We start from the raw sequence: 57,671 nt of genomic DNA, 5'->3' as shown, positions 1-57,671 counted from the left end.
CACCACGCAGACCCTCGGTGGCGGCCTGGCCAAGAAGGACCTCTGGCTCGACCAGGCCTGGCTGGCGTGGAAGCCGACCGATTGGGCGCAGGTGATCGGCGGACGCATGCCCAATCCCTTCATGAGCACCGACCTGGTCTATTCCAACGACCTGAACTTCGACGGCATCGTCGGCAAGTTCAATGTGCCGGTGACCGACGAGATCGGCGCGTTCGCCAACGTCGGAATGTTCCCGATCGAGTACCAGGCCGACGACTTCCCCTCGCAGCAGGGCATCAAGAACGCGAGCCGCGACAAGTGGATGACGGGCGCGCAGCTCGGCGGCACGTGGCGCTTCAACGAGGATACGCAGTGGAAGCTGGCGCTCGCCTACTACCGCTTCGACCATATGCGTGGCGAATTGTCGTCCCCGTGCTCGATCTACCTCGGCGTGAATTTCTGCGACACCGACGCGACGCGCTCGGCCTTCATGCAGAAGGGCAATTCGCTGTTCCTGATCCGCGACATCGTGCCTGACCCGAACTCGCCCAGCAGTTATGCCCAGCCGCAGTTCGTGGGCCTGGTCTACGACTACCACGTGGCCGACGTGAACACGCAGCTGGACATGAAGGTGGCCGATACGCCGCTGCGTCTCGAGGCCGACTACATCCGCAACATGGCCTATCACCGTGCGGACGCTTTCCGTCCGGGGGTGGGGCTGAACCGCCTGGTCAACAATTTCGGCGCGGGCGACTTCAGCGAGAACACCTACAAGAGCGGCCCCGTCGGCTGGATGGTCCGGGCCACGCTCGGCGATGTGAATCCGCATGCGGCCGGCGACTGGAACGTGGCCCTTGCCTACAAGTACCTGCAGCCGGACGCGACGCTCGACGGCCTGACCGATACGGACTTCCACCTCGGTGGCACCAATGCCAAGGGCTTCATCCTCGGCGGCAGCTACGGGATCTCGCCGTATGCCTGGCTGAGCGCGCGCTATTTCAACGCGAAGGAAGTGTTCGGGCCGCCGCTGTCGATCGACGTCTTCCAGCTCGAAATGAATGCCCGGTTCTAAGGAGGCGACATGAAACGCACCCTCATCGCCATCGCGCTGTTCTCCGTGCTGCCCCAGGCGTTCGCACAGACCGCCAGCCTGGAAAGCCGGATGCGCGACCAGCTGCGCGAGACGCGCACGCAATTGCAGGAGCTCCAGGCGCAGCAATCGCAGTGGACCGCCGAGAAGGCCGCACTGGAGAAGGAGCGCGACGACGCGAAGAAGGAAGCCGAGACGGCGCGCGCGGGGGCGAAGTCTTCGTCGGCCATGTCGCCGGAAGCGAGCCGCGCATTGGCCACGGAGCGGCAGCGTCGCGAGGCGGCGGAGGCCAGCCTGCAAAGAGGCAAGGCAGACATGGATGCGTCCGCGGTCGCGCTGCGCACGGCGGAAGCCGAGCGCGCGCGGCTTGCCAGGGAACTCGACGCGGCGAAGGGGCAGGTGGATGCCTGCACCGCCCGCAACGTACAGATGTATCGCGTGGGCCAGGAAGTGATCGCGGCCTACGAGAACATCGATATGGGCGACATCGTCGGTTCGCGCCAGCCATTCGCCGCGAAGTCGCGGGTGAAGCTGGAGGCGGCGGCGCAGTCGTTCGGCGACCGGCTTTACGAACAGCGTTTCGATCCCCGCGCCGGCCAGGCGTCGGCCGGGCAATGACACCGCATCGCGAGGCAGTCCATGTATCCCGATCATGAGCTTTCGTCGCTGCCCGAGTACCGCGCGCCAAGGCCGCGGCCGTCACGTGCCCGCGCCGAGGTGGATGCACGGACCTGTGGCATGAGCTGCATGCACGCGCTCGCTGAAATGCTGCGGCAGCTGTACGCGGCCCGGCAAGGCAGGGCGGCGGATGTGCTGATGGATCGCTGCTCTCGGGAGGCGCTGGAAAAGCTCCTGCGTGAATCCTCGGCCTTCCTCGGGTCGCGAGTGCGTTACGCGGTGGAAGACCGACTGCGCCACCGCAAGCCCCAACTGGACGATACCGCGCTGCCGACGATCCGTGCGATCGCCAGCGTGCTCAACGCGTGGCTGCACGACGGACGCCGCCTGGCGATCCGGTCGGTGCTGCGCGAACTCAGCGTCGAGGAGCTGAAAGAGCTCGCCGCGCTGCCTGAACTCAATGATGAAGTGGCGACGATGACCGGTGATTTCTCATGATCGTTCGTACGAAGACCCCCAGCGACACGCGTCACCCGAACGCGGTCAAGCCACGCCCGGCCTTGCGTCGCCGCGCGATGTGCCAGTTCATCGCGCTGGCGTTGTTCGGTGGCGCCGCGCATGCGGCGACACCGCCGGCGTTCAGCCCGGGGTGGTTCGCCACCAAACAGCCGGGTGCCACGCAGCCGGCCACGCCTTCGCCGGGCGGCGGCGCGACGGGTAACGGGGGCAACGTCTTCACGCCCGGCAACGTGATGCTGCAGCAACGCGTGCAGCAGTCGATCGCCAACCTCGATGCCGCCGCGCAGGCCGTGGCCGCGCAGATGAGCGCGCAGAAGAGCGCCCAGGCCGCCGCCCAGGCGCTGGCCTCCAACGTGCCCGACGGCCTGGGCAAGGGTGGCCTGCAGGTCGACAGCCACGCCGGTACGGACCCTTCGCTGTGGCAGAACGCCAACGCGCCGACACAGTCCGTCGCGAGCGGGCAGACCACGGTACAGGTCAAGCAGAACGCGCCCAAGGCCATCATGACCTGGGAGACGTTCAACGTCGGCCGCCATACGACCGTGCATTTCGACCAGACCGCCGGTACGCGGACGGATGGCAGCAACCAGTGGATCGCGCTGAACCGTGTCAACGACCCGTCGGGGAAGCCGAGCGAGATCCTCGGGCAGATCAAGGCGGAGGGTACGGTTTACCTGCTCAACCGCAACGGCATGATCTTCGGCGGCGGTGCGCAGGTGGATACGCATTCGTTGATCGTAAGTTCGTTGGATCTGTTCAGCAACGACGTGACGAAGAGCAATGCGTTCTTCCTGAAGAACGGTATCGGAGCTACGCAGGACAACGAGAACATCCTCGGCCCCGACGGAGGGGTCAAGGGCTTTCTGGTGAGTGGGGCAGTGGAAGGCCACGGCGAAGACCACCGTGGCGTAGTCACGGTCGAGAAGGGTGCGTCCATCGACGCGGCGAAGGACGGCTTCGTCATCGTCGCCGCCACCGGCGTCCAGCAGGATGGCCGGATAACCGCGGACGACGGGCAGGTAATCCTCGCCGCGGCACCGGGTCTCGTCGCAAAGTCGAACTCGACGGGTGCGCTGGCGGTGGGGGCAAGCGAAACGTCTTCCACGTCGCTGTTTGATCCGCACATGGAGGTGATCAATACAGGCCTTGTCCAGGCCCGTCGCGGGAGCATCCAATGGATCGGCGATGCGATGGAGCAGGCGGGCGTGGTGGTGAGTTCCACCAGCCTCAGCCATCCGGGAAGCATTTCCTTCAGCCTCGTGACCGGTGCCGCGAAACCCATCGTCTTTGGTGGCCGCTCGGTCACCACGGTCCTTCCCGAGAAAGACGGAGAAACCACGACCTCGTCACCATCGGCCGACGCGGCCTTCGTGACCAGCAGGGTGGACGTCGGGCTCGATGCCGTCATGCAGAGCGGCGCATTGATGGAGGTGCCGGCAGGCCACGTGACGTTCTCACGGGATGCCTATATCGACGATGGCGCGACCATCGACGTCTCCGGGCTTGCCAATGTCACCCTGCCGATGTCCGCTTTGCTGGTGACCATTCCACGTATCGGCCTGAACGAACTGGCCAACTCTCCCCTGCTCAAGAACAGCTTCCTCTACACGGCAAAGAACGTGGCGGTCGATACGTCGCGCGGCGGCACGCGCGCGGACGGGCTGGACTGGGTGGGAAGCCCGGTACTCAACGTGGCTGGCTACGTCAGCAACGTGCCACGTGACATCCAGCAGTTGATGATCAATGCGGGCACGATAGCTTTCCAGAACAATGCCGTCATTCGCACGGGCGCCCAGCTTCGGCTGGAAGGCGGTTTCATCAACTACCTGCCGGGCTACGTCCAGACACCTCGCCTGCAGGGTGCCAACGGGCTCATCTATGACATCGCCGCCGCCGATCCCGACGTTCAATACGCGGGGTTCGCAGGCGTCTTCGACAGCGAGCACGCTCGTTGGGGAGTGACCGAATCCTTCGTGTCCAGCCCGCTGCTGGCGAACACGAAGCGCTGGGACCCCGGCTTCATCAAGGGCGGAGACGCCGGCACGCTTTCCTTTGGACTAAGCACGGATAACAGTCAGGCTTACCAGTTCATCATCGATGGCGATGTCAGTGCGCACGCCTATGCCGGCCGTGAGCAGGTCGCTAACGGTTCCCAGCCGCTGGCGGGTACGCTCGACATCCGTTCGCGCGACCTCGCCTCGGTGGGCGACAGCGTCAACATCGGCCAGTCGGTAGCGGTCAACTACCTGATCGAAGACCGAAGCCAGCCGATCCAGGCCTTCGTTCCCGACTTCGACGAAGACAGCACGCTTCCCGCACGAAACGGCGATCCGACCGACCCGGACAATCCGTCCTACTGGCTCCGGCTTTCGACCGCGATGATCGACAACGCGGGCTTCCGCCGGCTCAAGCTGAGTACACCGGGTGCGGTGCTGTTGAAGGAAGGCTCCACCCTGCATCTCGCCGATGGTGGCGAGGTCGACATCGCCGGGACGAGCGTCGATATAGAGGGGGCCATCGTCACGCACGGTGGCAGCATCACACTCGGGTCGCGTGGACAGGCGGGAATCAAGGCCGACAATCTTCCCACCTTCATCAACGTGGGAAGTGGAGGGCGCCTGGACACGAGCGGGCTCTGGGTGAACGATACGGGTCGCCCTGCCGATGGGATCGAGGGCCGCGCGTTCATCGACGGCGGCTCGGTGACGTTGTCGGCCTGGAAGGGCGGCGAGCCGTCCACGGATATCACGCCCGACATCACGATGGAACGCGGCAGCGTCATCGACGTCTCTGGCGGTGGCTATGTCGGTGTCGACGGGCGCCTTGCCATGGAGGGCGACCTGCCTGCCGGACGGGGCGGTGATGTCACGGTGGCGACACATACCGATGACGGCATGAACAAGTACGCATTCACCGCGACCCCCGCCGATCTGCTGGGCGGCGCCATCTTGCTGGACGGAACCCTCGTTGGCGGCGGATTCTCCGGCGGCGGGACGCTCACTTTGCATGCGCCCCGAATCCAGGTGGGTGGAACATCGCAGGACGACGACGGGGCGTGGACGATGTACCTCGACCCGTCGTTCTTCCGTGGGCAGGGTTTCTCGGGCTACAACCTCGTTGCCGACACGGATGTCGTCGTCGCGCCGGGCACCGCCCTCGAGGTTCGGCCTACCTACATGGTGGCCGACCGTTCCGCGCTTCTCACACTCGGCAGCCGGACATCGCTGCTGCCATCGGGAGGCGATGGAATCGTCGGCATCGGCGAGGTCGGTGCTTATGATAACTACCTGCATCGGCAGGCTGGCGACGGCATTTCCTTTCAGGCGGGCCTCTACCAGATGTGGCAGGCACCGGCCCCCGGTAGCGACAGGAAGTACGCGGCCTATACCGGCTCCGTCATCATCGGAGATGGCGCACGAGTCGATGTCGGTGCCGGCGATACCATCGCACTAAGCGGCGTCGGCAAGGTGGTCGTCGACGGAACGCTGGCTGCCAGGGGCGGCGACATCCAGCTGCACAATCTGGGCAGCGGAGCGCACGTGCTGTCGGAAGGACGTGGCGTATGGCTCGGCGCCGGTAGCGTCATCGATGCGAGCGGCGTGTCGCTGCTGGACCCGACCGCGCCAGCGCTGCCCGGGCAGGGGGCCACGCCAGCGGTGCAGCGAACCGGCGTCGTGCTTGGCGGCGGCGATATCGAAGTGCAATCCGACGCCTATGTCGTCGCGGAGCGCGGTGCGGCCGTCGATTTTTCCGGTGCCAGCGACAACTTCGACCTTCCCTCCGATGGACGGCGCAATGGCGTGGTGTCGACGGTATACCAGCCTACGCCGGTATGGAGCGACGGTGGGTCGTTCAATCTCGAAGCGGCGAAAGGCCTTTTCTTCGACGCTTCGATTGACGGACACGGTGGTGCGGATGCGGCACGAGGCGGACGGTTCAGCCTCGCCGCACGCTATCCGGCGGAGTTCGCACCGGGGCAGAACGTGCCTCTGTTCATCCAGCAAAGCGGCTGGTTCGCTCCCGTCGACGCCGACCCTCTGGCCCTGAAAGATCCAGGTTCGCCAGACGACGGCAACCTGCGTTTCGCCATCGACAGGCTCGAAGGTGCCGGGCTCGACGATGTGCTGATCGGCCGTTCGTTCGTCGACCACGACACGACGGTGAAGCCGGCCAGCGTGGTTTTCGCGGGCGATGTCGCCCTTCGGACGGCCCGTAGCATCCAGGTGCAGGCGAGCACGTTGACGACCGCCGGGGCGGACGCACGAGCCGTACCTTCCGCCGTCACGGTCGTCGGTGACGGCGGCGACGTGACCCTCTCGGCGCCTTACGTGTCGCTTCTCGGCGCGGAGACGGTCGACCGGCCGAGCGCGGCCACCGGTGATGGAAGGTTGACGGTCAACGCGGACTTCATCGATCTCGGCGGGCGCATCTCGCTTTCCGGTATGGGCAACGCGTCGTTCAACTCCAGCGGTGACGTTCGTTTCATCAATCCGCTCTCGGGTACCGAAGCAGGCTGGCTCTACAGCACGGGTGACCTCGACTTCACCGGCACGCGTGTCTATCCCGCCACCGATTACCATTTCCTCGTCGATGCGACCAACCCGTCCGCGAAGACGACCATCACCTTCCATCAGGCATCCCAGCGCGACGACACGACGCCGCTTTCCGCAGGCGGCGTGCTTGCGGTGGGTGCCGACACCATCGAACAGCAGGGAACGCTGTGGGTCCCCTCCGGATCGCTGGCGTTGGGCACGGACGATCCCGCCGCGACGATCGCCGCGCTCGGACTCGACGCGTCGGTCCCGCTCGGCGTGACCGGGCAGGTTCACCTCGCCCCGGGCAGCGTGACGTCGGTGTCGCTCGATGGCGCCGTCGTGCCGTATGGCAGCACGGTCGATGGCAAGGACTGGCATTACGACGTGCCCAACGCGCTCGCGGACCGGTTGATCACCGCGCCGCCGGAGAAATCCATCTCCATCGCAGGCGACAACGTGGCGGTGGACGGTGGAGCGCGCGTGGACCTGTCCGGTGGCGGCCATGTGCAGGCCAGCGAGTGGGTGCCGGGTACCGGTGGCTCGCGCGACGTGCTTTCTCAGTACCAGACGGATTTCAGTCAGTCCACGCAGGGCACCCAGGTTCCGTTGTACGGCGACGGCCGTGCCGTCTACGCCATCGTTCCCGGCTATCACGCTCCGTTGTCAGCGCGTGACCTCGCGCTCGAGAATGGCACGGGCGTGGGTCCGGCCATGGGGCAGGGCGTCTACCTTTCCGGTGTGCCCGGCCTGCCGGACGGCGTCTACACCTTGCTTCCGGCCCGTTATGCGACCTTGCCCGGCGCGTTCCGCGTCGTGCAGAACACGAGCGTGTCCGATCCCGTCGTCGGACGCGTGGCGACGGCGCCCGATGGCACCGTGGTCGCGTCGGGCTATTTCACCGATACGCTCACCGGCGCGCGCGACGCGCGTTCGAGCAGCTTCCTGGTGCAGTCCGCGAAGGTCTGGGGCCAGTACTCGGAATACTCGCTGACGTCGGCGGACACGTTCTTCGCCGATGCCGCGGCACGTGCGGGCGACGTCGCGCCGCAACTCGGCGCGGATGCGGGGCGCCTGACACTGGCGGCGACATCGTCGCTGACCCTGGGTGCGACGCTGGACGCGGCTCCCGCAACGGGCGGACGCGGTTCCCAGGTGGACATCGCAGGGGATGCCATCCAGGTTCTCGGCGGCACGGGCGTGGCCCGCGACGGTTACCTGCATGTCGATGCAGGGGACTTGTCGCAGCTTGGAGCGGGTAGCCTGTTGATCGGAGGCAAGCGCAGCCGCGAATCCGATGGCGACCGGGTGGCGGTCATCGCAAACGACGTGCTTCTTTCCAACGATGTGGCACACGCGTTGCAGGGTTCGGAGGTCATTCTCGCCGCGAAGGACAACGTGACGCTCGACGCGGGAAGCTCGCTTCGGGCCAACGCATCGACGGACGCGCCGTCTCCCGCCCTCCTGATCGGTAACCTGGCGACGAGCGGTTCCACGGCGACGAGCGGCGACGGCGCGTTGGTGCGCGTGTCCGGAACGGATGCCGCCCCGATCGTCCGCCGCAACGTCACCGGGCTCGACGGCGCGGCAGGTGCACCGGCTGGCAACCTGACGATAGGCGACGGCGCGTCCCTGGTATCGGGACAGTCGATCAGCATGGATGCGACCGGTCTCACGTCGATCGCGGACCAGGCGACCCTGGCTTCACCGTCCATCGACGTGACGGCCGGGCGTATCGCACTTTCGGGCCGTGATCCATCCACGCAGGACCAGGCCGGCCGTCTTCTCATCGGCCCGCATATCCTGGCCCAGCTCGCCGGTACCGAGATGACGGTGCTGCGTGGCCGGTCGGGTATCGATCTCGTCGGCGACGTCGCCCTCGGCGTTTCGCACGCATTGACCCTGAGTACGCCGGAAATCGTCAGTGACGGCGGACAGGCTGTCCTCGGTGCCGACAGCGTCGTGCTGGAAAACGATACGGGCGTGGCCCCGGGAACCGTCGGGGCGGGCAGTGGCCACCTGCGCATCGACGCAGGCGATCTTCATACAGGTAACGGCGATCTCACGTTCGGTGGATTGGCCGGTGTCGACGTTCGTGCCGGCCGTGGCATGTTCGCCTCGGGCACGGGCACCCTGAACACGGGTGCGGCCAACTTCGCCGCCGTCACCCCGCTGGTGTCGGTGGACAATGGTGCCGACGCACATTGGACGGGTCAAGGAGCATTCCAGCTGACGGGACCCGCACAAGGTGACGTCGGCGGTGCCGATGCGGCGGCGGGCAGGCTGGAGATCGAGGCGGCGGCGATCGACGTGGGCACGCGTGTGTCGGCACGTGGCGGGAAGCTCAGCCTCCACGCCACCACCGGCGATATCCACGTGGATGACGGAGCGGTCATCGACCTCTCCGGCCTGTCGTTGCCATTCAACGACACGACGGTGAACGTACCGGGAGGCTCGCTCGCGATCCGCGCGGACCAGGGCGATATCCGGATGGACACGGGTGCGGACATCGACCTGCGCGGCGGCACCAAGGGTGGCAACGGGGGCAGGCTCGACCTTCGCGCGGAATCCGGGATGGTCGATCTCTCGGGCAACCTGAGTGGGGCGGCGGCTTCCGGATACCTGGGCGCCACGTTGTCCATCGATTCCGCCGGTGCGTTCGACCTGGGTTCGCTGGCCGGGGCGATGGCCGCGGGCGGCGTGGACGGCGGCGTATCGGTGCGCACACGCGAGGGCGATCTTTCGCTTTCCGCGGGACAGACACTTCGTGCCCATCTCGTCGACCTCACGGCCGACGGCGGCAGCATCGGTATCGGTGGAACCATCGATGCATCGGGTACGTTTGGTGGGTCCATCGATCTCTTCGGTGCACGTGGCGTGGATATCGACGGTGTCCTCGACACCCACGCCTCGGCGGAAGGACGGCACGGTGGCGATATCCAGATAGGAACCTCCGGTACGGGCAACGGATCGCTGAATGGCCAGTATGGCTACCAGAATGTCGACGCCGCCGATGCCGGACATATCCGTATCGGCGCCGGCGCGCGCATCGAGCAAGGTGGCGACACGGCGAATGGCCGCCTCTATCTGCGGGCACCGCTCCTGTCCAACGGCGATACGCCGGTCGATATCGCTGGAAGCGCGAGCTTCGCCCATACGCGCGACACGACGCTGGAGGTCTACGCCACCTGGGACACGCGCGACGTAGTGACCGACCCCACGAAGCACTTCGATGGCCTGGTCGATCCATCGGGCTGGTTCCGCGCTGACCCGACCACGGGAAAGGCGGTACTGGTAGACGGCGTCTTCACGGACGGCAACGGCGGAGCGGTGACGGGTCCCGATCCGGCCGACTTCGCCCAGGTCATGGATTTCCTCTCGCGTTATACCTTCACGCCCGCCGCGATCAACACGGATCACGCCACGTTCTACGGCTACGCCGGCGGTGACGAGGCGCAGGGCGCGGGCACGCTCATGGGTTTCGTCCAGTCTCCTGGCTTTACCTTCGAATCGCGCCTATCCGCCGCTCCTGGGTTGCATGTCAGGCCAGGTATCGAATTGCGTGCCGGTGACGACAACGGAAGCGCGGGAACCATCGACGTGCTCACGCCGTGGAACCTGGGCGCGGGCAAGCGTGACGCCAATGGCAATCTCGACCTCGTCTATCGTTATCAGGGACAGGCGCCGGTTCTGAGCCTGCGTGCGGCGGGCGACTTGAATGTCTATGCGAGCATCACCGATGGGTTCTTCCAGGACGGCAATGCCGGCGGCGGCGCCGGTGCCACGCCGGACATGGCGGACTGGGCGGCGGCAAGCGCGGCATGGACCACGGTGCTCGACCTCGGCAATGGCATCGACGGAACGCCCAATGCCTTCGATGGAAGCCCCCTGGCGACGCCGCCCGTGGAGCTCACCTCGGGCGATCCGGTGGCAATCGCCGAGTACTACGGGCAGTACGTGGCATATGCGACCTACCTGTCCTCTGCGATTCCCGGCTTCGATCCGTATCATCCGGCGGACGTCATTCTTACCGGTCTCGGCTACGGCATCCTCGTGCCGGTGACGAATCCGCCCGCGCCACCGGCACTGCCCACTAACATGAATAGTTACGTGGGTTACTTGGCTGCGTACAAGGCATACCTTCCGCAAGCGATCGCCGCCTCGGACTATCTCGGCTCGTTGGGGGTGCCCGAGAATTTCCAGGGACTCGTTGCTCCGCCAACCACCCTCGATATCATCGATACCAGCGCACCGGTGGACAACAGCCCGTCGCCGCATGCCGTAGGCACGAACCCATTACCGTTGCTGAGTGCGAGCCTCACCGGTGGATCGAGCAGTTCGTATCGTTTCGTCGCGGGTGCGGACCTCGGGTCGTCGGACCCGCTGGCGACGATGGCGGGTGCTGTCGCGAACCTTCACCTCGGCGGCCACACGGAGTATCACGACCCCATCACCGGCAAGGTTCTCGCCGCACCGACGCTGGTCCGCACCGGTACGGGCGATATCGATATCGTCGCGGCGGGCGATGTGCGGTGGGACGATACGAAAGCCCCAGCCGCCGTGTACACCGCGGGCGAGGCGGCCGATGGCACCCAGACCGACACGGGCGCATCCATCCTCAGGCCCTCGACCAACGGCAACCTCATCGACTCGGCGACGCCCGAACTCGTGCTTTCCGGCGCGGTCAACCCGGTCAACGCGGGTCGCATCGGACTGCATGCGGGTGGTGACATCATCGGTTTACAGGACACCGTCGACGCCGACGGGTCGCTGACTGGGACCGCGGGTGCATCCACCGCGCAGTACTGGTGGCCGTGGATGCAGACGACGAACTCCGAGACGCGATCGTCGATCAACTTCGGTGCGTTCGACCAAGGAGTCATGAGTGCGGGCGGTGATGTCGACGTGTCGGCTGGTGGTGACATCCGCCAGCTTTCGGTGTCCTTGCCCACGACCTGGACGATCGCGACAGCCGGCGACGGCAGCCGCTCGCTGCAAACCCATGGCGGCGGCGATCTTGCCGTGCGCGCGGGTGGCGACATCCTCAGCGGCAGTTATTTCGTCGCGAAGGGGCAGGGCAGCATCCAGGCCGACGGCCGTATCGGTGCCGATTTTTCAATGAACTACACGGCTCCGGATGGCAGCCGCGGCACCATGCCCGTGTCCACACTCATTGCCTTGCAGGACAGCCAATGGGACGTGCAGGCAGGCGGGTCGGTCAGCCTGGGCGGCATCTTCAATCCCTCCTGGCTCGACTCGGCGGCTGTGAACGAACTTGCGTCCGCGCATCATGCGGACGGCCAGTCGTATTCGGGTTCGTCCAGGATCGACGTCAGTGCCTATGGCGGCGACCTCACCTATGGCGATCTCACGGCACCTTTGCAGTTGATGATTGCCGGCATCAGTAGCCTCAACAGCTCGACCGCCGATACGGCAGGTGACATCCTGCCCGCGACGGTAAATCTGATCGCAGCGAACGGCAGCCTTGACCTCAAGGCATCCGGTGAGCTTTTCCCTTCCACGGATGGCAATCTCGGTCTCCTCGCAAAAGATTCGATACGTGTGGACTTTCCCGTTACGGGGCTTGGATGGCGTTACTCCTGGGGCCTCATCGACGCTCCTCTGTCGTCCATGGCATCGCCTCTGAACCTGGCGTCGCTCGTAGATTCAAGCACGTCGGCGGCAGCGCAGGTTCGGACGAACGGGTATCTTGGCGTCCAATTGCTGAGTTCACCGGAAACCCAGAGCTACATCCATGCCGCGCAACCCTGGCACGCCGACGACACGCAGCCGGTTCGGATGTATGCATTGGAGGGCGACATCGTCAACGGATCGGGAGGTGGTTTTGCCGGCATGCTTCTTACGACGTCAAAGGAAACCCGAGTTCAGGCCGGACGCGATATCGTCGATCTCGCATACATGGGTCAGCAGTTGCAAGCTTCCGACATTTCCACCATCGCAGCAGGACGAGATATCTACGACACACCGCTGACGACGGCGGATGTCGATGTCAGCCTTTCTCCGGCGAGGGTATTTCCCGTTCTGGTTCTCGCCGGGCCCGGTTACCTCTACGTGAAAGCTGGCCGCGATATCGGTCGACTCGCGTCGCAGACCGAATTTTTCGGTCTGCCGAGCTTTGTGCAAGACCGCTACATCAATCGATTGCAGCTGCCGGGATCGTCTAGCAACGTCACCGGCATTGACGCCGTGGGGAATATCTACAATCCTAACCTCACACGTGATGGTGCCTCGATCGTGGTCTCGTATGGCGTAGCGAATGGCACGGATCAAGCCGCGTTCATTGCCCGCTACGTCGACCCATCCGCGAAGAAACCCGGCGGTTTGGATGACGAATCGAGGTCCTTGGTTTCCTTCGTGGAAGGCTACGACGCGGGTCTTCCGACCTCCGGTGGCTACACCGTCGACCAGGCATGGCAGCGATTCCAGCAGTTGCCTGACGAGGCGAAAGCCATCTTCGTCCAGCAGACACTCTTCCGTATCCTTAAGCAAGTCGGCAAGGACTACGGCGACGAGGGTAGCTCGTTCGCCGGCATGTATTCGCGTGGTTACGACGCGCTCAACACCTTGTTCCCGGCCTCGTTGGGATATACGGCCAATGGCACGGAAGGCGGGACGAACGGCGCGTCGAACACGATTTCCACCGGTGACCTCGATATCCGCGGAAGCACGATCCAGACACAACGTGGTGGCGATATATCGATCGTGGCTCCCGGTGGCCAGGCGCTGCTCGGAAGCGCTTCGGCGCCACCGGTCGTGGTGGACCCGAACGGCAAGGTGCTGGCGGGTCCCAATACGCAAGGCATCCTGACCCTGCAGCAAGGCGACATCTCGATCTTCACCGATCGCAGCACGCTCCTAGCTCAGAGCCGTATTTTCACCGAGCAGGGTGGCGACGTGGTGATGTGGAGTTCGAACGGCGATATCAACGCGGGCAAGGGCGCCAAGACCAACAGCGAGATTCCGCCGGTCCGTTACCTCTGCACGGTGGATGCGTGGTGCCTTCAGGACCCGTCCGGCCAGGTGGCCGGTGCCGGCATCGCGACGCTGCAAACCGTTCCGGATGCGCCCGAGGGTTCGGTTTACCTCATGGCACCGCGCGGCACGGTGGATGCCGGTGACGCCGGTATCCGTGTATCGGGCAATCTCGTGATCGCCGCGGCACACGTGGCCAATGCCGATAACGTGCAGGTGAAGGGCGATTCAGTCGGCCTTCCCGTCGTCCAGAGCGTCAATGTCGGAGCGTTGAACGCGGCCAGTTCGGCGGCCAGCGCGGCGACGAAGGCGGCCGAGGACGTGGCACGCCAGCAACAGGCCGACTCGCGCGACCGCCTGCCTTCGATCATTTCGGTGCAGGTGATCGGTGCAAACAGCGGTGCCAGCGTGTCGCCTGTCGGCGGTAACGGGTACGACCCCGACAGTCCCGTGCAGGTCGTGCGCAAAGGTGCCGGAGATGGCCTCACCGATAGCGAACGCAGCCGCTTGCGATGAATGATGCGCGCGTGGGAATGATCACCGTCACCCACGCGCCATCTTCGCTGTCATTGTCATCTCACGTGTCATCATTCAAACGTTGATGCAGGCGTTAACGCTGTCATCGTGTTGGCATGTATCGCGACATCGCCACGTCATTACAGGGACAACTCCCCACCCAATAATCGATATGCCTCCACATGGAGGTTCATCGACTAGGGGTAATACCATGTTCAAGCGTAATGCTAAGGGGAACACCCGCACCAAGCTTGTTACGGGCGCCGTCATGCTGGTCCTCGGCCTTTCGGCCGCTGGCACGGCGATGAGCACGGACACCTTCGGCGGCGGTGCGACACTGCCGGCCGGTGGTTACGTCGGCTTCAATTTCCTCAATCCCGCTCTCAAGCAGTCGGCCAATACCGCGTTCCCGACCTCGGGCGTCGCCGCTGTCAGCAGCACCTCGCTGTTTGGCGCCTGGGCCGCCCGTACCGGAAACAAGGTGTCCTACTGCCAGACCGGCAGCGGTAACGGCAAGAAGATCTTCGACAACTCCGACGGTACGAACCACCTCACGGCCATCGGTGCGTGCGACGGTACGACAATCGGCTTCGGTGCGCCGTCCAGCATCCTGGTGAATCCGCACTTCGCGGGCAGCGATGCTCCGATGTCCGCCACCGAGTACAACTGGTTCGACGTCACCGGCGGCAAGAAGACGCAGTATGGCGAGCCGGTGCAGTTCCCGGCGGTGGCTGGCTCGATCGCGGTGATCTATCGCAAGGACAGCCTGTCGACCCCGCTGAACCTGACCTCCGCGCAGGTCTGCGGCGTGTTCAACGGTTCGATCACGCAGTGGTCGGCGCTGACGGGCAACGCGAGCGACACGTCGACGATCAAGGTCGCGTTCCGTTCCGACGGTAGCGGTACCAGCTTCTCGCTGGCCAACCACATGGCCGCCGCCTGCGCCGGCACGGCCTCGCAGCACTTCATCGTCGACCAGTCGTTCGCCACGGCGATCAGCCAGTACAAGCCGACCATCCCGGCCGGTTGGGTGGGTGCCAGCGGTAACCCGGCCGTCGTCGCCGCCGTCGAGAGTGCCGACGGCACGATCGGCTACGCCGAATCGGCCAACCTGAAGGCGGCCGCTTCCACCGTGCCGCACGTCAAGTACGCCACGGTCGGCGGCAAGGACCCGTATGCCGACTTCCCGGCTTCGCTGGCCGTCCTGGTCAGCTCGGATCGCGTCCTCAGCGGCGTGAACGCCACCACCGGTCGCCCAGTGACGGCTGCGCTCACCCCGTTCGGCCAGACCGGTTGCATGCTCCTGGTCGACCCGGCCGGCTACGCCAACATCACCTCGCGCTATCCGATCATGGCCGTGTCGTACCTGATCGCCAACAACAAGGGCAACACCTCGACCGACGTCGGCGCCGTGCGCGGCCTCGTCGGTTCGGCGTATGCCGACCACACCACGGACGGCGTGACCACCATCGGCGCGAACACGGGCTATGCGTTCCTGTCGTCGACCGCGTTGACCCAGGCCAAGGTCGATTCCTGCGTCAACATCTGATCAATCACTTGCGATTCTTCAAGGATGAAACGGGGAAGGGGTCTTAGGACCCCTTTCTTTCTCGATGGGGGCGTGCAGGAATTCGACGTTCGCCAGCGCTATGCCTCCATAGCAAGGCTCACCAATAAGGGGTAATACAATGTTCAAGTGCATTGCTATGGAAGGCGGCCGCACGAGGTTCGTGACGGCTTCGGTCATGTTGGTCCTTGGTTTTTCGGTCGCTAGTGCTGCCATGGGCACGGATGTGTTCGGTGGTGGAGCGACGCTACCGGCGGGGGCATACGTTGGCTTCAATTTCCTCAGCCCCGCTCACAAGCAGTCGGCCAATACCGCGTTTCCGACCTCGGACATCGCCGCTGTCAGCAGCACCTCCCTATTTGGCGCCTGGACTGCGCGCACTGGCAATAAGGTGTCGTACTGCCAGACCGGCAGCGGTAACGGCAAGAAGATCTTCGACAACTCCGACGGTACCAACCACCTCACGGCCATCGGTGCTTGCGACGGTACGACCATCGGCTTCGGTGCGCCTTCCAGCATCCTGGTGAATCCGCACTTCGCGAGTAGCGATGCTCCGATGTCCGCCACCGAATACAACTGGTTCGACGTCCCGGGTGGCAAGAGGACTCAGTATGGCGAGCCGGTGCAGTTCCCGGCGGTGGCTGGCTCGATCGCGGTGATCTATCGCAAGGACAACCTATTGACCCAGTTGAATCTCACGTCCCCGCAGGTGTGCGGCGTGTTCAACGGTGCGATCACGAAGTGGTCGGACTTAACAGGCAACGCGAGCGACACGACGACGATCAAGGTCGTATTTCGTTCCGACGGTAGCGGCTCCAGCTTCTCGCTGGCCAACCATATGGCTGCTGCCTGCGCGGGCATGAGCACCGCGTCCCAGCACTTCATCGTCGACCAGTCGTTCGCCACAGTGATCAGCCAGTACAAGTCGACTATTCCAGCCGGATGGTTAGGTGTGAATGGTGACCCGTCGGTCGTTGCCGCGGCCGAGAGTCTCGACGGCACGATCGGCTATGCGGCATCAGCCAATGTGAAGGCTGCCGCGTTCATCACGCCTCACGTCAAGTACGCCACGGTCGGCGGCAAGGATCCGTATGCCGACTTCCCGGCTTCACTAACCGTCCTGGTCAACTTTGATCGCGTTCTCAGCGGCGTGACCGCCACCACCGGTCGTCCGGTGACGGCTGCGCTCACCCCGTTCGGCCAGACCGGTTGCATGCTCTTGGTCGACCCGGCCGGCTACGCCAACATCACCTCACGCTATCCGATCATGGCCGTGTCGTACCTGATCGCCAACAACAAGGGAAACACCTCGATCGACGTCGACGCCGTACGTAGCCTCATCGGTTCAGCGTACGCCGATCACGCCACGGATGGTGTGACGACCATCGGCGCGGGAACGGGCTATGCATATCTGAGAGCAACCACTGGTCTAACTCAGGCCAAAGTCGACTCTTGCGTCAACATCTGATCACCCGCTGATAGCCGCTCATGGCTGAAACCATCGCGGCTTAATTTGTCTCGCAATCCATTACAGAGGTATCACACTCATGACGACCGGACGATCGACGATCAAGAACCGCCAGGCGACGAAGCGCTGGCTCGCCCCCGCTGCCCGCTGCGCCATTCCCTTGCTCATGGCGGGGATGGCATTGCCCGCGGCGGCGCATAACAAGAACGCCTACGTGGCGAACGAAATCGACAACACCGTTTCCGTGATCGATACGGTGACCAATACCGTGACCACCACGGTGCCGGTGGGTGCCAATCCGCTGGGCATCGCGGTCAGCCCCGATGGCTCCGGCGTGTATGTGGCCAACGCCCTGGACAACACCGTCTCGGTGATCGACGCGGCCACGAACGCCGTGACCGCCATGGTGTCGGTGCAGAACACGCCCGTGGCCGTGGCGGTCAGCCCCGATGGATCCGATGTGTACGTTGCCAATGCCAACGAGAACACTGTTTCCGTGATCGATACGGCGACCAACGCCGTCGTCGCCACGGTTCCGGTGGGTAGCGCACCTTTCAGCATCGCGGTCAGCCCCAACGGAGCCCGCGTGTATACGGGAAATACCGGCGACAACACCGTGTCGGTGATCAACTCGCGTACCAACGAAGTGATCGCGACGGTGCCGGTCGGAACCACGCCATCCGGCCTGGGCATCGGCCCCTTGGGCGCCCGTGTGTACGTCGCCAATGCCGGCTCGAACAACGTGTCCGTGATCGATGCGTTCACCAACAAGGTGACCGCCACGCTGACGGCTGGAAACGGCGCCGAGGCCGTCGCCACGAGCCCCATCGGGCTTCCGGTGTACGTCTCCAACTCGGTCGACAACACCGTTTCCGTCATCAACCCGCTCAACAAGAGCGTGATCGCGACGGTATCCGTTGAAAATACACCGCAGTCCATTGCGGTCAGCGACAGCACCGGTCGTGTCTATGTGGCCAATGCCGGATCGAATACCGTTTCGGTCATCAACCCGTACACCAACAAGGTGATCGCCACCGTGAATGTCGGTAGCGTTCCCGCCGCGGTGGCTACCCAGCCGCAGTGGTGAAGTAGCCAGTGAAAAAACGGCCATCCCGGATGGGATGGCCGTCATCGGTCCGAAACCTTCCGATCGCATGCTCGATGGGACTAAGGAGGGGACGCATGCGCGGTACGCGAAGCGAAGGTTTCAGCCTGCTTGAAACGTTGGCGGCTTTGGTCCTGCTGGCCTTGTGTTTCGGCGCGCTCATGCGCGCGACCGGTTCATCCGTCGCCCTGAACGCACGTGCGGCGGATTACACGCAAGCATCGCTCTGGGCGAACGGCCTGCTCGATCGTACGTTCGTGGCCGAGTTTCCCTCGGAGGGGGTGCACACGGGGCGATTCGACGATACCTATCGCTGGACGATGAAGGTGAGCACTCCGGCGGATACGGCAACCGTCGCCACCCTGGTTCCGATGCATCTTTACAGGATCGAGTTGACCGTCGAGTGGGACGTGGGCGGGAAAACCCTGTCCTCCCGCTTCGAGACCCTGCGTACCGTGTCCGAGAAGCCGCGCGTACCCAAGGTTTCCGTATATGCCTCGGGGGATTCGTGAAGAGCCAGGCGGGTTTCAGTCTCATGGAAACACTCGCGGCGCTCGCCCTGTTGGCGTTGCTGCTGCTGGGCGTGACCGCGGCGTTGCAGACGATGACGCAATCCACGCGTGCCGGCATGGCCGTGACCGAACGGCTCGACCAGATAAGGGCCGCGCAGATGCATGTGCGGCGGGCGTTGTCCACCGCCCTGGCGTATCCGTGGGCGTTGCGCGCCGATAAGCACCCCCTCGTGGTTCGTGGGACGGCCGGTGAGGTCACCTTCGTCGCGCCGGGACCCGGCTATCTGTCGAAGAGCGGTCTTCAGCTCCAGCGCCTGGCGTTGGTCGGACGCGACGGCGACTTGCGGTTGCAGGCCGAGTTCGCACCGCTGGCGTCGCGCGATGCCGCACAGGTCGTCCCGTCGCAGCCGGAGGTCCTGGTCGATCATGTGTCGTCCGGGCGCTTCGTCTATAGCGGCGTCGATGACGAGGGCAATCCGGTGTCATGGCAGGACACATGGCCGTACGGCGATCGCCTGCCTTCCATGATCGGCCTCGAACTGACGTTGGCCGGCGGGATGAAGTGGCCGACGATCGCTGTCCCCTTGCGGATGGACCCCGCCGCGATCGATGCACGCGAAGCCATGGCGCGATTGACGTCGGCGGACGGAAAGCGATGAAGGCCTTTTCCTGGAACATGAAGCAACGCGGCGTGGCCTTGCTGGTGGTCCTTTGGGGCTGCACGTTGGCGGCGATCACCCTTGGCGCACTCGCGACGAGTGCCCGCGTGGAGAGCACGCAGGCGCGTGGACAGTCGCTGCGGCTGGAGGCGTTCTATGCGGCGGAGGCGGGCATCGAACGCGCCGTGGTCATGTTGAATGCGCGGGAAGACACGCAGCGCTGGATCGCGGACGGTCGGGCTTATGGCTTTCGGTTGGGTCGTGCCGACGTGCGACTGGATATCAGCGACGAGGATGGCAAGGTCAACCTCAACACGGCGCCGCCTGAACTCATCGGACGGCTACTGTCGGCTTCGGGCGTGGATCCCTCGCTGGTACCGCGGTATCAAGCGGCCATCGCCAGTTGGGGAACGCGGGGTCACATGCAAGCGTCGTTGTTGCTGGCGAAAGGCGGATTCAGCAGCATCGACGAACTCTACCGGGTGCCTGGGATCAGCGCCGATGCCGTCGAGAGGATCGTTCCGTTCCTGACGTTGTGGACTCCCGATCCACCGAATCTCGCCCACGCCGCCCCGGCGGTCGTGGCCGCGGTTACCGGCGCCGGGCCGGAGGCCGCAAGATCTTACGTCGATCAGGTAAGAGCGTTACCGCCGGGCGCTTCCGCGCTGCCGATGCTTCCCGGGACGGGATCGGGCAACGCGGCGAAGGGTTTCAGCGGGATCGTCAGTATCACGTCGCGGGCGCAACTGGCCGAAGGGCCGGCGCTGACCCTCGATGTCACCCTCATCATGCATAGCGAACCCGGGAATCCGCGGCCTTATCGCATCGTGCGCTGGGCGGAACGTTCGTCCGAAAAGAACCTGTAGGCGATTCCTACGGCATACTCCTGCCACGTCACGGCACGGCAACACGCACCCGCCACTCTCGCAGGCCTCGATAACCATGATGGTTCTTGCATGACACGCTTTCTTACGATCGGCGTCGCCGCATGGGTGGTCGTGCTGGCAGGATGCTCGACGCTGCCGCAACCGCGCGACGACGGATCGCTCCAGCGCGAAGCGCTGGCCGGCACGGAGAAGCCGGTGCCCAAGCCGTTGACGATAGGCACGACGAATCCGCAAGTCCCTGCGGTCACGCAGCCCGACGTCACCACGGGCACGGGTGAATTCGTCAAGGCGGTGGGCTTGCCCAAGCCGAGGCCGGTGGCGGCGGGCGCGGGCACGGTGACCTTCAATTTCGAGAACCAGCCCGTGGAGTCGGTGGTGAAGGCCATCGTGGGCGACCTCCTGCACGAGAACTATTCGATCGTTCCGGGTGTGCAAGGCAACATTTCTTTCTCGACCTCGCAGCCGGTCACCACCGACCAGGCGCTTCCCATCCTGGAGACGTTGCTGTCGTGGACCGGGAACGCATTGGTGCGGAACGGCGACCGCTACGTGGTCATGCCGTCGAAGGACGCGGTGGCGGGCAACCTCGTGCCGAGCATGGGTGCGACGGCACCGCCGGGTGGCCTGCAGGCGCGCCTGTTTCCCCTGCGCTTCATCTCGGCGACCGAGATGCAGAAACTGATCAAGCCCTTCGCGCGGCCCGATGCCACCTTGCTGGCCGACCCCACGCGCAACGTGTTGGTGATGGCCGGCACGCCGACCGAACTGGAGAACTACCAGCGCACGGTGCAGACCTTCGACGTCGACTGGTTGCGCGGCATGTCGGTGGGCGTGTTCGCCTTGCAGCGTGCCCAGGTGAAGGAACTGACGCCGCAGCTCGACAGCCTCTTCGGTGAAAAGGGCAACACGCCCATGGCGGGCCTGCTGCGCTTCATTCCCATCGAGCGGACGAATTCCCTCGTGGTGATCAGCCCGCAACCGCGTTACCTCGACGAAGTGAAGACGTGGATCGAGCGCATCGATCGCGGCGGCGGCAACGAGCCACAGCTCTATGTCTACGACGTGCGTAACGTGCAGGCGGCGGACATGGCCGACTACCTGTCCGATATCTATGGCGGCGGCTCTGGTGGAGGAAAGTCGAGCGATCGCGGCGGCAAGGTCGGGCCGGGGCTCAGTTCCGGCACCCTCGGCGGCGATAGCGACCTCGGCAATCGTGGTGGCTCGGGCCTAGGCAGCACGACGGGCGCGTTCGGCAATGCGGGCGCTTCGTCGTCATCGGGCACGTCATCGGGCTTGTCGACCTCGACCGGTTTCAGCGCTTCCACCGGCGGAACCGCCGGCACGGCAACCGGCGGCGGCCTCGGTGGTGGAGACTCCACCGAGGCCAGCGACAATGGCGGCGGCCGCCATGCGTCGACGACCACGGACGAAGGCGTGCGCATCACCTCGGTGGATGCGAACAACCAGGTGATGGTGCGCTGCCGGCCGTCGCAGTGGACGGAGATCGAACAGGCGATCAAGCGGCTGGACAGCGTCCCTTTGCAGGTGCAGATCGAGACGCGCATCCTCGAGGTAACGCTGACGGGCAGCTTCCAGTTCGGCGTGCAGTGGTACCTGGAAGGCCTGGTCGGCGGCACCAACGGCTCGGTGGGGCAGCCGGGCAACAAGCAGCAGTGGGCGTTGGGCAATGGTGGCAACGTCTACAACCCGAGTACCGACAGCTTCTTCTACTCCTTCGTCAACAACAACCTCGCCGTCGCGCTGCGTGCGATGGAGACCAGCGGCAACACCAAGATCCTCTCCGCGCCGTCATTGGTGGTGCTGAACAACCAGAAGGCGCACATCCAGGTCGGCGACCAGATTCCGATCACGCAGACCTTCGTCAACACCAACGCCAACACGGACAACACGATCGGCCAGGTGGAGTACAAGGACACCGGCGTGATCCTCAACGTGCGCCCGCGCGTGAATCCCGGTGGGCTGGTGTACCTCAACGTGAGCCAGGTGGTCAGCGCGGCGGGCGCGAAAGATACGACCACGGGCAACTTCCCGATCCAGCAGCGCGAGGTCGCCACCCAGGTGGCGGTGCAGAGCGGCCAGACGGTGCTGCTCGGCGGCCTGATCAAGGAAGACGACAGCACCACGGACACGGGCATCCCCGGGCTGAACCGTATCCCCGTTTTCGGTCGCTTGTTCGGTTCCACCAACCGCGGGCGCAACCGCACGGAGTTGATCGTGCTGATCACGCCCAGGGTGATCAGCAACGGCGAGGAAGCCAAGCAGGTGACGGACGAGTACCAGCGGAAGTTCGAATCGCTGCGGCCATTGAACGGGGCGCCCTAGAAGCGCCGCCGATCACTCGGCGGGGTAGGCACCGGCGGGCATCGGCCAGGTCCGGCGCAGGTCGGGCATGCCCGGCATCGTCGTGGGTTGCGGCAAGGGTAGGGGCATGCGCGTTCCGACGCCGCCGCCAGTGGCGTCGCCGACGATGGCGATCACGCAGCCACCGCTTTCCTGCGAGGTTCCGAACGACAGGCGGCCCCATGGCATCTGCATCACCAGGTAGCGGTTGGGCAACATGGAAGGCGCGTTGGGCAGGTGGGTGTCGGAAGCTGGTGCGTGGAACCTGTCGTCCACCTCGCCGCGCTGGAAGCAGGGCCGTTGTTCCAGCTGGATCGAAGTGAAGCGCACCATGGGGACGTCGCCGCCCTCGTCGAAGCCACGGGCTTCGAACGCGCTGACGCGATACCCGTCGCGGGTGACGAAGGGCATGCTGCGGACAATCTGCGGCGGAGCGTCGGCCGTCGGGTGCAGGCCGCCCGGGACCTTGCTCGATAACGAGTCCATCGCGTTGGGCAGGGTGCCCATCGTCGCGTTGATGATCTCCACCAGCGTCTTGTCGCTGCGCGGCACGCTCGCCGGCTCGCCGCTGGCGGGGCAGGCCAGCGTCAGGGCGAGCAGGGTGGCCAGGGAGCGGAAGGGGCGCATGGGGTCCGGAGCAGGGTGATCGGGGGCGCTAGTGTGCACGAGTTGGCGGCTTCCTACTCCGTAGACGTGGCGGCAGGCTTGCATGCGTCACGATCGCCCGAATATCGGTCACAACGTGCCAGCTGGTTCCCCCGATGACAGACCTCCGCTTCGACAACGCCTTCGTCCGCGAGTTGCCGGCCGATCCCGACACGTCGAACCGGCCCAGGCAGGTGGCCGGGGCCGCGTTCTCCTGGGTCGACCCGACGCCCGTGCCGGCGCCGCGGACGGTGGCGGTCGCGGGCGAGGTCGCCGGCATGCTGGGCATCCCGTCCGGGGCGCCCGGTTTTGCCGACGTCTTCTCGGGGAACGCCCGCTGGCCCGGCATGACCGGCTATGCGATGGCCTATGGCGGACACCAGTTCGGCCACTGGGCCGGGCAACTCGGCGATGGCCGGGCGATCGGCCTCGGCGAGGTGCTGACGGAGCGGCACGGGCGTCAGGAGTTGCAACTGAAGGGTGCCGGCCGGACGCCGTACTCGCGTGGCGCCGACGGACGCGCGGTGCTGCGATCCTCCATCCGCGAGTTCCTCTGCAGCGAGGCGATGCACCACCTGGGCGTGCCGACCACGCGGGCGCTGTCGCTCGTGGCGACAGGCGAGGCCGTGGTGCGCGATGTGATGTACGACGGCCACCCGGCACCGGAGCCGGGCGCGATCGTCTGCCGCGTGGCCCCTTCGTTCCTGCGCTTCGGCTCGTATGAACTGCCGTCCTCGCGCGGCGATATCGGCCTGCTGCGCCAGTTGACCGACTTCACCCTCGCCACGCATTACCCCGAGTTCGCCGGTCTTCCCGGCGAACAGGGCTACGCCGCCTTTTTCATGGAAGTGTGCGAGCGCACCGCGAGGCTCATGGCGCACTGGATGCGCGTGGGCTTCGTGCACGGCGTGATGAACACCGACAACATGTCGATCCTCGGTCTCACCATCGATTATGGCCCGTACGGCTGGGTCGACCATTTCGATCCGGACTGGACGCCGAACACCACCGATCGCGCGCACCGTCGCTATCGCTTCGGCCAGCAGCCCCAGGTGGCCTACTGGAACCTGCAACGGCTCGCCCAGGCCTTGTCGCCGCTGTTCGAGGGCGTGGAAGCGTTGCAGGCGGGGCTGGACCGTTACGTGGAAACCTTCGAAGCCACCGACGCCGCCTTCTCGGCCGCGAAGCTGGGCCTCGCCGGCGCGCGCGAAGGCGACGAGGCATTGGTGGCCGACCTGCGCGGCTTGTTGCTGGCCGGGGAGATGGACATGACGATCTTCTATCGCGACCTCGCGGCGCTGGATCTCGCCGCCCCACGGGTGGGAAGCGTCGGGGCGTCGTTCTACGACGAGGCGAAGCGGGCCGCGATCGATGGCCCCTTGCAGGCATGGTTGCAGCGCTACGCGGCCCGCGTACGCGAGGAGGGGTCGCCCGACACGGAGCGGCTGGCCCTGATGCACGCGAGCAATCCGCGCTACGTGCTGCGCAATTACCTCGCCCAACAGGCGATCGACCGCGCGGAGCAGGGCGACGACGACGGCATCCTCGAATTGCTCGATACGCTGCGCCGGCCCTATGACGAGCAGCCGGGCAGGGAACACCTTGCCGGGCGCCGGCCGGATTGGGCGCGTGAACGCGTGGGCTGTTCGATGCTCTCCTGCAGCAGCTGAGCGGCCCCTGGGCTAGAATCGCCGGTTCCTTCACGTCGTCGAGGTCCATCGCGTTGTCCGCCGGTTCCGCTTCCGACGCCGCCCTCGATGCCCTGTTCGTGCCCTTCGCGACGGGCGTGTTGGCCTTTCCGGCCGATGGCAGGCTGTTGATGTTGCGCGCGCGCGATGGCTTCGCCCTGCGCGAACGCAGGCGCCCGGGCTGGATCTTGCAGCAATCGTTCAAGCCGGCCGCCGACGCCCTGGCACGGTCGGGTTTCGACGTGTCGCCCGAGGTTCCCGAGGGAAGTTTCGGCGTGGTGATGGTGCTGCCGACCCGCCAGCGCGAGGAATCGCGGGCCTTGTTCGCACAGGCGATGTCGCTGGCTGGCTCCGGCGGCGTCGTCGTCGCCAGCGTGCCGAACGCGGAAGGCGCCAGGACCGCCCAGGCGGATCTCGCCCTGTTGGCCGGTGGCGTGGGCGAGTTGTCCAAGCACAAGTGCCGCGTGTTCTGGACACGTCCGGGTGCCGTCGCCGATCCGGCACTGCTTGCCGGCTGGCTCGCACTTGACGCGCCGCAGCCGATTGAAAGCGGGCGTTTCGTGAGTCGTCGCGGCCTGTTCGCCTGGGATCGCATCGACACCGCGTCGGCCTTGCTGGCGAGCGTCCTGCCGTCCGACCTCTCCGGCCGCGTGGCCGACCTCGGCGCTGGCTTCGGTTATCTCGCTTGCGAGGTCGTCGAGCGCTGCGCGGCGGTCTCGGCCGTGGACCTCTACGAGGCCGAGGCACGCGCGTTGGAGCCCGCCCGGCGCAATCTCGCCGATGCCATCGCCCGCGCCGGCCGCATCGTCGCCGGCAACGTGCGCTGGCACGATGTCACCCACGGTATCGACGCCGGGTACGACGCCATCGTGTCCAACCCCCCATTCCACCAGGGGCGCGCCGACGACCCGCAACTGGGTCGCGCCTTCATCGCCGCCGCCGCGAAAGGCCTCGTGGCGCACGGTCGCTTCTGGATGGTCGCCAATCGGCACCTGGCCTACGAGGCGGCGCTCGACGCCAGCTTCGCCAGTGTGCGCACCGTCGTCGAACGCGACGGCTTCAAGGTCATCGAAGCAAAGGACCCCCGCCGATGAAACTCGTACGCCTCCTGGCGAATCTCGGCTATGGCAGCCGCAAACAGGTCGCGGCCATGTTCCGCGAGGGGCTGGTCACGGATGCGGCGGGCGAGGTGCTGTATGCGGACGACAAGGTCGAGCATGCCGAGGTGCGCTTCGAGGGAGAGCCACTGGATCCACCGCAGGGGATGTTGCTGATGCTCAACAAGCCCGTCGGCTACACCTGTTCGCGCAAGGACGTGGGCAGGCTGGTCTACGACCTCCTGCCGCCGCGTTTCGCCTTGCGCAATCCGGTGCTGTCGACCGTGGGCCGGCTGGATCGGGATACGTCGGGGCTGCTGCTGTTCACCGACGACGGACAGCTCCTGCACCGGATCATCTCGCCGAAGGCCGCGGTGGCGAAGGTATACGAGGCGACGCTGGCCGAGGACCTGCGTGGCGACGAGGCCGCGATCTTCGCCGCCGGCACCCTGATGCTTGAGGGCGAGACCGAACCGCTGGAGCCCGCGGCGCTGGAGGTGCTCGGCCCGCGCCATGCCCGGCTCACGTTGACCGAGGGGCGTTATCACCAGGCGCGCCGCATGTTCGCGGCCGTGGGCAACCACGTGGCGACGCTGGAGCGCATCGCGCTCGGCGGCCTGTCGCTGGACGACCTGCCTTCCGGCCAATGGCGCCTGCTGACAGCGGAAGACACGGCCAGGATCTTCGGCTGAGGCCGTATCGGCTTCGGCGGGTTCGTTATGGACGCTCCCTGCACATCGGGTGCAGTATCCCCGGGTTACCTCGCTCCCATAGGAATACGAAGATGAAACGAATCGTCATCGCCGCGGCCGGGTTGTGTGTGTGCGTCGCCGCCCAGGCCGCCGACAAGAGCATCGTGGTGCCCATGACTCTCGTCACCGCCGACGGCACGGGCGCCTCGGTCGGCAGGGTCATGATCACCGAAGGTGCCGGTGGCCTGGTCTTCACTCCCGATCTCAAGGGCTTGCCGCCGGGTGAGCACGGCTTCCACCTGCACGAGAAACCCAGCTGCGATCCGGGCGAGAAGGATGGCAAGAAGGGCGCCGCGCTGGCGGCCGGCGGCCATTACGATCCCGGACACACCGGCAAGCACGAGGGGCCGGAATCCTCCATGGGCCACGAGGGCGACCTGCCCAAGATCACCGTGGGCGCCGATGGCACCGACACCACGGCCGTGACCGCGCCGCGCCTGACGAAGCTCGCGACGCTGAAGGGCCATGCCTTGATGATCCACGCCGGCGGCGACAATTATTCCGATCAGCCCGCACCCCTGGGTGGTGGTGGCGCACGCATCGCCTGCGGCGTCGTCCAGTAAGGAAACCATGTCCCAAGGCGGTCTCTTCGCCCCCGAACCGCTCGTGATCGTCGATGACGAGCACGGGCGGTTCGCGTATGAGCCCGGCGTGATTCCACCCGGGCGTGCCGCCGACTGGTTCGCGAGCCTGCTGGCGGACATCCCCTGGGAAGCGCAGAGGCGTGCGATGTACGGCCGCGCCGTGGACGTGCCGCGGCTGCTCCAGCATTACGCTTTGGACGACCCTGCCTTGCCACCCGTCGTCGTTGAGGCGGCGCGCGAGGTGATCGCGCTCACGGGCGTACGTTTCACCTCGGTGGGCCTGAACCTTTACCGCGACGGCCGCGACAGCGTGGCGCCGCACAACGATCACATCGAGGAACTGGCGGAGGGCGAGCCCATCGCCTTGCTTTCCCTGGGCGCCACGCGGCGCATGACCTTGCGCGAACGCGACGCACCCCGGCGCAGCTTCGACATCGACATGGAACCGGGCAGCGTGCTCACGATGAGCTACGCCACGCAATTCCACTACGACCACGGCATCCCGAAGATGCGCGGCAAGGTAGGACCGCGGATCAGCCTGGCTTTTCGCGTCCGGCCAGAGGGTAAGGCGGCTAGCAGGCGATATGGGTCGCGGAAGAAGATTTCTTAGTTGTTCACTCGGCTCGGCTTTGCGGTTGGGGGCGGGGCAGAGCCGTCGGCCGTCACCCTCGTCGCTCCGGTTGCACCGTCGCTCGGGAAAGGATGCCTGTGGGAGCCGACCCTGTCGGCGATGGGTGCTTGCCTCAATCTGGCCCGCTGCCGCGGGATCGCCGACAAGGTCGGCTCCCACAACGGGGGTTCCGGGTGAAACACCCACCCGGGTGCGGCGAGCGACACGCGGTGAGCGTCGCTCTTTCCCACCAGCCCACCGCAGGGTCGAGGGCCCGACAGCTCCCCGCCACACCACACAACGAATGCGAGGGCGAAGCCGAGCCCACCCACAGCAGGCTCAAAAGAGATCGATGCTGCCCAATGACACCGGCGTAGCCAGTTCGCCCCGGCGGGTGAGCGACTCGTAGCCGTGCACGCTGTCGCGGCCGTTCTGCTTGGCGAAGTACAACGCCTTGTCCGCGCGGTCGAGCACGATCTCGGGGTAATCGTTCTCGGTGATGCGCGCATAGCCGATGCTGACGGAGACGTGGCCCACCTGCGGGAACGCATGGTCGGTCACGAACTGGCGGAACCGGTCGAGGACGAGGTGGACGGCTGTTTCGTCCTGAGCCGCGAGCAGGATCACGAATTCCTCGCCGCCGAAGCGGAACAGCACGTCGCTCTGGCGGAAGCTCGCGCGCATGTGCTGGGCCAGCATGAGGATGACCTCGTCGCCGTAGACATGGCCGTAGGTGTCGTTGATCCGCTTGAAATGGTCGATATCGAGGATCGCCAGGTAAAGCCGGGAGGGTTCCTCGACCGGCTGGCGCTTGTCCTCGCCGTCCTGCACCGCGCCGCGCGCTTTCTGGCGTTGAAGGGTGAGCAGGCGCTGCAGGCGTTGCTCGAAGCTGCGCCGGTTGTACAGGCCGGTGAGCTTGTCGCGCTCGCTCTCGTTGAGCAGGGCGATGTAGTTGCAGTAGATGCGCGCGAAGCCTTCGACCATCGCGCGAACGTCGTCGAGGGAATCCGGGGCCTCGAGCATCAGTGCGCCGATGGCGGTGTGCTCGCGCTGGATGGGGATGACCAGCCGGCTGTTGCCGTCGTCGGTGATGTCGCTGATCGCCTCGAGCGTCTCCATGGCGCAGACGAGGGTGTCGACGGGATCACCCTCCCGCGCAGGATCGAGCGCCTCGATCATGAAGCCGCCATCGGGCTTGCGCGAACACACGACGATCGAATCCACGGGATGCTGCGGGTTTTCGCCCCGCTTGCACAGGGTGACGCTGTTGACGGCGATGAGTTCGGCCAGCGACAGCACCATGCTGTGGTCCAGCGCGTCGATGTCGCGGTGGTGCGTGAACTCGGCCACCGAAGCGAGCAGGCGCGATTCGGGCAGGACGCCAGCAGGGCTGTGCCACGGCGCTTTCATGCGCATGGCTTCCGCGCGAACGCATCGTCGCGACGTGGATAATGGACTTGCACCGGCACTCCCTCCCCCGAGTGGGGCACGCCAGGCGGCCCCGTGTGTGCGTCGAACCGGACTTCCTGCCGGTGACTCCCTGGAGGGGTTAGCGGCTGGAAAGCCGCCGACTTTAGGGCAAAACGCGAACGGATGTCGAAAATCGTGACGCAGTCATCGATTTGGTGTCTTCACAAACATGAACCGTTGCGCTAGTCAGTCGCCTTCCAGCCACCCGCGCCATTTGAAGAACAGCACAGGCAAGAGGATGCTGACCACGATCGCTCCCAGGGCCATGGGATAGCCGAAGGTCCAGTCCAGTTCGGGCATCTTCTTGAAGTTCATGCCCCACACGCCGACGAGGATCACCGGAGGAATGGTGGCCACCGAGGTGACGGTGAGCACTTTCATCACGTGGTTCTGGTCGGTGCTGATGAAGCCGAGGCTGGCGTCGAGCAGGAACTGCAGCTTGTTGGTGACCTGGTCGTCGAACTCGTCGAGCGTGCGCAGGTCGTGCTCCACGACGCGCAGGCGAACCTCGACGTCGTCGGACATCCACTCGGGCTTCTTCGCGCGCAAGAACGATACGATCCGCTGCACGCCCAGCATCGAGGAGCGATTGCGCGCCTGCTCGCCTTCGAGGCGACCGACCTCCAGCATGCAGTTGCGCAGTGCCGGCGTGCCGATCCGCTCGGGCGTGAATATCCGGTCGGAGAGTTGCTTCAGGTCGGCGGACACGTCTTCCATGCGCTTGGCCGCCAGGTTGACGATCGCCTCGATCAACGTCGCGAGCACATCGGCGCTGGATTCCCAGCGGTGCTCCTGGCAGCTTTCGCTGGCCAGCTCGAACGCGGGCGACTCCTCGAAACGCAAGGTCATCAAGACATGGCCGGTGATCACGATGCCTACCGGGCCGGGATGATGATTGTCCGGCGAGTCGGCGAAATACGGGATCGACAGGTACATCGCGCCGTCGTCGGTGCGGATGCGGCTCGATAGCGCCAGGCTCACCACGTCGTTACGTTGTGGGATGCGCAGGCCGGTGATCTCGCTGGCGCAACGCCGTTCGTCTTCACTTGGATCGAGCAGATCCACCCAGATGGGGGCATTGGGTTTGGCCATGCCCGCGGTCCAGCGGACGGGGCCGGTGTACTTGCCATGTTCGTGGATGATCAGCACGTGCGCGGGTGTCCTTGGCTTGGGCTGGGAGGAGTCTACGCCGGTGATGACACGCATGGCCGAACACGCGCATGCTTGACGCCAGCGATGCCGGCTGCCGGACTAGGAGAGATACCGATGAGCGATACCGCCAAACCGCTGGAGATCATCCACGACAGCGCCAACCAGGTGTTTCTCGTCGTGGTCGATGGCCATACCTGCGAGCTCGAATACCGGCTCAGCGGCAAGACGATGACCATCACCCATACCGGCGTGCCGTCCCCCGTGGGTGGGCGTGGGATCGCCGCGCTGCTCACCCGCTTCGCCGTGCAGATAGCGGAGGCGAACGGCTGGAAGATCGTTCCCGCGTGCGGCTACGCGGCGACATGGTTCGAGCGGAATCCGGAATACGGGCATCTGTTGGCTTGAGGTGACCCGATCGCCGCTTAAGCGGCGACAGGCCTCGCGAGTTCGTTCAGCGGCGTGTTAGCTTTCGCGTTCCCACACAGCCAGGGTCACCCATGCGTACGAAGTGGATCGTCGCCGCCGTCGCGCTCGCCTGCGCCGGCCATGCCTTTGCCGACACCCCCGTGAAAACCGCGGACGATCCGCGCATCGCCGCGATCCTCGACGCCCTGGGCAAGGTGCGCACGATCGAATCGGTGGCCTTGTCGCCGGATGCGAAGCATCTCGCCTGGGCGGTGAAGACCAACGGCAAGCCGGTGCTCGAAGTGGCCGATGCCGACGGCCGCAACGCCCACCGCGTCACGGCGAGCAAGGGCTGCAGCGAGATCTCCGTCGCGTGGGCGGCGGATTCGCAACATCTTGCTTTCCTCTCCGATTGCGCGGGCAAGGCGCCGGGCGTGGAGGAGGGCAAGCAGAACGACATCTACGTGGTGGATATCGCCAGCAAGGCGCCGCCGCGGCGGATCACGCATCTCGCCGGCTACGTCGATGGCCTGGCATGGCGTCCCGACGGCAAGGCCCTGGCGTTCCTCTACGTGCCCAATGCCACCCGCCGCGCCAGCGCCACCGCGGCCGCCAAGCCGCAGCTGGGCGAGGTGGGCGTCGAAGGCATCGAGGTACAGCAGGTAGCCAGCGTCGGCGTCGACGGTGGCACTATCCGCACGCTGACCCCGGCGGGCCTCCACGTCTACGAATTCGCATTTTCGGCAGACAGCGGCCGGATCGCCTACGTGGCGGCGCAGCCGCCCGGCGACAACAACTGGTGGCTGGCGAAGCTCTATGCGCAGCCGGTCACGCCCGGCGCGCAGGCGGTCACCCTTGTCGATACGGCGGCGCTGTCCGGCCCGCTCAAGGACTTGCAGGTGGCCGTGCCGCGCTTCTCTCCGGACGGCTCCCGGGTCGCCTTCATCGGTGGCCTCATGAGCGACCAGGGTTCGACCGGCGGCGACATCTGGATGGTGCCGGCCGCGGGCGGCGCCGAGCCGGTCGATGTGACGCCCGGCGTGACGACCACGCCGGCGTGGCTGGCATGGACCGCGCCCGATCGCCTGCTGGTCGCCGAACATGCCGCCGGCGCGAGCCGGGTGTCGAGCTACGCGGTGCCCGCCAGTGGCCCCGCCACGGCGACCACCGTGTTCGAACTGCCGATGACGATCGGCGACGGGCGCCTGTCGATGTCGCTCTCGCTGGGTGCCGACGCGGGCAAGGCCGCCTTCATCGCCAGTTCGTTCGAGAAGGCCTTTGAAGTACATGTCGCCAACCTCGACGGGCAGTCGGTGCCGAAGGCGGTGACGACGTTCAACGCCGCGTTGAAACCTTCCTGGGGAAAGGCTGAATCGATCGCCTGGAAGAATGAAGGCCATGACGTGCAGGGCTGGTTGCTGTATCCGGCCAACTACGATCCGAAGAAGCGCTACGGCATGATCGTCTCGATCCACGGTGGCCCTGCGGCCGCGGTGACGCCGCGCTGGCCGGGCGTGGGTTACGGCGGGGCGCCGCTCTCGGCGTTGGGCTACTTCGTGTTCATGCCCAACCCTCGCGGCAGCTATGGGCAGGGCGAGGCGTTCGTGCAGGCCAACCGCAAGGATTTCGGCTATGGCGACCTGCGCGACGTGCTGGCCGGTGTCGACGCGATCGAGAAGAGCCATCCGGTGGACGACCGGCGGCTGGGCCTCACCGGCTGGAGCTACGGCGGCTTCATGACGATGTTCGGCGTGACCCAGACTCAGCGCTTCCGCGCCGCGGTCGCCGGCGCAGGCATCTCCAACTGGCAGAGCTATTACGGCCAGAACCTGATCGACCAGTGGATGAAGCCTTTCTTCGGCGCTTCGGTCTATGACGATCCGGGCGTGTACGCGAAGAGTTCCGCGATCAATTTCATCAAGCAGGTGAAGACGCCGACCCTCGTGGTGGTGGGCGAGCGCGACGCGGAAACGCCGGCGCCGCAGTCGTTCGAGTTCTGGCATGCGTTGCGTGCCCAGGGCGTGCCGACTTCGTTGGTGGTCTATCCGGGCGAAGGTCACGGCTTTGCCCATGACGCGAGCCGTCGCGACGTGCTCGCCCGTGCCCTGGCCTGGTTCGACCGCTACCTCTCGGCGGGAGGCAAGTAGACGCCAGGGGCCGGGGGGCGCGCGAGTGTCGATCGGCGTATTTGCGTTTTTCCGCCGACCCAGCATCATGCGATGCATGTGACGCTAAAGTCGGGGGCGATGGTGGCCGTTAATTCAGTCTCCCGGGAGCAGGACCGGAGCGTGGTGTGCTGACACATCGTAGCGTCGAGGGCGGCATCCATCTTGCCGCTTCGAAGTGTGCCCGCTGGTCCGTATCCGGGCCTGGCGAGGTCTCCCGTTGCGACACGTTCGGGACGGTCGGCGCCGGGCTGGGCTGGATGGTGGCGCTCATCGTCGTGTGCGCCCTGGCCGCGGTGGCCATCGCCTGGCTGGTCGGACAGCGGCGGCGCCTCCACGCGAAGCTCAAGGACCCCCGGGAGCAGGCGAGCAGGGCGCTCGCCTTCCATGCCTATCACGACACCCTGACCGGCTTGCCCAACCGCGCCTATCTCATGCGCGAGCTCGAACAGGCGCTGGCGGCCCCGCAGGCGGGTTCCCTGGCGGTGATGTTCATCGACCTCGATGGCTTCAAGGCCATCAACGACACCCTGGGGCACGAGGCGGGCGATACCTTCCTGCGCGCCGTCGCCAGCTCCCTGCGCAGCAGCGTGCGCGAACGCGATACAGTTTCCCGTTTCGGCGGCGACGAGTTCGTGGTGGTGGTACAGGGATATGGCGGCATGGAGAACCTGATCCGGGTCTGCCGCAAGGTGCTCGACCTGGTTTCCAAGCCAGTGAACGTGTCAGGCCAGCTCGTGGCGGTGAGCCCGAGCATCGGCGTGGCCGTGGCGCCGCAGGACGGCGACGTGGCATCCGCCTTGATCCGCAACGCCGATGCCGCGATGTACGCGGTGAAGGAAACCGGCAAGGCCGATTTCCGTTTCTACGAGGAAGGGATGCTCGAACAGGCACGCGAACGCCTGGCCCTCACGGTGGAGCTGCGCGAAGCCTTGCAGGCGGGCGAACTCGCCGTCGAATACCAGCCCAAGCGCAACCTGCGCGACGGCACCCTGGCCGGCGTGGAGGCGCTGGCCCGCTGGCGCCATCCGTCGCGCGGCGACGTGCCGCCGACGGTCTTCGTGGCGATCGCCGAGCGCTCCGGCCTCATCCATGCCCTGGGCGAATACGTGTTGCGCGAGGTGCTCGGCCAGCTGCAAGCCTGGGACGCCGCCGGCATCCAGGTCGACTACGTGGCGATCAACCTGTCGATGCAGGAACTCACCCGGCCCGCGTTCGTCGACACCTTGCACCGCGCGGTGCGCTCGTACGGGGTCGACCCGACGCGGATACGCTTCGAGCTCACCGAATCCACCGCGATGCGCCAGCCGGAAGAGACCATGCGCCAGTTGGTGAAGCTGCGCTCTCACGGCTTCGACCTGCTCATCGACGACTTCGGCGCCGGCTACTGGAACCTGAGCCACCTCCGTGAACTGCCGGTGGGGACGATCAAGATCGACCAGTCGTTCGTGCGTGGCAGTACGCTGAACCTTGCCGACCGCGAGATCACCGAGGCCATCGTCGGCCTGGCCAAGAAACTGAACATGCGTACGATCGCCGAGGGCGTGGAAACCGAGGCACAGGCGCACTGGCTGCGCGACCTCGGGTGCGACATCGGGCAGGGTTACTTCTTCGCCCGGCCGATGACCGCCGCCGCCTTCTGCCACTACCTCGATCCGACCGCGGCCTATGCTGGCTGACCGCCCGACGCGGCCCACTCGTTTCCCGCGCCTTCGAGCCTGTCTGATCGTCCTCGCGGCGGCGCTGTGCTGCTTCGTCACGACGGCGCCGGCCCAGGTCGCGCCCAGCGTGGGCGTGGACCCGTGGGCGGTCTACGAATCGGTCTGGTTCGATACGGTGGGTGTCGCCGATGGCCTTCCGCATTCCACCACCACGGCCATCGTCCAGGACACCCGTGGCCTCATCTGGATAGGCACCTTCGGCGGCCTGGTGCGGTACGACGGCTATCGCATGCAGGTGTTCGGCCAGGAGCCGGATTCGTACGCCGGCGCCGTGCTGCCCGATTCGTACGTGCGCGCGCTCATGCCCCTCGACGACGGCGGCCTGCTCATCGGCACGAATGCCGGTGGCCTCGTCCGCTTCGACCCATCCACGATGCGTTTCCACGTGTATCCGGTCGGGCCGGGCGGTACGTCCAGCGGCAAGGTGTTCGCCATCGCGCGTGCGCGCGAACGCGGCGAGTTCCTGGTCGCCACGGAAGGCGGTGTCGACCGGCTCGATCTCGCCAGCGGCCGGATCACCCATGAATCGGTGACCCCGGGAGATGCGAAGGACATGCTGCCGCGCACGTTCGTGGTCGCCGAGGACAAGGCCGGCAATGTGTGGGCGGGTGCGGACAACGGCTTGTTCATGCGCCGTCCCGGGGGCCACTTCGAACGCGTGCACTCCAACGATCCGGCGGTCGACGAGATCCTCCACGACCAGGTCTGGGCGTTGTTGCAGGACAGCCGTGGCCGCCTGTGGGTCGGCACGGGGCAGTCGGGCGCGTTCTATATCGATGCGAAGGGCCAGGGCCACCTCGTGCCGGGCTTTTCCGGCAAGGGCGGGCTGGCCCGCCGCCGCACCGTGCGCGCCTTGCACGAGACACCGCAAGGCGTGCTCTGGGCCGCCACCGATGGCGCGGGCGTGGTCACCTACGATTTCAACACCGGTCGGCTGCGCACGCTGAGCCACGACGCCGCGATGCCGTCGTCGCTGCCGGGCGACATCACGCGCGACATCTTCCAGGACACCTCGGGCAACATCTGGGTGGCGACGGAACTGGGCGCGGCACATTACGATCCGAACGGGCGCAAGGTGTTCTCGGTGCTGCCTTCGCCGCTGGAGACGCACACGCTGTCCAATGCCAACGTGCATTCGGTGTTCGTGGACCCGCGTGGACGCGTCTGGCTCGGGCTCGGCATGGGCCGCATCGACGTGCTCGACCTCGGCAAGGGCAGCATGCACCACCTGCAACTGGGCGGCGAACAGGCCGAGCGCGACGTGCAGGCCTTCGTGGTGGCCCCCGACGGCTCCATCTGGGCGGGCGCGCAAGGCATCTCGCGGATCGATCCCGACACGTTCGAGCTGAAGAGTTCGATGATCCCGAACCTCGACGGCCGCCTGATCCTGTCGATGCAGCGCGACGGCGACGACATCCTGATCGGCGGCTACGACGGGCTGTTCCGCTACGACACGCTGCACGGCACGCTCGAACAGATGCGTCACGACGACGCCGATCCGAAGAGCCTCGTCGGCGACCAGGTGCGCTTCATCGTGCGCATGCCGGATGCGTGGTGGTTCGCCACCATCAGCGGCATCAGCATCGCCTACGATGGCGAGAAGGGCTTCGTGAACCTGCGTCACGATCCCGCCGATCCCGCGAGCCTGCCGCAGGACTACACCGGCTCGATGGCGTTCGATTCGCACGGCCGGCTCTGGCTGGGCACGTTCGGGGGCATCGCCTACCTCGACGCGTTCAAGCCACGCGGGCCCTTCCGCTTCGGCTTGATCGGCGCGCGCGAGGGCTTGTCCAACACCAAGATCAACGCCTTGCTGATCGACCACGACGACCGCGTCTGGGCCTCGATGGCCAACGGCGTGGCGATGATCGATTCGGCCAGTCATCGCGTGGCCGACCTGGGCATCCGCGATGGCCTGCGTATTCCCAGCTACATCCATCGCGCGGCGGCGGAAGCGCCCGGCGGCGAACTGATGTTCGGTGGCCTGGGCGGCCTGACGGTCGTGCGGCCGTACTGGGTGGCGCCCTCCGTGGCACCGCCGCGCCTCGCCATCACCCAGGTCTCGGTCAACGAGAAACCCTTGCCATTGGAAAAGATGCCGGACGAGGGTGGCCGGGTGGTTCTCGACGGTGACGGGCGCAACATGCGCGTGGATTTCGCCCTGCTCGATTTCCGTGCGCCGCTGGAGACCCACTACGCGTACCGCATGGACGAGGCGGACGGGGCCTGGAACGAGGTGCCGCGGGGCATTCCGCCGAGCGCGATCTATACCAACCTCGCCAGCGGCACATACACCTTGCGCCTGCGCGCCACGATGCGCGGCCTCGACGCGCGGACGGTCGAGACCTCGATCCGCGTGACGGTGACGCCGCGCTGGTACGAGAGCCCGTGGACCCTGCTGGCTGGCATCGCGTTGGGCGTGCTGGCGTTCTTCGGGCTGGTGTACCTGCGCACGTTGTACCTGCGCCGGCGCGCGCAACTGTTGCAGGCGCAGGTCGACGCGCGCACGCGCGACCTCAAGGCGGCCAACGAGCGGCTCGACCATCTCGCCGGTACCGACGAGCTCACCGGCTCGCTCAACCGCCGCCGCTTCCTCGAACAAGCCGAGCGGGTGCGCCAGGGTGCGGCCAACGACGGCATTCCCTTCAGCCTCGTGCTCATCGACATCGACGAATTCAAGGCGGTGAACGACACCTACGGGCACCTGGCGGGCGACACGGTCATCCGCGAGACCATGCGGGTGATCTCGTCGATGTGCCGCGCGGATGATCTCGCCGGGCGCTTCGGGGGCGAGGAATTCATCCTCTGCCTGCCCGGTGCGCTGGCGGAGCATGCGCTGGACATCACCGAGCGCGTCCGCCACGCGCTGGGTGCGATGGTGATCGCGCACGGCGACTACCGCATCCGCATCACCGTGAGCGCGGGCGTGGCCATGTGGCGCGCGCCGGAATCACTGAATTCATTGCTGGGACGGGCGGACGAGGCCCTGTACGAGGCGAAGAACGAAGGGCGTAACCGTAGCCGTATCGCGGGCTTGTGATCGCCGCTGAAGCGGCTTCCCACCCGAGATGTGGGAGCCGCTTCAGCGGCGATGGGTACTTGCCCCTGCCTGGCCCGCTGCCGCGGATCGCCGATAAATCGGCTCCCACAGGGATCACCGGGGAACGACTACCTGGTGGGAGCCGACCTTGTCGGCGATCCGCGCGGCAGCGCGGGCCCGGCCCCTCAGTCCCTGAAATTCTCGAACTGCAACGGTACCTCGACATCCGTCTTGCGCAGCATCGCGATGGCGTTCTGCAGGTCGTCGCGCTTCTTCCCGGTGACGCGGATCTTCTCCCCGTTGATCTGGGCCTCCACCTTCAGCTTGGCTTCCTTGATCTTCGCGACGATCTTCTTCGCCACCGGCTGTTCGATGCCCTGCTTGATCGTGACCTTCTGCCGCGCCTCGGCCAGGTTCGTCTCGACCTTGCCCGCGTCCATCGCGCGCACGTCGATGCCACGGGCCGAGAGGCGGGCGCGAAGGATGTCCATGAGCTGGCCCAGTTGGAACTCGTTGTCGGCCTTCTGCGTGATGACGTTCTCGTCGAGTTCGAACTTGGCCGACGTGCCGCGCAGGTCGAAGCGCGTGGAGACCTCGCGGTTGGCCTGGTCCACGGCATTGGTGAGCTCGTGGGTGTCGACTTCCGAGACGATGTCGAAGGAGGGCATGGGTGGGTCCTTGTCGAGGGGAGCGATGACCAAGTTTATCGCGAGGGCGTTACCATGTGCGTTTGCGCGGCGGATGCGAAGCATGGAATACGACGTCCTCGTCGTCGGGGCGGGCGCGGCGGGCCTGATGACGGCCATCGTCGCGGGTGCCCGTGGGCGGCGCGTGCTCGTGCTCGACCATGCCAACCGTGCCGGCAAGAAGATCCTGATGTCCGGCGGCGGCCGCTGCAATTTCACCAACACGGCCACCACGCCGGCCAATTTCCTCTCGGCCAACCCCCATTTCTGCAAGTCGGCGCTGGCGCGCTACACCCCGTGGGATTTCATCGCCATGGTGGACCGGCACCGTATCGCGTGGCATGAGAAATCGCCGGGCCAGCTGTTCTGCGACGAATCGTCCAAGCAGATCGTGCGCATGCTGCTCGACGAATGCGCGGCGGTTGGCGCCCGCGTGGAGACCGGCTGCGCCGTTTCGCGCCTGCGCGCCGCCACCGCCGGCGGTTTCGCCTGCGAGACGCCGCTGGGACACGTGCGCGCCGAATCGCTGGTGATCGCCACCGGCGGCCTGTCGATTCCCAGCCTCGGCGCCACCGGTTTCGGCTACGAGGTGGCGAAACAGTTCGGCCACGCGGTGCTGCCGCTGCGCGCGGGCCTGGTGCCACTCACGTTGAGCGGCAAGCACCAGGAACGCTTCGAGGGACTGGCGGGCGTGGCCCTGCCCGTGGAGGCACGTGCGAACGGCGCTGCCTTTCGCGACGCCATGCTCTTCACGCACCGCGGCATCAGCGGCCCGGCCATCCTGCAGATATCGTCGTACTGGGAGCCCGGTACGGACCTGCGCATCGACCTCATGCCGGGCATCGACGCGGGACAGGCCCTGCGGGAAGGGCGTGCCGAACGTCCCGCGGCGGAACTGAAGACGGTGCTTTCGGGCCTGTTGCCGCGGCGCCTCGCCGAACGCCTTTGCGAGGTTTGGCTGCCCAACCGGCCGATGCGCCAGTTCCGTGACGCCGAATTGAACGAGCTGGGCGCACAGTTGGCCGACTGGCCGCTCGTGGCGAGCGGCACCGAAGGCTATCGCACCGCCGAAGTGACCCTCGGCGGCGTCGACACCGACGAGGTTTCGTCGAGCACGATGATGTCCCGCCGCCATGCGGGGCTCTACTTCGTGGGCGAGGTACTCGACGTCACCGGCCACCTCGGTGGCTACAACTTCCAATGGGCCTGGGCCTCCGGCCATGCCGCCGGCCTGGCCGTCTGACACGGAGCAAGAACATGCGTATCGGTTTCATCGGTCTGGGCAGCATGGGTGCCGGCATGGCTGGCAACCTGATCAAGGCGGGGCACGAGGTGACGGTGTGGAACCGCTCGCCGGAGGCGGCCGCGCCATTGGCGGAGCAGGGCGCGAAGGTGGCTGCCACCCCGGCCGAGGCCGTCGCGGGCATCGAGGTGCTGCACAGCATGTTGGCGAACGACGCCGCCGTGCGCGAGGTGGTCCTGCACGGTGGGGTACTCGACGCGCTGCCCCAGGGCGCCGTGCACGTGAACCACGCCACCATCTCCGTCGCGCTGGCGCGCGAACTGGCCGGGGCGCACGAGTCGCGTGGCCTCGGCTATGTGGCCGCCCCGGTCTTCGGCCGGCCCGCGGTCGCCGCGGCGGGCGAACTGAACATCGTGGCCGCCGGCAAGCCCGAGGCCATCGCGAAGGTTTCGGCCCTGCTCGACCTGCTGGGCCAGAAGGTCTGGCCGATGGGGGACGATCCGGTGCGCGCCACCATCGTCAAGATCGGTGGCAATTTCCTGATCGGGGCGGCGATCGAGAGCATGGCCGAAGCCACCACGCTCACCCGTGCCCACGGCGTGCCGGCGAAGGATTTCCTCGAGGTGATGTCCAGCACCTTGTTCGCCGCGCCGATCTACAAGATCTACGGCGGGATGATCGCGGAGCAGAAGTACATGCCCGCCGGCTTCAAGATGAGCCTGGGCTTCAAGGACATCGGCCTGGCCCGTGCGGCGGCCGAGGCCGAGCGGGTGCCCATGCCGTTCGCCAGCGTGATGCACGACGCGATGCTCGAGGCGCTGGGCGCGGGCGACGGCGATCTGGATTGGGCGGGCATGGCGCGCGTGGCCGCGGCACGGGCGCACCTGAAGGATTGAAGCGTTAGACCGCTTTTACGCACGTCTTCACAATCGCTAGCCCGGCGGGTCCGTGACAATCGGTCCCGCACGCTATTGTGCGGCTTACGGATGGATGTCATGTCGGCAACCTGGAAGACGGTGTACGAGGGCCAGCACGAAGGCCGCTCGATCACGGTGAGAGAATCGGGCGACGGAACCTACAAGGTGCTTACCAAGCAGAATGTCCACGACGAAGGGATCGCCTACCAGGACGGCAAGACCTTCGTGCATGTCTCCCCGAGCAGCGTGGGCGAGCAAGTGGAAAGCGAGGCGAATTCGCTCGAATCGCTCGAAGAGGCCTTGAAAGAACTGCATTTTTCCGCGGATACGGTCACCAGCATCTGCGCCAGGCTGCACTGACGAGCCGGCGCGCGTTTCTGCCATGATGGGGGCTCGTTCCCCCATACAGGCGTGCACCGTCCATGGCAGAAACGATGTCCCCGATGATCGAGCGCACCGTCCCCCGGATACTGATGTGCGCCCCCACGTTCTTCGAGGTCAGCTATGTCATCAATCCATGGATGACCGGCCACGTCCACGACACCACCCGGGAGCGCTCCCAGCGCCAGTGGGACGCCCTCCGCGACACGGTCTCCCGCCACGCCGACGTGGTCCAGCAACCGCCGGCGGAGGGGTGGCCGGACATGACGTTCACCGCCAATGCCGGCCTGGTCTTCGGCAACACCTTCGTACCCAGCCGTTTCCGTTATGCGGAACGCCAGGGTGAGGAAGCCCACGACCGCGCCTGGTTCGAACGCCACGGCTTCGACATCGTGGAACTGCCGGAGAACGTGTTCTTCGAGGGTGCCGGCGACGCCTTGTTCGACCGCGGCGTCGCCCGTCGCCTCTGGATGGGCCACGGCCATCGCTCGGATGTCGCGGCCGCACCCGCGCTGGCACGCCTGCTCGATGTCGAGGTGCTGCCGCTGAAGCTCGCCGATCCGCGCTTCTATCACCTCGATACCTGCTTTTGCCCACTGGCCGATGGCTACACGCTGTACTTCCCCGCGGCGTTCGACGCGGCGGCGCTGGCCTTGATCGAGCAACACGTGCCGCCTGGCCAGCGGATCGCGGTCAACGAGCATGACGCGCTCGATTTCGCCTGCAACGCGGTGAACCTCGGCCGCGTGGTGATCCTCAACCGTGCCAGCGCCGATCTGCGCTCCCGGTTGGAGGGCGCGGGCTTCATGGTGATCGAGGTGGCCCTGGACGAGTTCATGAAGTCCGGTGGGGCGGCGAAGTGCCTGACCTTGAAGCTGGATGAGGTGACGGGGGCTTGATGCCCCACCCGGGTGTCCGCGCGCTGCTCGGTGGTAGTGGAGCTTGGTGGAAGCGGGGCTCGGTGGAAGTGGGGCTCGGTGGGAGCCGACTTGTCGGCGATCCCGCGGCAGCGGGCCAGCATGAGGCAAGCACCCATCGCCGCTGAAGCGGCCCCCACACGTTCTAGCGAAGTGCCGTCCGGCGGCGCGCCAGCCACTTATCCAACTCGTTGGCGAAGGCCTGGCGATCGCGCTGATGCATCACGGCGGGTCCGCCGGTGTCGACACCGGCGCCGCGCAGTTCCTCCATGAAATTGCGCATCGACAGCCGCGCGGCGATGGTGTCCCGGGTGAACATCTCGCCGCGCGGATGCAACGCCAGCGCGCCTTTCTCGATGGCGAAGGACGCCAGCGGGATGTCCTGGGTGACCACGAGGTCGCCTGGCTCGACGCGGCGCACGATCTCGTCGTCGGCGACGTCGAACCCGCCCGGCACCTGGATCGAGCGGACGAAACGCGAGGCAGGCGTCCGGATCCACTGGTTCGCCACCAGCGTCACCTCGACCTGCTCGCGTTCGGCGGCGCGGAACAGGATGTCCTTGATGACGTTCGGGCAAGCGTCGGCGTCGACCCAGATACGCATGGTCAGAGGTCCTGCCAGTCCACGTGGCCGTCGATGATGGTGTTGGTGCGCCCGCCGACCCACACGGCGTCGCCGTCGATGCGGATGATGATGCGCGCGTCGTGCCCCACCTCGCGGCCCTGGCTCACGACATAGCCCTTGGCGAGCGAACCGGTCGTGTCGCGCGCGGCCACGTAGGCGGCGATCAGGCCGTTCGCCGCGCCGGAGGCCGGGTCCTCGACGATGCCCACGCCCGCGGGAAAGGCGCGCACGGCCAGGCCATCGGCCGAGCGGGCGAAGACGCAGAGGCCCAGCGTATCGGTGGCCAGGGCCAGCGCGCGGATGGCGGCATGGTCGGGGCGCCAGCCACGCAGTTCGGCTTCGTCGGCGAATTCGGCCACCCACCAGCGGCGGCCGCCTTCGACACAGGCCGGGGGCAGGGCGCCGGGCTTCACGCCGTAGAGCACGGCCGACAAGGTCTCGCCGCCGCACGCGGCGTCGCCGACGATGCGCGCCTTCGGCGACTGCACGAAGAGTTCGCGTTGCTGGCCATGGCCCTCCACGCGGATGGGCAGGACGCCGGCACCGCACTCCTGCCAGATGATGCCTGCGGCATCGGGCGCGACCAGTCCCGCATCGAGCGCGGCGTGCGCGCTGCCGATGGTGGGGTGGCCGGCGAAGGGGATTTCCTTGGTCGGGGTGAAGATCCGGGCGCGGTAGCCGGCACCTTCCGCGCGCGCCGGCATCAGGAAGGTGGTCTCGACCAGGTTCGTCCAGTGGGCGAAGCGTTGCATGCGGCCGTCCGACCAGCCTTCCGCGTCGATCACGACGCCGAGCGGGTTGCCACCGCCATGACGGGCGGCGAAGACGTCGAGCTGCTTGTAACGGATGTAAGGCATTCGGTGGGGCCGGGGAAACGGGGGAGCCGTCATGATAGCCGTCCAAAGCCCGAACGGGAGGCGCGCCGGCATTCGACATCCGCGCGGGATACCGCCAAGATGCGCGCTGGCTCGATGCGTAAGGACGCTGTTTCAAGGCATGATCACGCTGCTCATCATCCTCGCGACCTGTGTGGTCTCGATCGTCGCTTTCCGCAACCAGCGCCTGCTGGACGACCTCATCCTCTGGCCGCCGGCCCTCAGCCGCAGTCGCGAGTACTACCGGCTCGTCACCTATGGCCTGGTGCACGCGGACGGCGGCCACCTGTTCTTCAACATGATCTCGCTGTATTTCGCGGGACGCATCATGGAACAGTTCTTCACCGCCGCGATGGGCCCGCTGGGTTTCCTCACCTTCTATATCGGCGCCCTGGTCTTCTCGATCCTGCCCTCGTACATGGCGAACCGGCAGAACGCGGCGTATCGCAGCCTGGGCGCCTCGGGTGCCGTCTCGGCCATCCTCTTCGCCTTCATCCTGCTGGCTCCCTGGTCGCGGATCTACCTCATCGTCGTACCGATGCCGGCGATCCTCTACGGCGTGTTGTTCGTCGCGTATTCGATCTACATGGACAAGCGCGGCGGCGACAACGTGAACCATAGCGCGCACCTGTGGGGCGCGCTGTACGGCGTGATCTTCACCGTGGCGTTGAAGCCGGCGGCGTTGCTCAGCTTCGTCGCGTCGCTGACGCAACCGAGGTTGTGATGCGCGAACCTGAATTTTCCCGACAGATTCATGTGACTTCGGACGACGGCTGTTACATCATGCGACCGACCGGAACGAAAACCTGATCGCAACGACGTCGTCCGGCATGCACGCGGGTTTCCCCGGTGGGGCGGTTCGCGTCGGCTACTACCGCAGGAGGAATGAACGCATGGCTACGACCCGAAAGTCCGCCGCGAAGAAGTCCGCGGCCAAGAAGACGGCTACGAAAAAGGCGGCTACCCGTAAGACCGCCGCGAAGAAGGCAGGCGTCCGCGCCGCCGTGAAGAAGACCGCCCGCAAAACCGCACGCCCGGCAGCGAAGAAGGCCTCCGTAAAGAAGGCTTCCGTAAAGAAAGCTTCCGCGAAGAAGGCACCGGCGAAGAAGACATCGGCACGCAAGTCGGCGGCGAAGAAGGCACCGGCGCGCAAGGTCGCCGCCAGGAAGGCCGCGAAGAAAACCTCGACGCGGAAGGCCGCCACCCGGAAGTCGCCCGCGCGCAAGACCGCCGTGAAGAAGGCTGCGGCGAAGGCGCCGGCGCGCAAGTCCGCGACGAGCAAGGCGGCCAAGAAAACCGGCACGAAGACGACGGTCCGGAAGTCGCCGGCACGTAGCGGCGCGGCGAAGACCGCGACCCGGAAGACGGCGGTCAGCAAGTCCGCCGCGCCCAGGACGGCCAGCCGCAAGACGCCGGCGCGCAAGGCACCCGCACCCGCGCCGGTAAAGGCGACGCCGAAGCCGGCAGCCAGGCCGCGTCCGAAACCCGCCCCTGCGGCACAGGTACCCGAAGCGACCGACGCACCGGTCCAGCACATCAGCCAGGAAGAGGCGGTGGCTCACATCCAGGCCTTGCTCGACGCGAAGCGTGAACGCGACCGCCAGCCGCCGAGCTGGCCGACGGGCGATCAGCACGCGGCGGGCGCGCCGAACATCCAGCCGGGTGATGAACCCAATCCCGCGCCGAAGGCTCCGTCGCCCGAGGCGAGCCATGCCAACGCCTCCCACGAGCGTGGCGATCAGCAGAAGAACAAAGGCTGAGCGTGAAAGCTGAATGAAAGGAAAGGGCCGCCTCGTGCGGCCTTTTCTTTTTAGCGGCTGTTCAATCGCCCGAGCGCAGTGTCGTGTCGTCCTTCGGAGAACCTCCATGCGTCGAGCGCATTCGCTGATCCTCGTGCTAGCGGCCTGCCTGCCACTCGCGGGTTGCTACTACGATCCGGATTACGGCTACGTCCGTAACGGTTCGGGCGCCGATGCGTACTACGGCGAAGAGACGACGACGGTGGTTTCCCCGGGCGTCTATGACCCTGGCTACGGTTACTACGGCTACGGCCCCGGTTGCTGCTACTCCGGCGTCACCGTCGGCACCGTCTGGTACGACCGCGACTACGATCGCCGGTATTACCGGCGCGACCGCGACTGGCATGGCCGCCCGCCACCGCGCGGCGACTGGAACGGGCATCCGGGTGGTGATCACCGCCCGCCGGGTGGCTGGCAAGGCAACAACCGTCCACCCGGTGGCTGGCGTGGAAGCGATCGCCCTCGTGACAACGACGGGGACCGTGGACCGCGTGGTGGTGGCTGGCAGGGTGGCAACCGTCCCGGCGGCTGGCAAGGCGGTGGAAACCGCGGCGATGGCGATCATCGTCCCGCTCCGTCGTCGGGTCAGCGAAGCGCCCCCGTCCGGCAGGCAGGCACCGGCCGCGACCGCAGCCGCTTCCGCAGCGACACCGACTAACGCAAAGCTGCGCTCGCGGCTCGGTGGGATCCGACGCGGCTCGGTGGGAGCCGACCCTGTCGGCGATAAACCTCGCCCCACGCCACGTCCCATCCCTACATGCCAGGCTGGCCCGCACGAACCCCATGACCCCCTAGCCTGAAGGCCGACTCCGCGCAGGCGACACGGCCGTGCTTCGCTCCCCCGTTTCCATCGTCACACTGGCCGTGATCGCCGCCGTTGGCTGCGCCTCCGTGCAAGGACTGCCGTGGCTGCCGGCATGGAAACCATCGGCCGTCATGGGCGTGCTCGCGTTCGGCGTCGCCTTGCGCGCGGGCAACGCATGGATTCGTCTCCCCGCCGTCCTGCTGATGTTCGCCGCCTGGGCCGCCATTCATGGCGCCCTGGCCATGGATGCGCGCTGGGCGACCTCGCGCGATGGCGAGGATGTCACCGTCACCGGCCATGTCGTGGACTTGCCGCGCCGTATCGGTGCCGACACATCGTTCGTCTTCGCGCCGGATAAAGGCGGCGAAGCCGACGCACCGCGAGGACGCGTGCGCCTCACCTGGTATCGCGCGGTGGCGCCACCGAAGCCCTGCGAGCGATGGCGTCTTACGGTGCGCCTGCGCCGGCCGCGAGGCATACTCAACCCGGGTGGCGGCGACACGGAGCGCGGCGCGTTGCAACGGCGTATCGTCGCCACCGGCTATGTCCGCGCAGGGCCAGAGAACACGAGGCTTTCCTCCCCGGCCTGTATCGACGGCTTGCGAGACCACATCGGCGAGGCGCTCGATGCACGGGTCGGTGTCCACAACGCCCGCATTCTCAAGGCGCTGGCCATCGGCGATACCCGTGGCCTCGACGCCGCGGATTGGGACATCGCGCGGGCGACGGGCGTATCGCACCTCATCGCGATTTCCGGATTCCACGTCGGTGTCGCGGCGGGTGGTGGCGTGTTGTTGGCGCGCCTGCTGTACGCCTGTTTGCCGTGGCTCGCGCTGACCCTGCCGCGACAGTTGGCGCAAGCGTTCGCAGGCCTCTTCGTCGCGGGGGCGTATGGCGTCCTTGCCGGACTTGGACTGCCGACGGTCCGGACCCTGCTGATGATCGCCGTCGTCGTACTGGCTGGACTCGGGCGACGGCGCGCGGGCGGAGCCTCGCTCCTCGCCCTCGCGTTGCTCGCCGTCCTGGTCGTCGACCCCCTCGCCGTGCTCGCCCCGGCGTTCTGGCTGTCTTTCGGCGGGGTGGGGTTTCTCATGCTGAGCGTGACGCCTCGTGCGACGGGATGGCGTGGTTGGCTCGGCGCCTTGTTGCAGGCGCAGGCGGCCATGAGCATCGCCTTGCTGCCGATGTCGCTATGGTGGTTCGGAAGCGCGTCGTTGGTGGGCTTCGCGGCGAATCTCATCGCCGCGCCCCTGGTCAGTTTCCTCGTCGTGCCGCTGGTTCTTTGCGGCTGCGTCGTGCTCGCGTGGCCTGCGCTTTCCGCGGTGCTCCTTGTGCCGGCCGCGTCGCTGCTTTCGTGGCTATGGCGTCTGCTCGCCACGATGGCCGATTGGCCGGGTGCACGCGTATGCGTCGCCGAAAGCGGAGCGCTGCCGATGATCCTGGCGACCTGTGGCGCGGCATGGCTGTTCGCGCCCCGCGGCGTGCCGTTACGAGGTTACGGCGCGTTGCTGTTCTTGCCCCTGGCCCTGCCGCCACGCGACCTGCCGGCACATGGCGCGTTCCGCGCTTGGGTGCTGGACGTGGGGCAGGGGCTTTCGGTGTTGGTAAGAACGCGTTCGCATACGCTGGTCTACGACGCGGGGCCGGCGTATGCCAGCGGCCAGGACGCCGGGGCGGGCATCGTCCTGCCTTCCGTCACGGCGCTCGGCATCGGGCCCGTGGACTCCCTCGTGATAAGCCATGGCGATAGCGACCATGCGGGCGGTGCCGCATCCGTCGTGGGACGTTATCCGCGGGCGGAGCGCTTGTCCGGGGAGCCTGGGCGGCTTCGCTTCGAAGCGATGCGATGCCTGCCCGGTACGGCATGGTCGTGGGACGGCGTGACGTTTCGCTTCATCGAGGTGCCGGCGCAGAAGGCCGGGAAGACGAGTGGCAACGATCGCTCATGCGTACTCGCGGTGGAAGGCGTGGCGGGCCGCCTCCTTCTCACCAGCGACCTGGGTAACAAGGCCGAACGCCTCATGACGGCGGCATCGCTGGCATCGCCCTTGCCGACGGTGACCACCATCGCTCATCACGGAAGCCGTCATTCATCCGACACCGCCTGGTTGCGCGCGGTGCGACCCACGTTCGCCATCGCCTCGGCGGGCTGGCGCAACCGTTTCGGGCATCCCCATCCATCGATCGTCGACCGTCATGCCGGCATGGGCATCGAGGTCTATGTGACGAACCGCAGCGGTGCGGTACGCATCGATTTTCCCGCGAATGCGCCTCCACGCGTGGAAAGGGAGTGGCGACGGCCCGTTGATCGCTATTGGCATGAATGAGTGAGCGAGGGATTTTCTCGTGGGGTCCATTGGGCCTTCCAAAACCAACGACTTCCGCGATCGCTGCCGAAACGGAGCCGCGAAGGCGTGAGGAATGCGCGGTCACATGTCCAACGACGCCAGGTTCGGGTGCTAGCCTGCGGAGGCGGACCCATGGAAGGAGGAGGTCATGTCTACCCCGGAAGGTGTGCCTGGTTCCCGCGCAGGAGCGCGACTGGATCGGCAATGAGCGCCGTGATGGCTCTCTTGTTGCCGATGCTCGTGAGCATCGCCTGGCTGGTCGTCCTCGTGGTGGGCCTGTTGATCAGGCCAGCCAAGCCGCGTGGCATCGCCGCGCCCGACCGCATGCCTAACGTCACCGTGATGGTTCCCCATTACAACGAGGACATAGGCCGGCTCCTTGGAACGTTGGAGGCCATAGACACACAACGATATTCAGGGAGGATGGATATCCTGATCGTCGACGACGGCTCGACCAACCAGATTCAATCCCGCCTCGCTTCCTGGGTAGGTGGCGCGCGAGCACACGCGGTGAAATCCATCGTTCTCGATCGAAATACAGGGCGCAAAGGCAAGGCGCTGGACGAGGCACTCGTATGTCTTCCCGACGATACGGATGTGGTGGTGATCGTCGATAGCGACACGATTCCATCCGATGGGGCAATGCAAAGACTCGTGGAGCGTTTGTGGTCCGATCCCGAGTGTGCTGTCGCATGTGGCTATCTCGTCCCCTGCAACCCACACGCCTCCGCCATAACGAGGATGCAATATCGGGAATATACGGGGCCGCTCAGCGCGACGAAGCTGGTGCAGAATCACGTCCGTCGCGTGCCTACGATGGCTGGCGCTTTCTCCGCGCATAGACGGACGGTCATCGAACACATCGGCGGATGGGGGCGATGGTCCGTGGAAGACATGGCGTGGACATGGAAAGCATTGGCGTTCGGTTACGGATCCAGGTATGTGGTGGAGGCCGTAGCCCTCACCCGTTGTCCCGAGTCGGTGGAAGAGTTGAACCGCCAAAGGCGACGTTGGTCGCGTGGGCACATCGAAGCATACGGGGAGCTTTGGCGGGCGTCACCGGTGACAGCTGTCCTTATGTTTCCCTTCCTTGGATGGCATGTGATCAAGCATGCGACGCTCGGATTCGCACCATTCAATCTTCTTGCGCTCTGTTGGATACCTCTCGAAACGATCGTTCTGCTCGCGATACAGGCGGCTCTTTACCTGCTCGTGACGACGCTGCATGTCGCTCGCTCGGCGAATCCGTGTGCTCAGGACTGGAGGGACGCGATAGTGTCGTCCACCCTCGGCCGGTCGTTCCGTCTCTGGTTGTGGTGGCCCGGCGTCATGGGACTCGTAGACGCGGTCAGGGGCGGGAATCGGACCTGGCTGACCAGAGGGTTGCATGACAATGCAAAATGACCATGCATCGAAATGACGGCGCGCATGCCGGGTCCCGGCTTTAAAAGAGTTCCGGCGGGTTGGACCTGGTGGGTTGACTCGCCACGCCGTGTTGCACCGCCGTTTGACATTTTGAATTTAGAACGATTTAAATGCCGCTTCCGCAAACGAGGGGATCGACGCGTGACGGTATCGAAGCACGGTTGGGGGAGGGCGGTGCTCGCCCTGGCGACGGCGTCTGTGGTGGTACCGGTGGGAGCCCTTGCGGCTACCCAGGGCTTCGACAGTTCGTTCGAGGAAGGAAATCCCGCGCTTGCCTCCAGCCGGCAAGGCAGCCTCGATATCCGGATCGTGGGAGGGCCGCCCGCCGACGCGGTGCTCACCGCCAAGGCGAACGTCGGTTTCACCGGTACCCATTCGCTGCGGTACGCCGGTACCTCCACCGGATCGCCGGTTACCGCGAAGCTGTTCGACGTCGATCTTCGCGTCGCCGACGGCACGACGCTTTCCTGGTTGGTGTTCCCGCGTTCCAACAAGGACGACCTGGCGAACCCGGCCAACTACGTGAGCGTGGATCTCGTCTTCGACGACGGTTCGCGGCTATCGACGACCGGCGCGCGCGACCAGCATCGCGTGCCTGTCACTGCGAAGGGGCAGGGCGAAGGGCGTGTGCTCTATCCGGACCAGTGGAACTACGTGAGCGTCGATCTCGGCGCGGTGGCCAAGGGGCGCCGCGTGCGTTCGATCGCCTTGACCGCCGATGCGCCGGCAGGCAAGGCCTTCGAAGGCTATGTGGACGATGTCCGCATCGGCGTGGTCAAGGATGTCGCCAGCTCCCATCCCACCGATTACGTCGATACGCGTCGTGGCTCCAACGCCAACGCCAATTTCTCGCGCGGCAACAACTTCCCCGCGGTGGCGATGCCGCACGGTTTCAATTTCTGGACGCCGACCACGAACGCCGGCTCGAACTGGATCTACCAGTACCAGGAGCGCAACGGCGACGACAATCGTCCGCGCATCGAGGCCTTCAGCCTGTCGCACGAGCCCAGCCCGTGGATGGGTGAGCGGCAGACCTTCCAGGTGATGCCCGCCCAGGTGGCTTCCGGCGCACCGCCGCTGAAGCGCGAGACGCGTGCGCTTTCCTTCGGCCACGATGCGGAGGTGGCGCATCCGGATTACTACCGCGTTCGCTTCGACAACGGCGTGGTCACGGAGATCACGCCGACCGATCATGCCGCCATGTTCCGTTTCACCTTCACGGGGAAACGCTCGCAACTGGTATTCGACAATCTCAACGAACAAGCGGCGGTGACGCTCGATCCGGAACACCGGACGATCCAGGGTTGGTCCGACGTGAAGAGCCGCCTTTCCACGGGGGCCACCCGCCTGTTCTTCTACGCCGAGTTCGACAAGCCGGTGGCGGAGAGCGGTCGCCTGGCCGGCGAGAAGCGCGATGCCGCCTCGGCCTGGTTCGGCTTCGACACGGCCAGTAAGGGTGGCAGGACGGTGACGATGCGCATCGCCACCTCGCTCATCGGAATCGACCAGGCCAAGGCCAATCTCGCCCAGGAAATCGCCGCCGGCGACGATTTCGACAGCGTCCGCGAACGCGCCCGCAAAGCCTGGGACGAGCGCCTCGGCATGATCGCCGTGGAGGGCGCCACGCGGGATGAGCGCACCATCCTCTATTCCAACCTGTACCGGCTGTTCCTCTACCCCAACCAGGCATACGAGAACACGGGCAGCAAGGAAAAGCCCGTGTGGCGTTACGCGAGCCCGTTTTCCGCGCCCGTCGGCGAAAACACGCCGACGCATACCGGCGCGCGTATCGTCGATGGCCAGCCGTACGTGAACAACGGTTTCTGGGATACCTACCGAACGGCCTGGCCCGCGTACGTGCTGTTCACGCCGACGGAAGCGGGCCGGATGATCGATGGCTTCGTGCAGCAGTACCGCGACGGCGGCTGGATCGCGCGCTGGTCGTCGCCGGGCTATGCGGACCTGATGGTCGGCACCAGTTCCGACGTCGCCTTCGCGGATGCATGGCTGAAGGGCGTGCGCAACTTCGACGTGGCCTCGTTCTACCAGTCGGCGATCCGCAACGCCTCCAGCGTCAGCGATGTGAAGGGCGCCGGCCGCAAAGGCATCGAGCGCTCCCTGTTCAATGGCTATACCGACGACAAGGTCGCCGAAGGCCTGTCCTGGTCGATGGACGGATACATCAACGATTTCGCCATCGGCAACCTGGCCGCGGCGTTGGCGAAGGCGCCGCCGTCCGGCGACGACTACCGCTCCTATGCGGACGACGCAGTGTGGTACCGCTCGCGCGCCCTTGGCTATGCGAACCTGTTCGATCCCGCCGTCGGCTTCTTCGTCGCCCGCGATCCCGCCGGCAAGTGGCGCTGGGATGCGAAGGATTTCAGCCCGATCCGTTGGGGCGGCGACTACACCGAGACCGATGCCTGGAACATGGCCTTCCATGCGCCGCAGGATGGCGCCGGCCTCGCCGCGCTCTACGGCGGCCGCGAGGCGCTCGGCGCCAAGCTCGACGAGTTCTTCTCCACGCCGGGCACGTTCGATGTCGGCGACTACGGTGACGTGATCCACGAGATGCTCGAGGCGCGCGACGTGCGCATGGGCCAGTACGGCCATTCCAACCAGCCGTCGCACCACATCATCTGGATGTACGACGAGGCCGGCCAGCCGTGGAAGACGCAGGACAAGTTGCGCGATGCGGTGTCGCGCCTCTACGTGGGCAGCGAGATCGGCCAGGGCTATCCGGGTGACGAGGACAATGGCGAGATGTCGGCGTGGTGGCTGTTCGGCGCGGCGGGCTTCTACCCCCTGCGCATGGGCACGCCGGAGTACGCGATCGGCGCGCCGCATTTCCCGCACATGGTCATCACCCTGGAAGGCGGCGCGAAGATCGACATCCGCGCGCCCGGCGTGAGCGATACCAACCGCTACGTGCAGTCGCTCAAGGTCGATGGGCAGCCCTGGAACAAGCTCAGCCTGCCGCATGCATTGCTCGCGAAGGGCGCGACGCTCGAGTTCGAGATGGGTCCCAAGCCTTCGACATGGGGCACCGGTGCCGACGCCTTGCCTGCTTCGCTCACGGCGGAAGGTTCGAAGCCGGCGCCTTTGCACGACGTGACGCGCGCCGATGCCGTCACCCTCGACGGCAAGAAGGACGCGAAGCTGGCCGCGCTGGCGGATAACGACTCGTCCACGGAGTTCGCATTGCCGGCTGGCAAGGCGGTCGTCGCCTACCGCCTGGACAAGCCGGCGGGCGTCACGGTTTACACGGTGACCTCGCCGGCCGCCGCCGAGGCGCCGTCGCGATGGACCTTGCAGGGTTCGGCCGATGGCAAGCACTGGACGACCCTGGACGAGCGCCGCGACGAACGTTTCCCGTGGCATCGGCAGACCCGGGCCTTCGTGGTGGCCCAGCCGGCGGCGTACAGCCGGTACCGGCTGGCCTTCGACGGGGCGGGTCCTGGCAGCGTGGCCGAATTGGAGCTGCTGGCACCGTGAGGACGCGATAGCGAAGGGGCTCGCGCCCGGACTGCCAAGGCCGCCTCAGTCCGGATCGCGGGCCCTGCTATGATGCCCGCCTGACTTTTTGGTACTCCCGGGGTTCACGTGCTCGAGATCCTTCTGGCTGGCGGCTGGGCATTGCTGCCGATCCTCATCTGTTCGCTGGCGGCGCTGGCGATCGTACTGGAACGCTTCTGGGCCCTCCGCCGCGCGGCCGTGCTGCCGCCGGGTCTGGGTGCCGAGGTCCGCGAATGGGCCCGTTCGTCCCGGCTCGACGCCGCACACCTTGCCGCCCTGGAGAAGGGTTCGCCGCTGGGCGAATTGTTCGCCGGTGCCCTGGCCGTGCGCGACCGTCCGCGTGAGTTGATCAAGGAACGCATCGAGGACACCGGCCGCCATGTGGTCCACCGCATGGAGCGCTACCTGAACACCCTCGGCACCATCGCCCTGATCGGCCCGCTGCTGGGCTTGCTGGGTACCGTGATCGGCCTGATCCGCATGTTCCTCAACGTGATGGCGGGCGGCATCGGCGATCCGACCAAGATGGCCGGCGGCATCGGCGAAGCCCTGATCTGCACGGCCTTCGGCCTGGTGGTGTCCATTCCCGCGTATGTGCTGCACCGTTATTTCCGCTCGAAGGTGAGCGGCTATGTCGTGCAGATGGAAAAGGAAGCCACGGCACTGCTGGACGATCTCTCGGCCCCTCGTCCGGCCGCGCCGCGCCGCCGGACCGCCGCGCCGGAAGCCGCCGTCACGCAGGCCGGCTGATCCATGCGCATCGGTTCCCGTCGTGAGGACGACTTCGAGATCAACGTGATCTCGCTGATCGACGTCCTGCTCACCTTGCTGATGTTCTTCGTGCTCAGCACGACCTTCATCGAGCACTCGCGCCTCAAGGTCAACCTGCCCAAGGCGGACAGCGAGGCGCGCGAGACCACCGACAACGCGCTCACCCTCGTGGTCGACCGCGACGGCCATTACTCGGTCGGTAGCGACGAGGTGATGGGCGAAGGCATCGATCCGCTGAAGGCCACCATCGAGCGCGTGGCCGGCCCCGATCGCGGACGCCTGGTAGTGATTCGCGCCGACGCCATGACGGCGCACCAGAACGTGGTGCGCGCGATGGACGCGCTGGGCCAGCTCGGTTTCACCCGGCTCTCCATCGCCACCACCCCGGCCGAGGCGGCGGCGGGCAAGTGAGTACGCAGAAGGTTTCTGTCTGGGACGTCCGCACCTGGCGCACGTACAAGCGCCTGCTCGGCTATACCCGGCGGTTCCGCACCGCGGGATATATCGCGATCGTCGGCATGATCGTCGATCCGGTCTGCCTCTCGGTGTTCACCGGCATGCTCAAGCCGTTGATCGACAACCTGTTCGTCGAGAAGGACCCTTACACGATCTTCTGGATGCCGATCTGGATCGTGTGCATCTTCCTCGTCCGTGGCGTGGCGTCGTATGCCACCGACTACGGCATCGCCTATGTCGGCCGCAACGTGGTGCAGGCGATCCGCGTCGACGTGTTCGCCGCCTACCTGCGCCTGCCTGCCGCCTTCTTCGCGCGCGAGCCCTCGGGCCAGCAGATTTCGCGCATCACGTATACCAGCGAGCAAGTGGCCTCGGCGTCGGCGGATTCGCTCAAGGTCGCCGTGACCGAAGGCCTGACCGTCGTCGGCATGCTCTGCGTGATGCTCTACCACAGCCCCTACCTGGCCATGGCCTTGCTGGTGCTGGTGCCCTGCGTGGTCGCGATCGTCACCGTGATCAGCCGGCGCTACCGAAAGATCAGCAAGCGCATCCAGGGCAACATGGGCACCGTGACCAGCGCGGTGGAGGAAGCCGTCGCCGCCAATCGCGAAGTGCGCATCTATGGCGGACAGGTCCGCGAGACGGCGCGTTTCGGTGACGTCGCCGAGCGGCAGCGCCGGTTGAACCTCAAGGTGTCGTCCACCAGCGCGATGTCCAGCGCGACGATCCAGACCACCGGCGCCGTGGCGCTCGCGACCCTGGTCTTCCTCGGTACGCGTCCGCACGTCCTCAACAGCATCACGCCCGGCGTGTTCACGGCCGTGCTCACCGCCATGGGTGCCATGTTGCCGTCGCTCAAGCGCCTCGCGGGCATCCAGGCCAGCCTGCAGAAGGGCGTCACCGCCGCCGAGGACCTCTTCGAGATCATCGACGAGCCCGCCGAAGTGGACACCGGCACGGAAGAGCTGGTCCGCACGAAGGGCGACATCCGCTTCGAGGACGTCAAGCTCGTCTACGAACGCAACAACCATGTGGCCTTGCGCGGCGTCGACCTCACCTGCGCGCCGGGCACGGTCACGGCGTTGGTGGGGCGTTCGGGCAGTGGCAAATCGAGTCTGGTCAGCCTGCTGCCGCGCTTCTATGAACCCTCCGATGGACGCATCCTGATCGACGGCCGCGACTACCGTCAGTACAAGCTCCCATCGCTGCGCAAGCAGATCGCCTGGGTGGGCCAGCACGTGGTGCTGTTCGACGATACCGTCGCCGCGAATATCGCCTACGGCGAAATGGCGGGCGCGACCGAGGCGGAGATCGCCGCCGCAGCGCAGGCCGCCAACGCGATGGAATTCATCGAGCGCCTGCCGGAAGGATTGAACACGCGGATCGGGCAGGGGGGCAATTCGCTTTCGGGCGGCCAGCGCCAGCGCCTCGCCATCGCGCGCGCCATCCTGAAGAACGCGCCGATCCTCGTGCTCGACGAAGCCACCAGCGCCCTCGATACCGAATCCGAACGGCTGATCCAGGACGCCCTGACCCGCTTGATGCGCGACCGCACCACCCTGGTGATCGCTCATCGCCTGTCCACCATCGAGCACGCCGACCAGATCGCCGTGATGGAACAGGGCCGGATCATCGAACTGGGCACGCATCGCGAACTCATCGACAAGGGCGGCCAGTACGCGGCGTTGCATCGCATGCAGTTCCACGAGCAGGTCACGGCGGGCTGACCGGGTGGCCCTCGGTACGTCGTTGCAACGGCGTTGGTATGGCGGGGGATCGCCGCCATGGTGGACGCTTCCCTTCGAGGCGCTCTATCGCAGCGTGACGCGTCGTCGCGCCGAGCGCTTTCGCAACGATCCTTCCGAAGTCGTCCGCCTGTCCGTGCCCGTGGTCGTCGTCGGCAACATCACCGTCGGCGGGACGGGCAAGACGCCCCTGATCGTCGCGTTGGCGAAGGCGATGGAGCAGCGCGGCTTCCTGCCCGGCATCGTCAGCCGCGGCTATGGTGGCAGCGAGCGCGGGCCGTATCTGCTTACCGGCGAAGACGATCCGGCAAGGGTGGGCGACGAACCCTGCCTCATCCGCCAGAGCGGCGTGCCGGTGGCGATCGGGCGTGAGCGGCCGGAAGCGGCGCGCCTGCTCGTCGACGCCGGCTGCGACCTGATCCTCGCCGACGATGGCTTGCAGCATTACCGCCTGGGCCGCGACGTCGAGATATGCGTCATCGACGGCGAGCGCCGCCTCGGCAACGGGCACCTGCTTCCGGCGGGCCCCCTGCGCGAACCTGCCAGTCGGCTTGGCGAGGTGGATTTCGTCGTCGTCAACGGCGGCGTGCCCACGGCCGGCGAAATCGCGATGCGCCTGGAGGGAGGTGTCGCCGTGAACATGCGCGAGCCGTCCCTGACCGCGCCGCTCGCGGATTTCGCGGGCCGGCCGGCACACGCCGTCGCCGGCATCGGCAATCCCACGCGCTTCTTCGCCAGCCTCGCCGCGCAAGGCATCGCCGTGCATGGCCACCCCTTCGCGGACCATCACGCCTTCACCCGTGACGATTTCACCTTCGCCGACGGTTGCCCCGTGCTGATGACCGACAAGGACGCCGTGAAATGCCGCGGCTTCGCGCGCGACAACTGGTGGCGCGTGCCGGTGCATGCCGTGCTGCCGGAATCGTTCTACGACGCGGTGGCGGAACGGGTCCAAGCCCGCGCTTCATAAGTTGTGGGAGCCGCCCCTTGTGGGAGCCCACCTTGTCGGCGATAGGTGCTCGCCTCG

40 protein-coding genes (1 of these 40 only partly in view) are annotated in these 57,671 nt (G+C 66.2%); 34 read left to right on the top strand and 6 right to left on the bottom strand.

All coding sequences use genetic code 11. The annotated features are described in order from the left end of the window. The 11 genes from ACR9Y6_RS06700 to gspD all read left to right on the top strand — a co-directional run. A protein-coding gene (locus ACR9Y6_RS06700) for a putative porin (RefSeq protein ID WP_481280604.1) crosses the window boundary here: on the top strand, positions 1-1,051 show its 3' portion. Its footprint begins 656 nt before the window's first position; the window shows 1,051 of its 1,707 coding nt (coding positions 657-1,707); the start codon falls outside the window, past its left edge; the stop codon is at positions 1,049-1,051. A 9-nt stretch (positions 1,052-1,060) separates the two neighbouring features. After that, positions 1,061-1,687 carry a hypothetical protein gene (locus ACR9Y6_RS06695; RefSeq protein WP_481280603.1) on the top strand — a complete coding sequence of 209 codons (627 nt, stop codon included), beginning with the start codon at positions 1,061-1,063 and terminating at the stop codon, positions 1,685-1,687. 120 nt (positions 1,688-1,807) lie between these two features. Next, a complete protein-coding gene (locus tag ACR9Y6_RS06690; RefSeq protein ID WP_481280602.1) occupies positions 1,808-2,185 on the top strand; it encodes a hypothetical protein in 378 nt (125 codons plus the stop codon). Then, complete coding sequence (locus ACR9Y6_RS06685) at positions 2,182-14,247, top strand: filamentous haemagglutinin family protein (protein WP_481280601.1); 12,066 nt, start codon at positions 2,182-2,184, stop codon at positions 14,245-14,247. The genes ACR9Y6_RS06690 and ACR9Y6_RS06685 overlap by 4 nt, the downstream gene beginning before the upstream one ends. Before the next feature lie 268 nt (positions 14,248-14,515). After that, the gene (locus tag ACR9Y6_RS06680) at positions 14,516-15,796 is read left to right on the top strand and encodes a substrate-binding domain-containing protein (RefSeq protein WP_481280600.1); all 1,281 of its coding nucleotides are present in this window, start codon (positions 14,516-14,518) and stop codon (positions 15,794-15,796) included. A gap of 139 nt (positions 15,797-15,935) precedes the next feature. Further along, complete coding sequence (locus ACR9Y6_RS06675; RefSeq protein ID WP_481280599.1) at positions 15,936-17,282, top strand: PstS family phosphate ABC transporter substrate-binding protein; 1,347 nt, start codon at positions 15,936-15,938, stop codon at positions 17,280-17,282. 79 nt (positions 17,283-17,361) lie between these two features. Next, positions 17,362-18,369, top strand: a complete 1,008-nt coding sequence (locus ACR9Y6_RS06670) for a YVTN family beta-propeller repeat protein (protein WP_481280598.1) — start codon at positions 17,362-17,364, stop codon at positions 18,367-18,369. A 95-nt stretch (positions 18,370-18,464) separates the two neighbouring features. Beyond that, positions 18,465-18,899 carry a prepilin-type cleavage/methylation domain-containing protein gene (locus ACR9Y6_RS06665; RefSeq protein ID WP_481280597.1) on the top strand — a complete coding sequence of 145 codons (435 nt, stop codon included), beginning with the start codon at positions 18,465-18,467 and terminating at the stop codon, positions 18,897-18,899. Continuing rightward, on the top strand, positions 18,791-19,558 hold the full coding sequence (locus ACR9Y6_RS06660; protein WP_481280596.1) for a prepilin-type N-terminal cleavage/methylation domain-containing protein: 768 nt from the start codon (positions 18,791-18,793) through the stop codon (positions 19,556-19,558). The genes ACR9Y6_RS06665 and ACR9Y6_RS06660 overlap by 109 nt, the downstream gene beginning before the upstream one ends. Next, positions 19,555-20,424, top strand: coding sequence for a type II secretion system minor pseudopilin (locus ACR9Y6_RS06655; RefSeq protein WP_481280595.1), 870 nt, complete (start codon positions 19,555-19,557; stop codon positions 20,422-20,424). The genes ACR9Y6_RS06660 and ACR9Y6_RS06655 overlap by 4 nt, the downstream gene beginning before the upstream one ends. A gap of 90 nt (positions 20,425-20,514) precedes the next feature. Continuing rightward, positions 20,515-22,788: a type II secretion system secretin GspD gene (gene gspD / locus ACR9Y6_RS06650; protein ID WP_481280594.1), complete on the top strand. Its 2,274-nt coding sequence runs from the start codon at positions 20,515-20,517 to the stop codon at positions 22,786-22,788. 12 nt (positions 22,789-22,800) lie between these two features. On the opposite strand, the gene ACR9Y6_RS06645 is transcribed toward gspD, so the two are convergent. After that, positions 22,801-23,433 (bottom strand): hypothetical protein, encoded by a 633-nt coding sequence (locus tag ACR9Y6_RS06645; RefSeq protein WP_481280593.1) that lies wholly within the window; start codon positions 23,431-23,433, stop codon positions 22,801-22,803. 134 nt (positions 23,434-23,567) lie between these two features. Between ACR9Y6_RS06645 and ACR9Y6_RS06640 the strand changes: the two genes are divergently transcribed. The 5 genes from ACR9Y6_RS06640 to ACR9Y6_RS06620 all read left to right on the top strand — a co-directional run bounded on the left by ACR9Y6_RS06640 (position 23,568) and on the right by ACR9Y6_RS06620 (position 28,182). Continuing rightward, positions 23,568-25,121 carry a protein adenylyltransferase SelO gene (locus ACR9Y6_RS06640; protein WP_481280592.1) on the top strand — a complete coding sequence of 518 codons (1,554 nt, stop codon included), beginning with the start codon at positions 23,568-23,570 and terminating at the stop codon, positions 25,119-25,121. A 53-nt stretch (positions 25,122-25,174) separates the two neighbouring features. Continuing rightward, positions 25,175-26,233 carry a class I SAM-dependent methyltransferase gene (locus ACR9Y6_RS06635; protein ID WP_481280591.1) on the top strand — a complete coding sequence of 353 codons (1,059 nt, stop codon included), beginning with the start codon at positions 25,175-25,177 and terminating at the stop codon, positions 26,231-26,233. Then, positions 26,230-26,928 carry a pseudouridine synthase gene (locus ACR9Y6_RS06630; RefSeq protein WP_481280590.1) on the top strand — a complete coding sequence of 233 codons (699 nt, stop codon included), beginning with the start codon at positions 26,230-26,232 and terminating at the stop codon, positions 26,926-26,928. Before ACR9Y6_RS06635 ends, ACR9Y6_RS06630 begins: the two co-directional genes overlap by 4 nt. A gap of 92 nt (positions 26,929-27,020) precedes the next feature. After that, the gene (gene sodC / locus ACR9Y6_RS06625) at positions 27,021-27,551 is read left to right on the top strand and encodes a superoxide dismutase [Cu-Zn] SodC (protein WP_481280589.1); all 531 of its coding nucleotides are present in this window, start codon (positions 27,021-27,023) and stop codon (positions 27,549-27,551) included. Between the two features lie 7 nt (positions 27,552-27,558). Further along, positions 27,559-28,182 (top strand): alpha-ketoglutarate-dependent dioxygenase AlkB family protein, encoded by a 624-nt coding sequence (locus ACR9Y6_RS06620; RefSeq protein WP_481280588.1) that lies wholly within the window; start codon positions 27,559-27,561, stop codon positions 28,180-28,182. Between the two features lie 339 nt (positions 28,183-28,521). Here the strand turns inward: ACR9Y6_RS06620 and ACR9Y6_RS06615 are convergent, their stop codons facing one another. Continuing rightward, positions 28,522-29,592 (bottom strand): GGDEF domain-containing protein, encoded by a 1,071-nt coding sequence (locus ACR9Y6_RS06615; protein WP_481280587.1) that lies wholly within the window; start codon positions 29,590-29,592, stop codon positions 28,522-28,524. A 246-nt stretch (positions 29,593-29,838) separates the two neighbouring features. Continuing rightward, entirely contained in the window at positions 29,839-30,801 is a 963-nt protein-coding gene (locus tag ACR9Y6_RS06610; RefSeq protein ID WP_481280586.1) for a CorA family divalent cation transporter, read from the bottom strand. A gap of 117 nt (positions 30,802-30,918) precedes the next feature. Between ACR9Y6_RS06610 and ACR9Y6_RS06605 the strand changes: the two genes are divergently transcribed. The 4 genes from ACR9Y6_RS06605 to ACR9Y6_RS06590 all read left to right on the top strand — a co-directional run bounded on the left by ACR9Y6_RS06605 (position 30,919) and on the right by ACR9Y6_RS06590 (position 38,135). Beyond that, a complete protein-coding gene (locus ACR9Y6_RS06605) occupies positions 30,919-31,209 on the top strand; it encodes a GNAT family N-acetyltransferase (protein ID WP_481280585.1) in 291 nt (96 codons plus the stop codon). A 92-nt stretch (positions 31,210-31,301) separates the two neighbouring features. Further along, a complete protein-coding gene (locus tag ACR9Y6_RS06600) occupies positions 31,302-33,356 on the top strand; it encodes an alpha/beta hydrolase family protein (RefSeq protein ID WP_481280584.1) in 2,055 nt (684 codons plus the stop codon). Positions 33,357-33,502: 146 nt separating this feature from the next. Beyond that, on the top strand, positions 33,503-35,053 hold the full coding sequence (locus ACR9Y6_RS06595; RefSeq protein ID WP_481280583.1) for a putative bifunctional diguanylate cyclase/phosphodiesterase: 1,551 nt from the start codon (positions 33,503-33,505) through the stop codon (positions 35,051-35,053). After that, a complete protein-coding gene (locus ACR9Y6_RS06590) occupies positions 35,043-38,135 on the top strand; it encodes a ligand-binding sensor domain-containing protein (protein WP_481280582.1) in 3,093 nt (1,030 codons plus the stop codon). Before ACR9Y6_RS06595 ends, ACR9Y6_RS06590 begins: the two co-directional genes overlap by 11 nt. Positions 38,136-38,320: 185 nt before the next feature. Here the strand turns inward: ACR9Y6_RS06590 and ACR9Y6_RS06585 are convergent, their stop codons facing one another. Beyond that, positions 38,321-38,803 carry a YajQ family cyclic di-GMP-binding protein gene (locus ACR9Y6_RS06585; RefSeq protein ID WP_481280581.1) on the bottom strand — a complete coding sequence of 161 codons (483 nt, stop codon included), beginning with the start codon at positions 38,801-38,803 and terminating at the stop codon, positions 38,321-38,323. Positions 38,804-38,885: 82 nt separating this feature from the next. Between ACR9Y6_RS06585 and ACR9Y6_RS06580 the strand changes: the two genes are divergently transcribed. The 4 genes from ACR9Y6_RS06580 (at position 38,886) to ACR9Y6_RS06565 (ending at position 42,261) form a co-directional block, all read left to right on the top strand. Further along, on the top strand, positions 38,886-40,064 hold the full coding sequence (locus ACR9Y6_RS06580; RefSeq protein WP_481280580.1) for a BaiN/RdsA family NAD(P)/FAD-dependent oxidoreductase: 1,179 nt from the start codon (positions 38,886-38,888) through the stop codon (positions 40,062-40,064). Then, positions 40,022-40,960, top strand: coding sequence for an NAD(P)-dependent oxidoreductase (locus ACR9Y6_RS06575; RefSeq protein WP_481280579.1), 939 nt, complete (start codon positions 40,022-40,024; stop codon positions 40,958-40,960). The genes ACR9Y6_RS06580 and ACR9Y6_RS06575 overlap by 43 nt, the downstream gene beginning before the upstream one ends. A 99-nt stretch (positions 40,961-41,059) precedes the next feature. After that, positions 41,060-41,341: a prefoldin domain-containing protein gene (locus ACR9Y6_RS06570; RefSeq protein ID WP_481280578.1), complete on the top strand. Its 282-nt coding sequence runs from the start codon at positions 41,060-41,062 to the stop codon at positions 41,339-41,341. A gap of 83 nt (positions 41,342-41,424) precedes the next feature. Beyond that, positions 41,425-42,261, top strand: coding sequence for a dimethylarginine dimethylaminohydrolase family protein (locus tag ACR9Y6_RS06565; RefSeq protein ID WP_481280577.1), 837 nt, complete (start codon positions 41,425-41,427; stop codon positions 42,259-42,261). A gap of 163 nt (positions 42,262-42,424) precedes the next feature. Here ACR9Y6_RS06565 and ACR9Y6_RS06560 read toward each other — a convergent pair whose 3' ends face one another. Together ACR9Y6_RS06560 and ACR9Y6_RS06555 are read right to left on the bottom strand one after the other, a co-directional pair. After that, entirely contained in the window at positions 42,425-42,883 is a 459-nt protein-coding gene (locus tag ACR9Y6_RS06560) for a YaiI/YqxD family protein (protein ID WP_481280576.1), read from the bottom strand. Between the two features lie 2 nt (positions 42,884-42,885). Further along, a complete protein-coding gene (locus ACR9Y6_RS06555; protein WP_481280575.1) occupies positions 42,886-43,761 on the bottom strand; it encodes a PhzF family phenazine biosynthesis protein in 876 nt (291 codons plus the stop codon). 139 nt (positions 43,762-43,900) lie between these two features. On the opposite strand from ACR9Y6_RS06555, the gene ACR9Y6_RS06550 reads away from it, so the two are divergent. From ACR9Y6_RS06550 to lpxK, 10 genes are all read left to right on the top strand, one after another. Continuing rightward, positions 43,901-44,503, top strand: coding sequence for a rhomboid family intramembrane serine protease (locus ACR9Y6_RS06550; RefSeq protein ID WP_481280574.1), 603 nt, complete (start codon positions 43,901-43,903; stop codon positions 44,501-44,503). Between the two features lie 106 nt (positions 44,504-44,609). Continuing rightward, positions 44,610-45,539, top strand: coding sequence for a histone H1-like repetitive region-containing protein (locus ACR9Y6_RS06545; protein WP_481280573.1), 930 nt, complete (start codon positions 44,610-44,612; stop codon positions 45,537-45,539). A gap of 106 nt (positions 45,540-45,645) precedes the next feature. Further along, positions 45,646-46,236 carry a hypothetical protein gene (locus tag ACR9Y6_RS06540; RefSeq protein ID WP_481280572.1) on the top strand — a complete coding sequence of 197 codons (591 nt, stop codon included), beginning with the start codon at positions 45,646-45,648 and terminating at the stop codon, positions 46,234-46,236. Between the two features lie 170 nt (positions 46,237-46,406). After that, entirely contained in the window at positions 46,407-48,710 is a 2,304-nt protein-coding gene (locus ACR9Y6_RS06535) for a DNA internalization-related competence protein ComEC/Rec2 (protein ID WP_481280571.1), read from the top strand. A 225-nt stretch (positions 48,711-48,935) separates the two neighbouring features. Then, the gene (locus ACR9Y6_RS06530; protein WP_481280570.1) at positions 48,936-50,135 is read left to right on the top strand and encodes a glycosyltransferase family 2 protein; all 1,200 of its coding nucleotides are present in this window, start codon (positions 48,936-48,938) and stop codon (positions 50,133-50,135) included. 162 nt (positions 50,136-50,297) lie between these two features. Continuing rightward, a complete protein-coding gene (locus ACR9Y6_RS06525) occupies positions 50,298-53,651 on the top strand; it encodes a GH92 family glycosyl hydrolase (RefSeq protein WP_481280569.1) in 3,354 nt (1,117 codons plus the stop codon). Between the two features lie 108 nt (positions 53,652-53,759). After that, a complete protein-coding gene (locus tag ACR9Y6_RS06520) occupies positions 53,760-54,422 on the top strand; it encodes a MotA/TolQ/ExbB proton channel family protein (RefSeq protein WP_481280568.1) in 663 nt (220 codons plus the stop codon). 3 nt (positions 54,423-54,425) lie between these two features. Next, on the top strand, positions 54,426-54,854 hold the full coding sequence (locus ACR9Y6_RS06515; RefSeq protein ID WP_481280567.1) for an ExbD/TolR family protein: 429 nt from the start codon (positions 54,426-54,428) through the stop codon (positions 54,852-54,854). Beyond that, the gene (gene msbA / locus ACR9Y6_RS06510) at positions 54,851-56,626 is read left to right on the top strand and encodes a lipid A export permease/ATP-binding protein MsbA (RefSeq protein ID WP_481280566.1); all 1,776 of its coding nucleotides are present in this window, start codon (positions 54,851-54,853) and stop codon (positions 56,624-56,626) included. The genes ACR9Y6_RS06515 and msbA overlap by 4 nt, the downstream gene beginning before the upstream one ends. Positions 56,627-56,630: 4 nt before the next feature. Beyond that, a complete protein-coding gene (gene lpxK, locus ACR9Y6_RS06505; protein ID WP_481280565.1) occupies positions 56,631-57,614 on the top strand; it encodes a tetraacyldisaccharide 4'-kinase in 984 nt (327 codons plus the stop codon). Positions 57,615-57,671: the final 57 nt, after the last annotated feature.

The organism is Luteibacter sp. TLI7-4A, assembly GCF_056754745.1.
This window is presented reverse-complemented; position numbering and strand designations above follow the sequence as displayed.

Bases quoted from the DNA above. Each gene is read 5' to 3' on its own strand.
- ACR9Y6_RS06695 (WP_481280603.1), top strand. From the start codon at position 1,061: ATGAAACGCACCCTCATCGCCATCGCGCTGTTCTCCGTGCTGCCCCAG.
- ACR9Y6_RS06690 (WP_481280602.1), top strand. From the start codon at position 1,808: ATGAGCTGCATGCACGCGCTCGCTGAAATGCTGCGGCAGCTGTACGCG.
- ACR9Y6_RS06685 (WP_481280601.1), top strand. From the start codon at position 2,182: ATGATCGTTCGTACGAAGACCCCCAGCGACACGCGTCACCCGAACGCG.
- ACR9Y6_RS06680 (WP_481280600.1), top strand. From the start codon at position 14,516: ATGCTGGTCCTCGGCCTTTCGGCCGCTGGCACGGCGATGAGCACGGAC.
- ACR9Y6_RS06675 (WP_481280599.1), top strand. From the start codon at position 15,936: ATGTTCAAGTGCATTGCTATGGAAGGCGGCCGCACGAGGTTCGTGACG.
- ACR9Y6_RS06670 (WP_481280598.1), top strand. From the start codon at position 17,362: ATGACGACCGGACGATCGACGATCAAGAACCGCCAGGCGACGAAGCGC.
- ACR9Y6_RS06665 (WP_481280597.1), top strand. From the start codon at position 18,465: ATGCGCGGTACGCGAAGCGAAGGTTTCAGCCTGCTTGAAACGTTGGCG.
- ACR9Y6_RS06655 (WP_481280595.1), top strand. From the start codon at position 19,555: ATGAAGGCCTTTTCCTGGAACATGAAGCAACGCGGCGTGGCCTTGCTG.
- gspD (WP_481280594.1), top strand. From the start codon at position 20,515: ATGACACGCTTTCTTACGATCGGCGTCGCCGCATGGGTGGTCGTGCTG.
- ACR9Y6_RS06645 (WP_481280593.1), bottom strand. From the start codon at position 23,433: ATGCGCCCCTTCCGCTCCCTGGCCACCCTGCTCGCCCTGACGCTGGCC.
- ACR9Y6_RS06640 (WP_481280592.1), top strand. From the start codon at position 23,568: ATGACAGACCTCCGCTTCGACAACGCCTTCGTCCGCGAGTTGCCGGCC.
- ACR9Y6_RS06630 (WP_481280590.1), top strand. From the start codon at position 26,230: ATGAAACTCGTACGCCTCCTGGCGAATCTCGGCTATGGCAGCCGCAAA.
- sodC (WP_481280589.1), top strand. From the start codon at position 27,021: ATGAAACGAATCGTCATCGCCGCGGCCGGGTTGTGTGTGTGCGTCGCC.
- ACR9Y6_RS06620 (WP_481280588.1), top strand. From the start codon at position 27,559: ATGTCCCAAGGCGGTCTCTTCGCCCCCGAACCGCTCGTGATCGTCGAT.
- ACR9Y6_RS06615 (WP_481280587.1), bottom strand. From the start codon at position 29,592: ATGAAAGCGCCGTGGCACAGCCCTGCTGGCGTCCTGCCCGAATCGCGC.
- ACR9Y6_RS06605 (WP_481280585.1), top strand. From the start codon at position 30,919: ATGAGCGATACCGCCAAACCGCTGGAGATCATCCACGACAGCGCCAAC.
- ACR9Y6_RS06600 (WP_481280584.1), top strand. From the start codon at position 31,302: ATGCGTACGAAGTGGATCGTCGCCGCCGTCGCGCTCGCCTGCGCCGGC.
- ACR9Y6_RS06590 (WP_481280582.1), top strand. From the start codon at position 35,043: ATGCTGGCTGACCGCCCGACGCGGCCCACTCGTTTCCCGCGCCTTCGA.
- ACR9Y6_RS06585 (WP_481280581.1), bottom strand. From the start codon at position 38,803: ATGCCCTCCTTCGACATCGTCTCGGAAGTCGACACCCACGAGCTCACC.
- ACR9Y6_RS06580 (WP_481280580.1), top strand. From the start codon at position 38,886: ATGGAATACGACGTCCTCGTCGTCGGGGCGGGCGCGGCGGGCCTGATG.
- ACR9Y6_RS06575 (WP_481280579.1), top strand. From the start codon at position 40,022: ATGGGCCTGGGCCTCCGGCCATGCCGCCGGCCTGGCCGTCTGACACGG.
- ACR9Y6_RS06570 (WP_481280578.1), top strand. From the start codon at position 41,060: ATGTCGGCAACCTGGAAGACGGTGTACGAGGGCCAGCACGAAGGCCGC.
- ACR9Y6_RS06565 (WP_481280577.1), top strand. From the start codon at position 41,425: ATGATCGAGCGCACCGTCCCCCGGATACTGATGTGCGCCCCCACGTTC.
- ACR9Y6_RS06560 (WP_481280576.1), bottom strand. From the start codon at position 42,883: ATGCGTATCTGGGTCGACGCCGACGCTTGCCCGAACGTCATCAAGGAC.
- ACR9Y6_RS06555 (WP_481280575.1), bottom strand. From the start codon at position 43,761: ATGCCTTACATCCGTTACAAGCAGCTCGACGTCTTCGCCGCCCGTCAT.
- ACR9Y6_RS06550 (WP_481280574.1), top strand. From the start codon at position 43,901: ATGATCACGCTGCTCATCATCCTCGCGACCTGTGTGGTCTCGATCGTC.
- ACR9Y6_RS06545 (WP_481280573.1), top strand. From the start codon at position 44,610: ATGCACGCGGGTTTCCCCGGTGGGGCGGTTCGCGTCGGCTACTACCGC.
- ACR9Y6_RS06540 (WP_481280572.1), top strand. From the start codon at position 45,646: ATGCGTCGAGCGCATTCGCTGATCCTCGTGCTAGCGGCCTGCCTGCCA.
- ACR9Y6_RS06530 (WP_481280570.1), top strand. From the start codon at position 48,936: ATGAGCGCCGTGATGGCTCTCTTGTTGCCGATGCTCGTGAGCATCGCC.
- ACR9Y6_RS06515 (WP_481280567.1), top strand. From the start codon at position 54,426: ATGCGCATCGGTTCCCGTCGTGAGGACGACTTCGAGATCAACGTGATC.